The organism is Dolichospermum planctonicum, from assembly GCF_005402965.1.
GTDB lineage: Bacteria > Cyanobacteriota > Cyanobacteriia > Cyanobacteriales > Nostocaceae > Dolichospermum > Dolichospermum planctonicum.
Map to the genome: position 1 here is coordinate 1 of NZ_BJCF01000015.1, position 57,671 is coordinate 57,671.

The following is a 57,671-nucleotide window of genomic DNA, read 5'->3' on the forward strand; positions in this document are numbered from 1 at the left end:
ACACCACCCCCCTTTTAATGATATGTATTCTCATTAAGCTTATTTCTCTTTAATTGATCGTTAGTTATTATGTACTACTATCTCTGCTTTTTTGATCTGTGACAGTTCAGGGTGCGGAATGTGGGATGGAAACCCAACAACTAAAAGCCCTGATCAAAGAAACTATTTTAGAACTGATAGAAGAAGAAAAATGGACAATTCAAAAAACCTTAATCCCAATTTTGATCAATAAAGAAAATGAAGAATGGAACAAATTTTTCTGAGAACAAGCTATGAGAGACTTAGAAAATGATCATCTTCCTGAATACACAGAATCCGATTTAACAGATACTTTTGGGTAAAATTGTGGCAATTTCTGAAGGAAGATTAAGAAGAATTAGACAAAATCTAGCAAATTGGATTTTAAAAGATTAAGTATATTTTGATGATTAAAGGATATTTCCTCATCTGTGTTTATCTGTGTTTATCTGCGTTCCCCAAAAATCAGGTGGGAAAAACCCACCCAAAAAATCAAACAGAAACTAAACCAAAGCGTTGAGGTTTTTTGCGGTTTCAAAGAAGAAAGCGACGTTTTCCTCTGGAGTTTCTGGTAATACACCATGTCCGAGATTAAGGATATGTCCCCAGTTACCGGCTTTGCGAACAGTGTCCAAAACGCGATCGCGGATAAATTCCTTAGAACCAAATAACACACCGGGATCAAGATTACCCTGTACTTTCACGTGCTTACCTAATCTGGCTCGTGCATCCGCCATATCTACTGTCCAGTCTACAGTAATAATATCAGCACCGGAGGTTGCCATTCTTTCCAAAAGTCCGGCGCTACCTGTCACCAACAAAATTAATGGTGTGTCAGGATGAGTTTGTTTCACCTTCTCAAATACCATTTTTTGATAAGGTAGAGCAAAGGTATCATAATCTTGAGGGCTTAATTGTCCAGCCCAAGAGTCAAACATTTGTACTACTTGAGCACCACAATCAATTTGATAGCGCACGTAATCTGCAATAGACTCAGCTAATTTAGTTAATAGCTGATGTAGAACAGTGGGATCTGAGAAGGCCATATTTTTGATGATGGAATAGGTTTTAGAACCTTTACCTTCCACCGCATAAGCTGCTAAAGTCCAAGGTGCGCCGACAAAGCCTAATACCGTTGATTGACTACCTACTTCCTGCCGTAATGCTTGCAAAATCGTTTTAATGAACGGCAGTGCTGTTTCTGGATCTAAGGAATGCAGTTGATCAACTTGTTGTTTAGTGCGTATGGGCGAATAAATTATCGGTCCCTTCCCTTCCGCAATATCCATGTCAATCCCCATTCCTGGTAGGGGGGTGACAATATCGGAAAATAAAATTACTCCGTCGGGTTGAAAAGCTCTCCAGGGTTGGAGGGAAACTTCTATAGCTACTTCGGGGATTTCCGAGCGATCGCGGAAAGAAGGATATTTGTCCCGTAAATTCCGATATGCTTGCATATAGCGTCCCGCTTGTCGCATCATCCATACGGGGGGACGGTCTACTTGTTCACCACGAGCGGCGCGGAGGAGGAGAGGAGCCGTTGAGGAAAAACCCATTTAACAACTTGCCTTTATTTGCACTTTTATATTTGACATAACCGTTTGCCAAAACCTACTAAAATCTACTAATGTAGAAATGCGTAATAGTTCTTGTCTTTATAAAGGTAAAACCTTTAATGGTGCAACGGCTGCACTCGCTATCCCTTCTGTTGTATAAGCATTAGGGAATACTTTTCTAACAATTTGTAATGAACCCCTCGTCCTTTCATGAGCGAGGATTCCTTGACATTTCACTGACCGGTGCTACCGAAAAGTAGTCTGATCCAGTCTGGAGTGTCCGTTTATAGTCTCCCAATGCCCTGTGGCGACTATACTTAGTTTACTATAAAGCGGTCTTAGAAGGACGGGGCTTGTATCCGATTTTTTTCGGTCACCATATAGCTTATCATTCTCAGATTACCCTTGATTCGCTTGAGGGTTTAATTCCGGGGAGATGCCCTCCCTTATTTTTTGCCAGATTAAGAATATTGCTGTATTTGTACTCTTGAGCAAATTAAATCCACTATAAGCAATTATTTTTACCTTGTTCAGCGATTTCTCAAGCTTCTACCAAGTTTTGTCTATCTATTTATGACTCATTATGACTCAAATCAACTGCTAATTGTTCAAAATCTGCGAATTTTAGTACCAGTTGTTTTTTGCTGTCGTCAGAACGAGTGGGGTGAGAGAGTAATTGTTGTAATAATTCAATCCCCCATTTTTTTAACTCCTGTGTAGTTGCTGTTTCTCCCAAACAGACAAACACTTTGATTAGAGATTGCAAAATTTCTAGGTACAATTCTGGAAAATCCTCCAGTGAGAGAGTGGATAGTGCCAGTTGGTATTCAGATATAGCATCATGCCAATAATCACGAAGTGCGATTTCTTTTTTCCCTTGCTCGTAGTAAGTATTAGCGATAGCTATATGTAATCTTGCCCAGCCTTCCGGGTGAGTATCTGGACGAAGATGCTTCAAACCCTCTTGATAACTTGCTAACTTGCCCTCATAGCCACCTAAGTTAAGAGCGGGATTAGACTTAGAAATGTTACTAACTACAATCAATGATGATTGGTAAGAGTTGAGATTAGCCGCAGCTACACCACGACCGAGCCAAGCTTCCCAATAGTCCATTTTAATTTGTAAAGCATTGTCATAACAGGAAATAGCTTGGGCGAAACGTTCTAAGTAAAATAGGGCTACAGCTTGGTTATACCAAGCGGGGTGAAAATCAGGTTTAATAGCTATGGCTTTTTGATAGGAAGCGATCGCCTCTTGACGATTACCTAAGTTTTCAAAAGACACACCCCGGTTATACCAAGCCAAATAAAATTCAGGTTGAATAGAGAGGGCTTGATCATAACTAGCAATTGCTTCCGCATATCTTTTTAAATTAAATAAGACTATACCCCGATCAATCCAAACCTCATGATAGTCCGGTCGTAGATTCAGGGCTTGATCATAACTAGCAATTGCTTCTACGTCTTGTTGAATCACAGCTAAAGATATCCCTCGGTAGTACCAAGCCTCCGCGTCTTCAGGTTGTAGCTTGATAGCTTGATCATAACTAGTAATTGCTTCCGAGATTAAACCTAACTTGAGTAATGCTAAACCTCTGCTAGACCAAGCTTCTTGGTAATCTGGCTGAATAGTGATTGCTTGATCAAAAGCAGCGATAGCCGGATCAAATTCTCCCAATTCGCAGAGAAGACAACCTCGACTGTACCAAACCTTGTATAAATCGGGTTTGATTGCCAGTGTTTGGTCATAAGCGGCGATCGCCTCAGTAAATCGCTGTAAATGAAAGAGAACTAACCCCTGATGCCACCAATATTCATAAACTTGAGGTTGTAGTTGACTAGCCCGTTCATACAAAGCCAAAGCGGCTAATAAATTTCCCGATTTAGCTTGCTGTAGACCTTGAGAAAATAAAGTTTCCGCCTGATGAGGAACAAATATTTCTGATCTTGGTTGCCCAACGATCTGACCATCACGAATTGCCAAATCTGAAGCTAACTGCTCAACGAGATTAGTGCTTTGCTCCAACCGTACCATCAACTCATCTAAAGTGGATGCTAACTGGGGTTGTATCGCTATCAAGCTTTCCTTGTGGAGATCTAATGGATCTACAAATACTTCCTCAACATTTTGGGGAGGTTTCTGAATTGTATAGTCGTCACTGTGAGATTCACTTACCGTCTTACTCTTTTCTTTTGCAGTATTTTGAGACAAAGACTTACCAGTTGACCCTGGAGAAGAATTTGTCAATAAGTTCTCAATCAGTTGGGATACTGATTGGTCAGTAATAGCATCCACATCCTGATATGCCCAGAATTCTTCACCAATTTGGCGAAGTAATTCTTGACCAGGACTATCTAGCTCCTCTTGAGTGGGTATAGGGATGTCTAAGTCCTGTGGTTCTTGACCGCGCTCATGGTCTTGGTTCATGTTGCGCCACAATAGCTGAATCCCAATATCATGGGACATGTTGCCAACCTCACCAATACCCAACTCACCCAGTTGTACCATCCGTTGGGCTAACTCATGATTAGGCGCGGGAGAAGATAGTAATTTGTCACCATAAGTCAACAGCCAATCTAGCCAACGGTCAACAGTAATTCTTGGTTCCATCCGCTGCAAATACTTCAGCGCCCACCGTTCTCCTCGCGCTTGATGCACTCCTTCCAACAGTTCGTTAAATAAAAACTCTAGATCCGCATTCGTAAGTTCTGGTGGCTGCTCTGCCACCAGATTACCTTGACTAGTCTGGGGATTGATGATCCCCAGACTGTCAAAGATGTACTGTAAAAATTCGCTAAGCCTCTGCAATAGCCACCTTAACATCTGCCAATTTATTGAATTTTTGCTTCTCCTAGATTGTAGCTATCGTTGTGTCTAAAAAATCATTAATTACGGAATCAATTACAAAATTGAGATCTAATTACGTAAAATTCTTGATAGCTACAGTGAACAAATCAAACTTAGTTATTGAGGTTAGTGATCAAAAGATGGAGTCAGAAACTCTTCCCATCACTAATCCTGATTATACAGAAGATTTATTAGCTTCATGATACTGATTAACCAAGGCTTGAATAATTTCTTCTGGATTATCTGTTTCCATTCCTAGTTGTTCGGCAACTTGCTGACATAGGTTTTCATCATCCTGCAACATCATAAGTAACTCATCTAGGGTAACAGTTTTGTATTCTTCTGTCGTTAGTTCTTCCTCCGTTTTGGTTGGTATTGAGGGATTATTTTGTACTATATCTGGTCCATCATATTCCCAAATTGGCTCTCCCGGATTGTTTGTTAAGATTTTCATACCTATATCGTAGGACAGATTACTGATTTCCCCAACTCTCAATTCACCGAGTTGAACTAATCTAGCTGCTAATTCATTATGAGGTCTAGAAGATGCTAATAATCTTTCCCCAAACCGATTTAACCATTCTAACCAGCGATCCGTGCTGACACGATCCTCAAGATTATCTAGCCATTTTTGCGCCCAGGTTTGTCCCTTAACTTGATGGACTCCTTCTAAAAGTTCTGTAAATAGAAATTCTAAATCTGTATCACTCAGGGGTGGTGCTACTGATTTTGGAACTTGTTCTCCAGCGGAGGTGAGATTTTGTTTACCAGCAAACAAGCACCGGAAAAGTTTTTTGATCCATTGAAGTAGTTGCTTGAGCATCTGCGGCACCATTGATGTTGCTTCTTCAAATTTTAACGATAGTTAGTACCCAGGTTTGCACTAAAAGTCTTTTCCTAGGGTCAAGGGAAGGGGAAAATGCCATAAGTTGTTAGAATGGTGAAACCCTTAATTTACCTGGGATATACGGATTTAAACCTGTCTCCATGTCTTACGAACCGCTGCACCATAAGTATCGGCCAAAAAGTTTTGCTGAACTGGTGGGTCAGGAAGCGATCGCTACTACCCTAACTAATGCTATTCTTTCAGCAAAAATCGCCCCTGCTTATTTGTTCACTGGCCCCAGAGGTACAGGAAAAACTTCTAGTGCGAGAATTTTGGCTAAATCTCTCAATTGTCTGCAAGGTAACCAACCCACACCTGAACCCTGTGGGGTGTGCGAAATTTGTCAGGGAATTACTAAAGGCTATTCTACAGATGTGATTGAAATTGACGCTGCTAGTAATACTGGTGTTGATAATATTCGGGAACTGATTGAAAGGGCGCAATTTGCTCCCATGCAGTGTCGGTATAAAGTTTATGTCATTGATGAATGCCATATGTTAAGTACCGCAGCCTTCAACGCATTACTTAAAACCCTAGAAGAACCACCTAAGCACGTCGTTTTTGTTCTGGCAACAACTGACCCACAAAGGGTATTACCAACAATTATTTCTCGTTGTCAAAGGTTTGATTTCAAGCGGATTCAACTAGAGTCTATGGTAAAACATCTAACTCACATTGCCTCCCAAGAAAATATTAATATTTCCCATGAATCTTTGACATTGGTAGGACAAATTGCCCAAGGGGGATTAAGAGATGCAGAAAGTTTACTAGATCAATTAGCTTTAGTCAATGGAGAAGTGACACCGGATAAAGTTTGGGATTTGGTGGGTTCAGTCAGTGAAAAAGACTTACTGGGACTATTAGAGGCTATTAGTCAAGATCAGGCAGAGATAGTATTAGACTTTACCAGAAAAATCCTAGATAGAGGTAGAGAACCCCTAATAATTCTCCAAAATCTCGCCGCTTTTTACCGGGATTTCCTGATAGCGAAAACCGCCCCCAGTCGTCAAGATTTAGTTACCTGTACCCAGTCAACTTGGACATCATTAGTCAACTTTGCCCAAAAATTTGACACCAGTACCATCCTACTGGGACAACAACACCTGAGAACGGCAGAAGTACAACTAAAAAACACCACTCAACCCCGATTATGGTTAGAAGTAACATTACTGGGATTATTACCCAGTGCCAATATTCAAATCCAAACGGCAAATATTTCCCAGCGAGTTAATACAACTCCTGTAACCCCAGTTTACCCTCCCGTCGCCCCTGCACCGGCATATCCGCCCACAAATCACAATTCACCTGTTAATTTCCCACCACCAGTCCCAGAACCTTTATCCGTACCAGCACCAGTAGAGCCAATTAGAGAAGATTCACAATACGACTTAACACAACTTTGGCAACAAGTGCGTGGACATATTCAACAGCTACCCACCCAGGCACTACTAGGGCAAATGTGCCATTTAATTGAGTTTAACGGTTCTATGGCCCGTGTAGGGGTAAAAGCAGTTTGGTATGACAAAGTGAAATCTTATGTACCTGTGATTACTACAGCATTTAGACAAGCCTTTCAGCAGGAAATACAAGTCACTCTAGAAAAAGCTAATGGCGCAAATGTGATATCAACGAGAAGAAATCCACCGGGGCAAAATTCTCCTCCCGTTCAACAACCACCCCAACAACCACCCCAACAACCACCCCAACCTACATCCCTCCCACCCACACCACAGCCAGTATCTACAGTATCCACACCACCTCCCGCACCTGTCAAAACTCAGCCAGTTGTCACTAACACAGCACCAACACAAGCTATTTCTTCTCCTACAAAAGTGCAACCACCACCATCAAATTGGGATCACGATGGTGTACTCAAAGCTGCGGAAAGTTTAGCCAAATTCTTTTCTGGAGAAATCATCCGTGTGACAGATGATAGCTTCCATTTAGCTAATTCCGTTACTTCTACGGAAACTCATGAAATATATGAATCTTATGTTGATGATGAATATACTTGAGAAATGCAGCAGGGGATAATCACGTCCTGTTTCCTGTCCGCTTTATTCGAGCTTTTGATATTCAGTCATGATGATTTTTCCTTTTTAATCAGGTTCAAATTTTAAATATGTTCCTCCCAGTCCTTCCACAATTATTCTTGTATTAGCGTCCATCATTTTCTGATAGGTGTCTCCGTCAGTCCCCGCTGCACCTAGTCCATGAATATAAAGTGGTCTTTGAAAAACCTTAACATTGGCTGCTGTGGCTAGAGATTCAAGTAAATTAGAGTTAGTTGTTGTATCTGCAAAAATTGTTGGTACGTTAGCTTTTTGAATATCCATAGCGAAATTTTCGACTTCTGTATATGTCAGCTTTTCGATATTTTTGATCTTAGCTAAATTTACTGAATATGGAATATTATAAGCCTTGACGTAATAAATCATTGCTGTGTTGGATGTGATTAACTTGCGATTTTTAGCAGGAATAGTATCTAGTCTTTTTTTAATCCAATTATCAATTTGATTCATTTCTTGGATGACTTTTTTAGTATTTTTACTATAGATATTTTTATTATTTGGTGCTAATTTAATTAAATTATTATTAATAATCTCTACCATTTTTATGGTATTATTAGGATTATGCCAAATATGGGGTTCTATAAGTTTAATTTTGATTGGATTTTTGACAGCACTTTCAGCAACAGCAATTTTTGGATAAGAGTTTGTATTTGTAGTAGATTTAATGATTTTCATTAAACCTGGTTCAAAATTGTAACCATGATATAAAACCAAATCAGCACTTTCAATAACTCGACTATCTTCCGGTATGGGTTTATAGGTTAAGGGGTTCATACCAGGAGGGATTAAACATATCAGGTTAATTGTATTCCCAGCAACTTGTTTTGTTAAATCACAAATTACGCTATTAGTTGCTACTACTATGGGTAAGTTACTGTTAATAATAGTCGAATTTCTTTGATTATATATTGTACTAATATTTCTATTTCCACAGCCAAATAATCCTAAGATTAAACCGAAAATGGTGGTTTTTAATAAATGGGTAAAATGGGTAGATATTTTTTTTCCTAACATAATTTATTGTCGCTTATAAATATCTGCAAAGTTCCAGAATTTAAACTTACTTTTTCAGAGTTTGATTATCATATCAATTAATTAATAAAGACACAGCAAATCTGTATCTTTATTAATTAGTCTAACTTAATTAAGCCCCAATCATAGGCAATTTACCTTGTAACTTATCTAAATTAGTCTGAACGCAATTAGCGCAACTACAACCAGTTTTTTCTATCACATAATGTGTAATCTTATTTATTTGCGGTATTGTTAAATCAAGATTCGCTTGATTAGATAATAACGCAATTGTATTTGCAGCAGGTGTAGCTTTCAAGGAAGCCTGTGCTGGGTTGACTAGTAATAGCAGAGATGCTAAAAATGCGGGAAAAGCAAGTAAAATCAGTTTGACTATTTTCATAATTCACAGATAAACACTGCTGTTAGTACAGCATAATTAGTCAATTGTCAATTGTCAATTATCAGAGGATTTTCTTACCAGTTAATATTTCTCTTACTTCTAACATGGCCGAATAGGTGGGGAGAATGTGTAAAGTTTCATTTGTTGGTGTATGCTTTAGAGCAGTTGCGATCGCTTTGTGCAAATCTGACTCTACAATCAGGTTAATATTACTCTCCACAGATTCTTGACTATAACGCAAACGTAAGGCCATATCATACACGCGATCGCCACTCACAATCAATGTTCCTCCCCGTGCTACCAACTTTTCCGTATCCACGTCCCAAATCCATGATACATCAGTACCATCGGGGGTTCTGTCATTCAAGACCAATAAAGTAGTTTTATCGGTACTTTGAGTAACGACGCGAATAGTTTCGTTTGTACCTACGGGATTTTTAGATAATAGAATCCGTACTCGTTTACCGTCAATAACTAAATCTTCAGCGCGACCAAAAGCGGCTTGAAAATCGTTAATTGTATCTCTGATAATAACATCATCAATTCCTAATTCTTTTGCTGCTGTAACTGCGGCCAAAGTATTATATTTATTGTACAAACCGACAAGAATTTGTGGCCAGTTGCGACTTAATAATGCGGGTTGACCTTTAGTAAAACCACAACTAGGACAAGTAAAATCTCCCAAGTGGGATAAATAAACCCCTTGATAGTCTAGAGCATGGCCGCATCTAGGACAATAGATAGAATCAACAGCGTGAGGAATAGCTTCTAAATAATTTTCTGGTTCATTTAAACCAAAGAATAAGACTCTTTGTGGTAACTGTTGACCCAAATATGATAAAGTTGGATCATCAGCATTGGGAATAACTACGGTTGTTTCTGGTAAAGTCGAAATTACCTTGGTCCACCGCTTACTAATACTATCTACTTCTCCATATCTATCTAATTGGTCGCGGAACAGATTTAAACAGAGAATAATTCGAGGTTGTAGCGGTTTCAAAACCTTGGGAACTATATTTTCATCAACTTCTAAAATTGCATAATCTATATTTAACTTTCCCAACAGATTAGCATTGTCTATCAAAGCAGTTGCTAAACCATTTTCCAGATTCGCGCCTGTAGAATTATGGGCAATACGAAACCCCTTTCGTTGTAAAATGGTGCATAACAGCAAAGCAGTAGTAGTTTTTCCATTTGTTCCCGCAATAATAATTACCCCGTGTTTAACTTGCTGACTCAATAATTGCAAAATTCGGGGTTCTATACGTCGCGCAATAGCACCTGGTAAAACACTAGCAGCACCAAGACGCAGTGACCTGACCAAAAACGTCACGCTTTTGGCTATTGATACCGCAAAACCTAAGGTAATTCTACTGATAAATTTTATTTTTTTACCCACAGTCATGATTTATTAATAACGTGATCATTGTCAAAAGCATTTGAAACTGTAAATTTAACTAACTATAACGATTTTGAATGAGTATGTGTATCCGTAGACATAACATCTTTATTTTCTCTTCCTCCATGATCTCTGTGTCTGGTGTGGTTCATTAAAAAAATCAAATAGGATTATTATAGAGAAGATAGCATCAAAAGGAGACAAGGAGACGGGAAATAGGGAAACAAGAAAAGATGATTTTTTTCAATGACCACTGACAACTGACAATAGACCAATGACAACTGACAACTGACAACTGACAACTGACAACTGACAACTGACAAATACAAGGTTTCTGTGAATGAATATAATAAAGTGGCTTTTTTTACAAACTCAAATAATCACCAACTGGAGACGGTTAATATCTAAATGCTTATTGCTGCTTCCTTTGCTATTCATAATTAGTATACAGCCCGCAATGGCAGGTATTAAAGATGATCGTTATGATGGTAATATTTTTGTAATTTATGCTGGTAATGGTTCTTTAGTTCCTGCCAAAGAAACACTAGCACAGACATTAGCAGAACACAAACCAGCCCTAGTGACATTTTACATTGATGATAGTAGCGATTGCAAGAAATATGCCCAAGTTGTTTCCGAGGTACAAGCATTCTATGGACGCGCAGCGGAGATTATTCCTATCAGTGTTGATACCATTTTAGCTGACAAGACCTATCAACCGACAGAACCAGGATATTATTATTCAGGGGGTGTTCCTCAAGTTGTAGTTTTTGACCAGTCGGGTAAAGTAGTCTTGAACAAAAAAGGTCAAGTACCTTTTGAAGAAATAGATGACAAATTTAGAGAAATATTTGATTTATTACCTCGCACTGAGTCAGTCGAGTTAAAACCACGTTCTGCTAAACAGTTTAGTAGTCAGTTAGAAGATCAATAATAGTTCTTAATGTATCGCCATTCTCGACTAGAATTACCTTAACCTGGTATTAAGGTCATTTGTAAGGCGATTAAGGCAGGTTACGATATTATGGCTTATTCTTGGTTTAAAGCATTTCATATTATTGGCTTTGTGGTTTGGTTCGCGGGGTTATTTTACCTAGTTCGGTTATTTATCTACCACGTTGAAGCCAACCAAGAACCAGAACCAGCAAAAACGATACTGAAAAACCAGTATCAAATCATGGAAAAGCGTCTTTATGATATTATAACTACCCCTGGAATGTTAGTAACAGTAGCGATGGCTATTGGTATCTTATCTACAAACATGGATATTTTACAAGAACCCTGGCTACATTTCAAATTAGCGTTTGTAGCTGTTTTAATTGGCTATCATCATTATTGTGGTAGACTCATGAAGCAGTTAGCAGCGGATGAATGTAAATGGAGTGGTCAAAGTTTACGCGCTTTGAATGAAGCACCAACGCTTTTACTAGTTGTAATTGTCATGTTGGCTATATTCAAGAATAACTTACCCACCGACATGACAGCTTGGCTAATTTTCGGTTTAGTAGTGTTCATGGCTGTGAGTATTCAAATTTACGCTAAAATCCGTAGACGCAATAAAGAGAAGCTAACAGCAGAATTAAATCAAGTTCCCCAAGGGTAATAGTATATAGTATATTGATTTGCGCCTGGGTGGGAAACAAAAAACGATTTACCTGAAAATGGCTGTAACTACTTACTGTAATCGAACAGTTCCAGCTTGACAATCCCGTAACCATAGTTTAACACCTTGAGCGATCGCACCATAACTACTATTTCTGGGTGGTGCGATAGGAGGTTTAACTGGATACTCACTGGTTTGAGAAAACATCATAACCACACTCCAACCAGTGTTAGTTTTTGTCAAAAATAGCCTGTGAAATTCTTGTAATTCTACAGGTTTCTTATTAAGATATTTTCTCTCTAAGGTTGTAAAGAAAACCTGTTCTACTCCTTCCGTGTTATAGTTATCCCCATGATCAATACCAGGATTTAATGGTAAAGATTCAAACTCTGGTTTACCCGCAGCCAATATATAGGAAAAAGTATCAACACTCCTTTTCAGACGACGCGCACGTTGAGCGACACGGTTAGCATAACCAGGTAAATCTAACATTAATTGAGTTGTTAAAGTTTCTAAACTTTGTTGAGAACAGGAGTTAGTAACTTGGGGATTTACAGATTTAGGAGTAATAGTTTTCGCAATTAGAGGATAATAAAATCCAGGAGCAATAAATAACCATAAATTACAGGCTATTAAATATAAGCGCCAAAAACCAGGAGAGAAATTGATTTCGTTCTTCCTTGTTCTTTTTTCCTCTTCAACTTCTAAACTCCAGTCAAGGTTTAGCATTGCTCGTTTTTGTCATCATATAAATTGTAAATAATAGCATTTCTCATCCTCCTAGGTACAGCAATTAGGAATGAAACGCAGATAAACGCAGATAAACACAGATGATTTTGTACCTCCATAACTTATCGAAAACTTATCGAATAATTCCCACTCCCAAGAAAAGCCCAAAAAATACTATCAAGGGGGTTGACAATTGATTTTGAATTTGTTCTGATGTAAAAGACGAGGAAGAACTATCTTGATAACCAAAGTTTTCTTTAGTCAAGAGGCCTTTGGTTTTTGGTAGGAAAAGTCTTTAACTCCTCAACAACCAGATTCCAGGCTAACTCAGGTTCAGCAGCCGCAGTAATAGGACGACCGATAACGAGATAATCTGCACCCGCTGTGATAGCTTGGGAAGGAGTGAGCGATCGCTTTTGATCGCCTTTTTCAGACCAAGTAGGCCGCACCCCTGGACAAACGAGCAAAAAGTCATTTTTACAAGTTTCTCTTAATTGTTGCACCTCCTGGGGAGAACAAACCGCCCCATTCAACCCTGACTTTTCAGCTAAAAGTGCCATTTCCAGAGCAAATTCTGGTAATTCCAGGGGAATTTTCAAATCAAACGCCAATTGTCGTGGGGAAATACTGGTTAACAACGTAATAGCGATTAATTGCGGAGGTTTTGTTCCGGCTTTTTCCGCTCCAATTTCCACAGCTTCCGCAGCCGCTTTGAGAGCATCCTTACCACAAGTTGCGTGAATTGTCAATAAATCCACCCCATAACCAGCAGCAGCGCGACAAGCACCAGCGACAGTGTTGGGGATATCGTGAAATTTCAAGTCGAGGAAAATACGTTTTTGACGAGATTTGAGGATATCGAGAATTTTCGGACCTGTGCTGGTAAACAACTCCAAACCAACTTTCCAGAAAGTGACTTGAGGAAGTTTATTAATGAGAGCGATCGCGCTATCTAAATCTGATACATCTAAAGGTACAATAATTTTTTCATCATTCATAATTCTGATTATTACTTATTACATATTATCCAATTTATTATACTTCAATAGCGATGTTTAATATGACTACTTTTGAGTAGTTTAACAATTAGACTTACTTAAATAAAGCCTATAAGTGTTTAATAACATATAAATACTGTGTAATAGAGTACAACAAAAATTTTACTCTTAAGCCTGTTATTTCCTTAATTTATAAGTTTAAATTATAGATAATTGGAAAATAGTTTAAATATTTCTATTCTGGAAAAATTAATATAACTTCATATTTATATTTTCTTAATATTTTATTGAGAATAATTTCTATTTATCAACGATCTTGCAATAGTTTCAGCGATTTGGTAAAATTTCAAAATCTAGGCGTAGTATATCAATTTTCTAAAATTGCAGGAAGTAGAATCTGGAAATCCTTTATTGATAGGTATTTGAGAAATAGGGAAAGTGAGGACGGGGAAAATATTCAGGAGTGATAGAGAATCTTTCGGACAAATTTAGAAATACCTTGATGTACTTTTGTAAAGCAAAGTCAGGGGTGGGTTGACAAAATAGACAGTTTATGATATGGCGATTAGCAAAAATATTTGCTAATATATCGTATAATAATATTATTTATATTCTTCATCTGCATTGGAATCAATGAATCAATTTTATCATCTTGTAGGAGATCACACCATAACTAATGAAATCTATAGATGAAATTCGTGAACAACTTCAGTCAGGAAATTTTGAATTTACTCGTCACGGATTAAAACGTTTAGTTGAAAGAAATATCAGTCGCTCGGAAATAATGGAAACAGGAGATAATGCAATTATTATTGAAGATTATCCTGATGATAAATACTCTCCTAGCTGTTTAATTTTAGGATTGACAATTAATAATCGTCCTTTACATTTACAGGTATCAAGACGAGAATCTGATATGTTAACTATTATTACTTTATATGAGCCTGAGCAAACAGAATGGATTAATTATTCCCAAAGGAGGTTATAATGCTAAGTTGTCATATTTGTGGTTCAGATAAATTTACTGAAGAATTAGTTAATGAAACTTTTGAAATCGAAGGTAAACTAATGTTAGTTGAGGGTATTCCCGCTAAAGTTTGTTCTCGTTGTGGGGAAGTAACATTTAGTAGTGAAACTGCTGAAAATATTCGTTTAATGTTGAATAGTAATCAAAAATCCCAGAGAAAAATTGAGATTGATGTTTTTGCTTTTTCTGCTTAATTGATAGCTTGAGTATTTGTCAGTGGATTATATTCAGCTATAATTGTATTCTTATCTATTTGAGGTCAAACAATGAAAGCTTTTGAAGTCATGGGAAAATTTGATGAAAAAGGTCAATTATTATTAGATAAACCTTTAGAAATTCATGCACTTAAACAAGTCAGAGTCATTATCCTTGTACCAGATGAAACTGAATCTGATTCTGATGATACCTCTGTTATGGAAATTAAAGCAAGTTTAAAAACAGCATTACAAGAAGCGAAAGCAGGAAAAAGAATACCTTTAGAAAAAATGTGGGAAGGAATTGATGCAGAATGAGTCTTTCTTAATTAATATTGATTTAACTCCTGAATATCAGAGGAATTTAAAATATTTAGCCAAAAAGTATCGCAATATTCGCTCTGATACTCAGTTTTTTATTACGGAATTACAAAAAGGCAATTTATTAGGAGATAGGTTAAGTGGTTTTGGTGAAGATATTTATATTTATAAAGCTAGAGTCAAAAACAGTAATATTCAAAAAGGTAAAAGTGCTGGTTATCGGGTAATTTATTTACTTGAATCGGAAACCAGTATTTTATTATTGACAATTTATAGTAAATCTGAACAAGAAGATATTACTGATTATGAAATTGATTCCATTTTAGACGAGTTTTATAGAGATGAATAAAAAACGCTAATAAGAGAAATATAATAAATGTTGGGTTGAGGTAACGACCCTCAACCTACTTCTACTTCTTACTTGCTTAATTCACCAATGTTAAACTTAGTTCAACACGCCCTTCCTTTTGTAGTTCTTCTAAAATCTCAGAGGGAATATTAGTTACTCGTTTCACTTTCGCATCAATTGTGTTAACAAAAGTCTTATCACTTCTCTCAGTATATGTCCGAATTTCCATTAAGTCACGTTCATTATCCAAAATAAGATGACTGCGAAGAACCTTATCACCTTTGGATTTCATAGTTTCGTGTATCTGTTTTACATCTTCTTCAATTAATTCAAAATCTAATAATCCGTTTTTAACACAGACTAAGCTAAAAGTTTCTTTCAATCCTTTCTGAATTGCATTTGAAAGTTGCTTAGGGATGCTTGCAATATTGTTGAATAGCTTACTAAACTTGTATTTAAGACTTTCTTGTTTATCCATGATTAACTATCTCCTAAGTTTGCTGCTGCATAATTTTAACTTTCCTCTTTGCTTCAAGTTGCTCCTCAATATCAGGAGGAACTTGATTAGGAGAAATTTCTTCGCGTTTTACATGACGGGTTGTAGCACCAGTGTAAATATTTCTAGAAAAAACTTCTATTTCCTTATAAATACGAGTTCCTTCTTTTACAATATAAACAAGTGCATCCGATGTAACCTCAACGTCATGATTTATGACATCCAGTATATAGCCTAGCATTCGACTAGCCCATTCCTTAATTTCATCCCAAAAATTATCAACAGTAAACCCTGCTAAAGCGCCGCCTATAATTATTGCCCAAGTTATTGGATCAATTGGCATAAAATTCTTGCTCCATAATATTTTTATCAGATCCATTCACAGGAGTTTCGGCTAAAAGTGGTTTTCTCTTATGCCGGATTTTTACTTCTGTGTACTTGTCAATTTCTTCTTTGACTAAAAGCTCATCAATGCTTTTTACCTTTTCAGTCAACAATTTCAAGCCTAACTTAATAGTGATATTTTTGATATCACCACCACAAAGACCATCACTAATATTTGCTAAATGCTGATAACTGACTTCCTTGGGTACTTTTTCAGATAGGTGAAATCTCCATAGCTGTTCTCTCATTGCTAAATCTGGAGCTAAAAACTCTATATTAAAAAGAATCCTTCTCAAAAAAGCCTCATCATAATTATCAAAAAGATTTGTGGCAAACACAATAATCCCATTGAATTTATCTAAGAGAGTGAGCAAGGTACTTTTTGCTGAGTTCACACCATGATCTGCTGCTTGCGATAGATTGGAGATTCTTCTACTAAGTACAGCATCAGCTTCATCAAAGAATAGTAAGCTGTTTGTTTCTTCTGCTGTTTTGAAAACTGATGCTAAGTTATCAGATGTTCCTCCTACAAAAGAAGATTCAAGCTCACCATAGTTAGCTCTAATAATTGACATTCCAACTTTATGAGCAATTGCATCAGCCGTTATGCTTTTACCTGTACCTGGTACGCCAAAAAAGTTAATGCTCAAAGCACTTCCTGTTTTCAGAAAGCGATTGAATTCCCAATCATTCAAAAGTTTCTCTCTGTTTTTTATGTAGGCAACCATCTGGTCAATTTGGTCAAGTGTACTTTTGGATAGTGCTACTTCTTCAAGAGTCCACTTCGGCTGCTCTACTAAAGTCTTCACTTCCTCTTGCTTATTTGACTTATCGCTGTCTTTGACAATTGTGAACTTCATGCTCATCCTAATACAGATTGTATTTGACTCAACTACCATAATGCCAAAATATCAGTATTTTAAACAGTCTGATATAAACGGATTTATACGGTTGTTTTATTACAAAATACTAAGCAAAAAATAGGAAAAGATCGGAAAAAATTGAATAATATTCATCTATAATGGTTACAACCTTTACAATGTATAGCTTGTATGAATATAAACGAAGTTGTTACATTTGTTGATAAGATAGTCTTTGAAAAAACTGGCAAGCATTTAGACGACGTTCAAGCTGCTGTAGTTCAGGGAACATGGGAAAGACGAACCTATGATGATATTGCACAAGAATGTAATGTTACTAAAAATCATGTCGGAGATATAGGTGCTGAATTATGGCAACTTTTATCCCAAGCATTAAATGAAGATATTAAAAAAACTAATTTCCGTTCTACATTAGAAAGAATATATATTAAATCATCTCCACATTCTCTAAATGTTTATCATATACATGGAAATAATAATAATTTTTATCATCCACAAACCTTAAATCATCCTAATAAAGAAACTCAAGAAACTAATATAAATACCCAATCTAAATTATCTCATCACGATTTAACTCTAGCACCCCAAATCATCAAGTTTCATAACAGAGAAAAAGAACTACAAACCCTTACCCATTGGATATTAAACCAAACTACTAATTTAATCTCCATCTTAGGATTATCCGGTATTGGTAAAACCACCCTCGTTAAAAGATTCATAGACTTACATCAACAAAAGTTTGAAGTTATTATTTGGAGAAGTTTAAAATTTCCCAAATCCCTAAATTTACTAATTAACGACTTATTAAATACTTGTCAACAAGAACCCAAAGCAACTATAAATGATAAATTAAAACAATTATTTGATATTCTCACAAATAAAAAATGTTTAATTATTCTTGATGATGTACAAAATATCTTTACTCCTCATCAATTTGCGGGAAAATATCAACCAGAATATCAAGACTATCAAACCTTATTCAAAATGATTACAGAAACCCAACATCAAAGTCATCTAATCTTAATCAGTCAAGAACAATGTCCAGAAATGGAATCTTTAGATGAAGAATTATATCCTATCAAATCTTTAGAACTATCAGGACTAGAAAATATAGATATTCTCAAAAATACCGGATTAAAAGATGAAGATACTTGGTTAAATTTAATGATATTATATACAGGTCATCCATTGTTTCTAAAAACTATTACCATCTCAATTAAAAAGATTTTTAATGGTAAAGTTAGTGAATTTTTAGCAGAAAATGAATTAGTAATTACTCAAGAAATGCAATCTTTATTTAGCCAAATATTTAATAATATATCACCCATTGAACAACAAATTATTTTAGCATTGAGTAAATGTAATCAACCTGTATCTAGAGAATATCTAAAAATTACCTTAGAATTATCTTCTACTAATTTTATTAATGGGTTAGAATCTCTACAAAAAAGGTATTTAATTCAGAAAATTACAGGGGATAACATATTGTTTGATTTATCTCCCATTTTCAGAGAATATGTCAGAAATTTTTGTCAAAATTACAGGACTTAAGCAAAATATTCCTCAAACCCTCATTTCTCTGTGTTCTCTGTGCCTCTGTGGTTAGTTATTCAGTGAATCGTGCGTAAGTCCTAGATTAGTCAAAATTAATTTATAGCTGTTTAGATAATGTTTGGGGAATAAATCTGCAAATATCTTGATTTATTTGATTTAAACCTACATCATACCAGCTTTTAAAATCTGATTTGCAGTTAAATTTAATTCGGGAAAAGTTTGAGAAATAACCTGTTCATCATCTCTAAATCTGCTGATTTGATATTCTCCATCTACCAAATTACAAACAGAAATAGTAGGTTGTTTAGGATTACCAATAAAATTACGTCCTCCTAAAGCTGCATAATCTACAATCCAATATTCAGCAATACCCATTTCCTCATAATCAGCATACTTTAAATGGTAATCATCACGCCAATTAGTGGAAACAATTTCGATGATTAATGGTATAGAAGCCCCATGACTAATAACTGATTGTTTTTTCCATAATTGTTCATTAGCTAAATTGGCACGATTTAAAACCAACAAATCGGGAAAATAACCAGAATCTTTACCTTCTGGTCTAACTATAACTTGATTAGGTATCACATAAGATAATCCCATTCGTTTAATTTCAAAGGGGATTTCTACACCTAAAAACCCTTTAACCTCTTCATGATCTCCCACTGGTTGGGCTATTTTAACAATTTCTCCATGATGTAATTCATAACGTATATCGGAATTGTCAGGAAGCCAGTTAACAAATTCCTCGAATGTAACAATTTTAGTTAAGGTTTGAATCATGACTTTTAAGAATTACTGATAATGACAACATTATAACTGGCAGATTGGTAGGGTGCTTTGCTACTGTATAAATCCTGCAAATAAATAGATTTTCCATATCTGACGCACCCTACAACTCTGTACGGACAAACAGCTGTAGGGGCGAACGGCCGTTCGCTCCTACTTTACTAACCGTATAAAATTCTTCTTACCCACCTGTAACACTTTATTATATAAATCATCAGGCTGAGAAAAACTTAAATCCGCATCATTAATCTTATCACCATCTATCCTCACTCCACCCTCCTGAATTTTCCTTTTACCTTCGGCGGTACTTTTACATAAACCAGTAGCACCCAAAATAAAGGCTAATTTCGCAGGAAATTGAGGAATAGCAGCCACAGAATACTCCGGTAATGATGCTCCATCCCTTCCACCAGTTTTAGCAGCCTCTCTAGCCTCATTAGCTGCCGCTTCACCGTGATATTGACGCACCACTTCCCATGCAAGATACTCCTGGCGATCGCGTGGGTTTTGTGGCAAACTATCTAAAGGTAGATCTGTCAGCAATTCAAAATACTGTGGGAGTAAATTATCTGGTACACCTTGAAGTTTTTGATACTTTTGTGAAGGATGTTCACCCAAACCGACATAATTACTTAAAGATTTAGACATTTTTTGTACACCATCAGTACCAATTAAAATTGGTAATAACAGTCCAAATTGCGGTTTGAGATGAAAATGACGTTGTAGATCTCGCCCGACAGCGATGTTAAATTTTTGATCAGTCCCCCCCAATTCCACATCAGCCTCCACAGCCACGGAATCATAACCTTGCATTAGTGGATACAGGAACTCATGGAGAAAAATGGGACTTTCTTGTTGATAACGTTCTGAAAAACCTTCCTTAGCTAACATTTGTCCTACAGTCATTGTGGAAAGTAGCTCTAAAATTTTCCCCAAATCCATCTGGGAAAGCCATTGAGAGTTATAACGTACCTCCAACCGACCAGGGGTATCAAAATCCAAAATAGGACGTACTTGGTCAAGGTAAGTTTGAGCGTTTCGTGTCACATCAGCTTCCGTAAGCTGACGACGCACCTCAGATTTACCAGTAGGATCACCAATTCGCGCCGTAAAATCTCCAATAATCAGTACCGCCGTATGACCAGCATCTTGAAAAGCCCGCAATTTCCGTACAGGGATACTATGACCAAGATGAATATCTGCCCCCGTAGGGTCAATACCTAGTTTAATTCTTAAAGGACGGTCGGAATTAAGTAACCGCTTTTCCAGACTTTCCGTGTCATGATCATCGTTATGGGGTTGAGGAAAAATTTCTGCCACACCACGATGCAACCAAGAGAAATTTTGCGTCATACTAAGAAATTCGCCATTAAATATACTTTCGACTGTAAAAGTTAGGGTTGTCATCCCGTCTCTGTTCTGCCAGATTACTATAATTACAAAAAATTAACCGTCTTTTGCCATTTAATGAATTACATTTAAATTTACCAGTGAGGAAGTGAGATAGCCGTGTCTTCTAGGACTTTTGAAAACAAACAACCACAACAGCAGGATTCATCTGGATTTGAGTTTTTTAAAGGAGTCGGTCAGATAACTGGGGGTACTCTCCTATTCATAACACTCCTATCAAGCTCCATTATAGCGGGGACACTAGTTGGTTTAGCCATTAGTTTCCGTAATTTACCAGATGTTAGACAAATTAAAAACTTTTTTCCTTCAGAAACAACTTACATATACGATATAAAAGGTAAACTTTTAACCAGTATCCACGGAGAAGCCAACCGAGAAGTAGTACCATTGGATAGAATTTCCCCCAACCTCAAACGCGCAGTTTTGGCCAGTGAAGATGGTCACTTTTACGATCATCATGGGATTAATCCTAGTGGAGTTGGCCGTGCTGTGGTAGTCAACATGGTAGCAGGTGGTGTCAAAGAAGGTGGTTCTACCATCACCATGCAATTGGTGAAAAACCTGTTTTTGTCTCAAAAACGGGCTTTTACGCGGAAATTAGCCGAGGCTGTACTAGCAATTCGTTTAGAGCAAATTCTCAGTAAAGACGAAATTCTGGAAATGTACCTCAATCAAGTTTATTGGGGTCATAACAACTACGGTGTGCAAACAGCAGCCCGCAGTTATTTTAACAAATCAGCAGAATATTTAACTTTAGGTGAATCAGCCATGATGGCTGGTTTAATTCAAGCACCAGAAGAGTTTAGCCCTTTTGCCAGCATGAAAATGGCCAAACAGAAACAAAAAGAAGTTTTGGGGCGGATGATAGAGTTAAATTGGATTACCCAAAAAGAACGGGATGATGCCCTCAAGCAAGAAATTAAACTTGGCAAAATCAGGTCTTTTCAAGGTAGCGCCTTACCTTACATTACCAATACTGTAGCCCAGGAGTTGGCGAAAAAATTTGGCCGGGAAGCCCTGCTCAAAGGGGGAATGCGCGTACAAACTACTGTTGATGCTAAATTCCAAGCCATGGCCGAAGAAACCATCAAAGAATGGCACCAAAAGCTTCAGTCCCAAGGGTTATCTAAGAATCAAATGGCCTTGGTAGCAATTGATCCTCGGACGCATTTTGTGAAAGCTCTAGTTGGTGGTGTAGATTATAAAACCAGTGAATTTAACCGAGCCACTCAAGCGCAACGTCAACCGGGTTCTTCCTTTAAGCCTTTTGTTTACTATGCTGCCTTTGCTACTGGTAAATATGCACCAGATACCACAGTCATAGATGCTCCAGTGGGTTATCAAGATGGTAATGGTTGGTACTACCCAAAAAACTATGATAGTAGTTTTGCTGGAGCAATGTCAATTCGCGCAGCCCTAGCCACTTCTCGGAACATCCCAGTGATTAAACTTGGTAAAGCAGTGGGAATGAATAAAGTCGTTGAAACCTGCCGGACTTTGGGTATTATGAGTCCAATGGAACCCGTTACCTCTCTGCCTTTGGGTGCTATTGGTGTCACTCCCCTAGAAATGGCTAGTGCTTATGCTACCTTTGCTAATTATGGCTGGCAATCACCACCTACCGTAATTGTCCGCATTACAGATAGTGCTGGTAATGTCATTCTCGATAATACACCTAAACCTAAACAAGTTCTCGATTCTTGGGCATCAGCGGCGACCATTGATATTATGACTTCTGTAATTACTGAAGGCACAGGTAAAAATGCTGCCATAAATAGACCAGCCGCTGGGAAAACAGGAACTACATCCTCAGAAAAGGATATTTGGTTTGTGGGTACTGTGCCGCAACTAACTACTGCGGTCTGGGTAGGTAGGGACGACAGCAGACAATTAGCACGTGGAGCAACTGGTGGGGTAATGGTAGCCCCTATTTGGCGCGATTTTATGATGAAAGCACTTAAGGATGTGCCTGTAGAGAAGTTTAAGTCCCCCTCTCAGTTTCCACGTCCTAAGTCAAATTAATAGGTTAGTTGACAGGTGACGGTAGACAGATGACAGATGACAGTTGAAAGTTGAAAGGTTACAATTGAAAGTTGACATATGACAGATGACAGTTGATAGACGACAGGTGACAGTTGGCAGTTGACAGTAGACAGTTGACAGGTGACAGGTGACAGGTGACAGTTGACAGTTGACAGTTGACAGGTGACAGGTGACAGTTGACAGTTGACAGTTGACAGTTGACAGTTGACAGTGGTGATGGGAAATTATTGTTACCCATTACCCATTACCCATTACCCATTACCCATTACCTATTACCCATTACCCATTACCTATATAATGGTCATTTTGTTTTTTCCAAGTCCGCTTTCATCCTTTCTAGTGTGACATTCATTTGCTCAAACATTTGTTGTGGAGTTACACCAAACTGACCTAATTGAGTTTTTAGCTGCTGTATAGTCATTTGGGCCATGAAATCCTCTGATAGCTCGAAACGCTTCATAAAGACGCGATATCTGTCCATCATAGATTCCATTTGCTCAATAAACAATTTCTTGCCCTCACGGTCAAATTTGCCGTAGCTGTTGCCAAGTTGAATCAGTGCTTGATAGTCTTCAAACAACTGCTTGGCCTCTTGCTGCACTATTTCCGAGTCGAAGAATCCCATTTTCCTTTAATTTAAATGATTACTATTAGTCCAGTAGGTGGAAATTTTGGCTCTACACCTTAATTTTAGTGTAGAAGATTCATATATAAAAACTAGGTTGGTTAAAGTAGGGTTTTTTACCGAAATTTCACTACTTGTTTTCTGAGCTTTGGAAGTAACTTGACAAATTATCCCACAAATTATATTAGGATGAGATCATGTTAATTAAGGAAAAAAACCGGATTATTGCGGCTATTTTAGCCTTTTCTGGGACAATAACGATTCCAGGCTTGCATAAGTTCTACTTGGGGCAACCACTTTGGGGAATAGTGTATGTTTTATTATCTTGGACACCTATTCCCAAGGTAGCTAGTGCTATTGAGTGGGTTTGGTATTTAACTCAAGATCAAGAGACTTTTGATCGTCATTTTAATTTGGGTAAAAGTCAAGGTCAGGTAACACCTCCTCAGAGTAATCAAGTAGAATCAGTAGCTAATGCTTTGCGGGAGTTGGACGCACTTCGTCAAGAAGGATTAGTTTCTGAGTATGAGTTTGAGCAAAAACGCCGCCGGATGTTAGATCAGATTTAGATAGGCTGTAGTGGAATAAATAATTTTTAGAAAAGTAGAAATACGTCGTAAATGTTTCAAGACCTTACTTTTACGACGGTAAGCTTTGGGATTTTTGAAAATCTGACCATTGCTACAAATAGAAGAGAGTTAAATTTATACCTTAACACCTTCCAATTCCTGATCAGTTAAATCATACAATTTTCGCAATTGATCTAATTTATCTCCATCAGCTTGCCATAAACCGCGTCCTGACGCTTCCAACATTCTCCCCAAAATATTCTTAAAAGCTTCAGGATTTGCTTTACGTAATTTTTCCGCCATTTCTGGATCTAAAGCATAAGTATCCGCGGCTTGATCATAAACCCAATCATCTTGAAAATCAGCAGTTCCACCCCAACCAATTAACGCCGTCATGCGTTGAGAAATTTCAAAAGCGCCACCAGAACCTTGATTAGCCATTGCGTCAGCCCATTTAGGATTTAATAACTTAGTTCTGTATTCCATGCGTAATAAATCATCTAAATTGCGGGGTGTGGTATCTTTAGAAAAACTTTCCACAAAACTGGCTTGTACCTTTTTACCACTTTGTTTTTCAGCGGCCTTTTTCAAACCGCCCGTATTGGCATAATATTCCTGAATATCAGTTAAACCATATTCTACCGAATCTATTTCTTGAACAATGCGATCGCTAGTTTTCAACAAAGTTTGTAATACCTCTGGTCTAGCTTGTCCCTTATCATTTCTCCCATAACTAAAGACATTACGACTTTCCCAAGTATTCCCCAAATCTTCCCCAGACTCCCAATTACCATCAACTACTCTATCATTAACCAAAGAACCGAAATCACCGGCAGGGTTAGAGAACAATCTAGCCGAATAATTTTCCACACCTTGAGCTTTTAAAGCCAAAGCGTGTTTTCTAATAAAATTCATGTCTTCTGGTTCATCAATTTCCGCAGCCCGTTGAAACAAATCATCCAACAACTCAATAATATTCACAAAACTATCCCGAAAAATACCCGATAGATTTGCTAACACATCAATGCGGGGATGTCCCACCTCAGCAAGAGGTTTTAAATCATATCTAACAATTCTTCCAGTTCCCTCCTTCACAGGTTCAGCGCCCACCAATTCCAAGAGAATCCCCAAAGATTCACCCTTAGTTTTAATAGCATCCAAACCCCATAATAAAACCGCCACAGTTTCAGGATATTTCTTATTTTCACTCAAAGACTGAGAAATAATTTTCTGAGCAATTTCCTTACCCCGTGCAAAAGCGGCTGGAGAAGGCATACGATAGGGATCTAAAGCGTGAATATTCCTTCCCGTCGGTAAAACACCAGCACCATCTCGTAACAAATCCCCACCAGGTGCGGGAAGAATAAACTCACCATTTAAACCCCTTAAAAGATTAGTTAACTCATCAGTAGATTGATTTAATAACCTTGTAATTTCCTCCTCCTCTCCGTGTTCTCTGTGCCTCTGTGGTTCGTTTCCAAAATAAGCATCCAAATAACCAGTTAACTCCTCCTGACTTGGTGCTGCACCTAAAGTATGTAAACCAGAGGAAAAAAGACGATTTTCCAGAACTTGCAAATACTCATATAACTTTACCAAATAATGATCAAAAGCGTGATTGCTGAACATTCTCACATTTTCCGGTGTAAAAGGAATCCCCAAGTTTTTCGCATCATCAAAAGGACAATCCACCTCCAAACCAGTATCAACAATCTTTTTACAAATTCCTTCCTTTAACAGATAATTCTTGGCTGGATCTTCGCGGTATTCTGCAATTAAATCCCGTAAATTTACCAACTCCTTATATAAACCAGCGCGGCCATAGGGAGGAACATTATGAGAGATTAACACCCCATAACCGCGACGTTTAGCTAATATTGATTCTGAAGGATTATTTGCTGCGTAGATATAGAGATTTGGCAGATTTCCTAAAAGAATATCAGACCAGGAATAGCCGGTATTTCCTAAGGGTGAACCTGGCAACCATTCTACAGTTCCGTGCATTCCAAAATGGACAACAGCATCAGCTTGAAAATCATTTTGTAACCATTTATAATAAGCTGCATATTGAGGGTGGGGGGTGAGGTCTCTTTCAAACATTAACCGCATGGGATCTCCTTGAATACCCAAAGGTGGCTGGACACCTATCCAGATGTTACCTAATTGCACACCACCAATATTAAACTCATCACCATAAGTTTTAATGCCGCTACCGGTGAGGTATTTCCATTGTTTTTCTATGCGAGATGTCAACAGATAGCCTAACCATTTTTCTAATGTTTTAGCATTCACCGTTGTCAGATCTTTTTTATTATTTTCTACTAAGGGATTAATTTCATCTGCTGCTTTAATTTGTCGAATTAATTCTTCTCCGTCTTCGGGAATATCACCAACTGTATAACCCTGTGCTTTGAGTGCATTTAGTAATTTAATTAAACTGCGGGGAACGTTTAATAATGCAGCAGTTCCCACCGCACCATAACCGGGGGGAAAACCATATAAAATAATGGCAATTTTTCGCGCAGAAATAGGTTTTTGTCCCAGGGAAACCCAGCTTTTGACTCTATTAGTTAAACGCTGTATTCTTTCGGGAATCAAATAAATTTGTTCACCGACTAAACCACCCAGGGGAATTGTATCAATTGCACCATCTAATTCTGGTAAGGCATATAAGACAACGCTTTGCAAACCGCCCACACCTTGGCGTGTCCAAGAATAAATATCTTGAATTAATAACGGTGCTGCGACGATATAAGGGACATTTTTGGCTGAGAGAATGCGTTTAGCTACTTCCACCTGTCTTCCCGCTTCCATAGAACCCGCAGGACCACCAACCAGGGGAAAACCGATGGTAGAAACTATGGCATTAATTTTTACCGCTTCTGAGGAAAGTGAAGGCGTTTCCAGATTACCTTGTTGACGCTGTTGGGTTTCGTAGTCGCTGGTCATCCAATCTCTGACGGCTACGTGACCTTCTACACCGTTGATAAAGATGGGTAGGGGGATTAACCCTGTTTTTTCAAAATGCCGTATCAGTTGGGGAATATAGGGCAGTTTGGTGATTACGTGCTTTCTGTAAAGTAGAATACCAATAACTGGCTTTGTGGGGTGGACATCTTGCCCGCCTTTCTTAGGCAGGTGAGACACTCGCCCTACAAGATACCATTGTAAATACTCACGGGGTGAGGTAAAAAAACCTGGATAGTCGGGATGTAATAAGCCCATGTTGGGAGTTTCCGTGGGTGGTGGTATATCTCCAACTTTTAAATCTAAGTATTTTTCTGCAATTGTCCAAAATAAGGAAGCGACATTTTCTGAACCGCCGGCGTTCCAATAACCATAGATAATTAACCAGTTGCGTAGGTCTTGGACTTTTTGGACTGGGATAAATTTTAATAACTTAGGTCCGATTTTCAGGAAACTGATATAACCGGCAAGTTTGTCTTCTTCTTTACCATTAGTGAATTTATCAAGAATGAATTTAATCGGTTTAGGCATTCCTGCGGGTTTGTCACCGATAGCAAATGCACCGATTTTCGTTAAACTAATTAATTCTAGTGCTGACTCGAAAATGAGACGAATGGGAATATTAACGATACGCTCCCGCAACCACATAACTTGGTCATAATCAAAGATTAAACTACCAAAGAAGACATCTGCATTTTTAAGTGCTGTTTCTACTTCGGTGCTGTTTGTGGTAATATTGCGATCGCTGAAAACTCGAATATCCAAATCTGGACAGCGAGAACTAGCTAAACTAGCCGCTGTTCGGTATAAGTCCGCGTTAAAGGATTCAAATCCAGCAATTAAGACAATGCGTTTCATCATGCTTTGGCTACGAAATATTTCTTTACCTTAATCTTAAACATTTTTGGGGATTAATGGGGGTTTGAAACGGAATCTCTACCTAAAGCAATTAATTTATCGCGTTTGGCTAAAGCGTGAAAGCTTACTGAGGGATAACCGCTCCCATGCTCCCATTGAAGTAAGAAATAAATCTTTAGACTTGTCTAGGTTTTATATAGCAGATTAAAATCATATCTATCCTTTTTGGAAATACATTAACAAGTAGTGGATCATTGAAATACCAGTAAAGTTACCCAAGGAGATACAAATGAAATACGGCATTGACATTGGTCACAACTGCCCACCCGATAGTGGTGCAAGCGGCATAAGATCGGAAGATAGGTTAACAATGGAGGTAGGCAATAAGGTTATAGATAAATTAGAAAGTTTAGGACATACAGTCATTCCCTGTAAACCCAATAGCGCCAGTACAGTAAATCGTTCTTTAGGTAGCCGCTGTGATAAAGCCAATAATAACCGAGTAGATTTTTTTGTATCTATTCATTTTAATGCCTTTAATGGTCAAGCCAATGGGACTGAAGTATTTGCGATTAGCGACGGTGGCAGAAAAGTTGCCCAAAAAGTATTAGATGAAATTGTCAAATTAGGCTTTTTTAATCGTGGTGTTAAAAGTGGTTCTCACTTGTATGTTCTTAGAAGAACAAATATGCCGGGAATTCTTATAGAGGGTTGCTTCATTGATTCTGCCAAAGATATGCAAATATATGATGGTGAAGCAATGGCCAACGCCATAGTTGCTGGGTTAACAGGTAAAGCAGCAAATACTCCTGCAAATCCTGTTCCTAATGTACCTGTAAATCCTGTTCCTAATGCTCCTGCAAATTCTGTGATAGATGAAGAACAGAATAAAGATAAGAGCATTCTGAGACTACAACAGAGTTTAAATCGTCTGAAAATTACAGATAAAAATAATCGCCCCTTAACAGAAGATAATAGCATGGGACCGGCGACATCTTCGGCAATAGAAAAATTCCAGAGAATTGTGGGAGTTTTACCAACGGGAATAGCGGGTAATACCACCTGGGATGCTATTAATCAAATATTAGCTAAACGGGTGATTCAAGGAACTCATGCCAGTGGTGTGATTATTAAATATTTGCAATACCGTGTAGGTGCTGATCCTGATGGTATTTATGGTCCAAAAACAGAAGCAGCAATCAAGAAATTTCAACAGCAAAACGGTTTAACTGCTGATGGTATTGTTGGGTCAATGAGTTGGCAGAAATTGATAAATTAGTATCAACTTTTTATAGATTCCCGACCTCTTTAAGAAGTCGGGGATCTGAGTTTTTACCTGCTGGCAACTCTCTTGCCTTCGTTTCCTGAAGATTCCTTCGTGGTTTATCCTTTCGTGACTTGTACGTAAGTCTTATGACTCCTGAATTATCTAAAATAGACTGTATTTTTTGAACCAACTTGAGTTAGAATGTAATATCCTAAAATATAGACTTATTCATCATCAGCGAGAAATCCGCACCCAAAATCAGGTAAGCGTCGCGCTAGGATGTAAGACATTAACGGCATCATCTCAGACTATCAGTTAATTATGGAAAATTCCCCCATCAAGGCAGTTCAAGCTTCTTACTACGGCGACAGTTCCTTCCGCACACCGCCGCCAGATTTGCCTTCTCTACTGTTAAAAGAGCGAATTGTCTATCTGGGAATGCCTTTAGTTTCAGCAGACGAATACAAGCGTCAAATGGGTGTTGATGTAACAAAGCTGATTATTGCTCAGTTACTCTATCTGAAATTTGACAACCCAGACAAGCCGATCTTCTTTTACATCAATTCTACGGGTACATCTTGGTACACAGGTGATGCCATTGGTTATGAGACGGAAGCCTTTGCCATTTGTGATACCATTAATTATATCAAGACCCCTGTACATACAATTTGCATTGGTCAAGCTTTGGGAACAGCAGCGCTGATTCTATCAGCCGGAACTAAAGGCCATAGAGCTAGTTTACCTCATGCCACTATTGTCCTCAATCAACCTCGCAGTGGCACAAGGGGTCAAGCAACAGATATTCAAATTTACGCTAAGGAAGTGTTAGCAAACAAAACAGCTATCCTGGATATTTTCTCGAAAAATACTGGACAGCCCCCCGAAAAAATTGCCAAGGATACTGAGCGAATGTTTTATTTAACTCCCCAACAAGCTAAAGAATACGGATTAATTGACCGTGTTTTAGAAAGCATGAAGGATCTACCCAAACCTTTACCAGTAATTGCTTAACTTATTTACAATCATCCCTTATTTCTTCTAATTATCCATGATGCCTGTTGATTCAGCACTTCGAGTACCTTATAACATTCCTGGTAGTAATCAGTGGCAATGGGTTAGTATTGGTCAACGCATGGCTCAGGAACGCATTCTTTTCTTGAACCAGCCACTTACTACCAATGTGGCCAATTCCCTCGTTTCCTCAATACTGTATCTGGAGTCAGAGGATCAAACTAAACCCATCTACCTTTATATCAATTCTCTCGGTGATCCTGTCCTAGCTGGTATGGATGAAACCGCTGGTATGATGTCAATTAAGGCCTGTTTGGCAATCTACGACACAATACAGTACATTAAGTCAGAAATTGTCACTATCTGCTTAGGTCAAGCCGTGGGTATGGCCGCCTTAATTTTATCATCGGGAAGGAAAGGCAAAAGATTTAGTTTACCTCATGCGAATATCGCCCTGACTCAGTTTAGTGTGGCTACTCGCGGTCAAGCAACCGATATTCAAGTTAACGCTGAAGAAGTTTTGCTGAAAAAATCGGTGATTATTGATATTTTTTGCCAAAATACGGGACAAACAGCCGAAAAAATCTCGAAAGATAGTGAACGTATTTTCTATATGACTCCCCAGGAAGCACAGGAATACGGAATAATTGATCGGGTGCTGGAAAGTACCAAGAATTTAGCAAAATCTCTTCCAGTTTGATCTCAATTGACAATTACGGAAAATCTACAGTTCTATCTTCATAGTCTCTACTAAAATTGTCCTATGCCTATTGGTATTCCCAAAGTTCCCTATCGTCTCCCTGGTAGCAGCTACGAACAATGGATCGATCTCGAAGATCGTCTATTTCGGGAGCGGATTATTTTCTTGACAGAGGAAGTAGATGATGGTATTGCTAATGCCATTGTCGCTTACTTACTTTATTTAGATTCCGAGGATCAGAGTAAGCCAATTTATTTGTATATCAATTCTCCCGGTGGTTCTGTAACGGCAGGTTTGGCGATTTACGACACAATGCAGCACATCAAATCTGAGGTGGTGACAATTTGTGTCGGTTTGGCTGCGTCCATGGGGTCTTTTCTTTTGGCTGCGGGAACTAAAGGTAAACGCATGGCTTTACCTCACTCCCGGATTATGATTCATCAACCTTCCGGTGGTACTCGTGGACAAGCTTCTGATATCGAAATCGAAGCTAGAGAGATTTTACGGCTACGTCACCAATTAAATCAAATTTATGTTGATAAGACTGGTCAAACTTTAGAGAAAATTGAGAAAGATATGAATCGTGACTTTTTTATGTCTGCTCAAGAAGCTCAGGAATATGGTTTAATTGATCGGGTGATTGAAGAACGTATTTAGATAGTAGGAAATAATTCAAAATTCAAGATGTAAAGTTCATTTGAATTTTGAATTTTGAATTTTGAATTGGAGTTAAGCCAACATGGATCTTCAAGATTGCTATCGTTTATTGGGTTTAAGGTCGGGAGCTTCTTTTGCGGATGTGAAAGCGTCCTATCGACGATTGGTACAGCAATATCATCCTGATATTAATCCAGATGATCTCAAAGCAAAAGATAAATTTATTGCAGTGAATGAGGCTTATAAGTTCCTGCAAATGATCTTATCACCAGAGGAAATTAAGCCACAGTCTCATGACCTGAAAACTCATGTTTCTGGTTTTTCAGAAGTGAAAACGCAGGTAACAACAGCAAATATCAAAGTTACATCTCACCCAGCAAATTTGCAGGATATCGAACAACGGTTAAAATGGAAGACGTATGAACAATTACAGCGGTTTTTACAAGCAAGACGTTTTCCCCAAGCGATCGCTTTAGCGGAAGCTTTACTGGCACGTTTACCAGCAGATGTAGAAGTGCGTCAATGGTTAGCGATCGCTTATCAAATCTGGGGACAAGCGTTAATTACAGAAAAACAATTCCCAAAGGCCAGAATTTATCTGAAAAAAGCCTTAAAAACCGACCCAGACAATAAAGCTTTATGGTCTGAAGTTCAGCAGGATTTTCAGCGTTTGGGAGTTTAGGTAATGGCCATGGAAAAATTATATGTCTAAATCTGTGATTACTATCACCGTTAAGTTATTTGCTGCTTATCAAGAAGCCTATGGAGTCTCTGAATTGATCTGGGATTTTCCTGATGGTACAATAGTTAAGTCGGTATGCGATCGCTTAATTACTGAACATCCAGAACTGACGCAGTGGAGTCAAATAACTCGCTTTGGTGTTAATTTACAATTCGTGGAAGCAGATAGGATTCTTCAAAATGGTGACGAAGTGGTTTTAATTCCCCCAGTCAACGGTGGTTAATAAGGACATATTCAAATACATTAAAAATAAATTACATATCATTAAATATGATTAAGTTAATTTTTACAGCTATTTTAATAATTTTCCTGACAGGTTGTACTAGTATTGCCTTATTACCAACACCAGAATTAGTGCAAAAAGCGATCGCATTCCAGCTAGAACAAACCCAACAGCAACTTAACCAACAGCTAGATTTAAACTTGCAAAAATTTGATATTCAGCGGATATCTATTACTCAACAACAACCGTTGACCATTGGAAACTTACCAGCTTACCGGGTACAGGGAAATTATGACCTGACTGTGAAATTGCCAAAACGCAGTTTTAAACAAGTGCAAAAACCCTTTGAGGTTTATCTGCAAATTCAGAAAGAAGGTAAAAGTTGGCGGTTATTAATACCAGAAAAAAACTGTCAATATCCTCAAATAAAAGGCAAAAGTTACTTAATTCTTTAAACGTTAAAAGTTCGGTATTTTTGGATAATAGTTAATAAATTCGTCACTGACTGTGTGGGCTTCTCAGGAGAATATGAATAAATTTACGACCGCTATAATCGAAAATTCCCAAGCCATGATAGATTAAACCTCTATCAATAGATATAAATTACAAAAAAACACTAATTAGGTATTGGCAGTTTTCAAGATTGCCTATATATTATATTTCAAGATTGCATCTCCAGAAGGATTTTATGGTAATTCAAAAACCGCAATGGTTTAAAACTGCTTTCCAAATCAAAGGTTCAGTAATTACTGCTATTTATCAACGGGTGATTTTAACTGGGGCTTTTGGAGTATTAGTTTCTGTACTTTATTATAGTAAAGTCCCGGTTTCTCAACCCATTTTAGCTAGTGTTATTCCTAGTATAGTCTTAGGTTTATTATTAGTATTTCGGACAAATACAGCTTATGAACGTTTTTGGGAAGGGAGAAAATGCTGGGGTTCAATGGTTAATACTATCCGCAATTTAGCCCGACAAATCTGGGTATGTATTGATGAAAAACGACCGGAAGATAAAGATAATAAAATTGATGCTTTAAATTTACTGGTAGCTTTTGGAATAGCGACAAAATTGCATTTACGAAGTGAACCTATCAATAGTGATTTAGAAGCATTAATACCCGAATCTAAATATATCAAATTAAAGATTATTAATAATCCTCCTTTAGAAATTGCTTTTTGGATTAGTGATTATTTACAACAGCAGTATAATCGTAATTGTCTCAATAGTTATCAAATGGCTTCTTTGCAAGAATTGTTGAATATTTTGGTAGATAATTTAGGTGCGTGTGAACGAATTTTAAAAACACCCATGCCCCTTGCTTATGCTATTCACCTTAAACAATTATTGTTTTTATACTGCTTCCTTTTGCCATTTCAAATAGTAGAGAGTTTGGGTTGGTGGACTGGGTTAATTTCTGCTTTAGTCAGTTTTACCTTATTCGGTATTGAAGCCATTGGTTTAGAAATTGAAAACCCCTTTGGTTATGATGAAAATGACTTACCTTTAGACGCAATTTGCAAAACTATGAAACGGAATATTGATGATATCATCAGCTTAACTCCTAGTGTGCAAAAATCATAATCAGATGGGAAACTGCTGTAATTTATCAGTTTTTATCAGTTTTTATCTGCGTTAATCTGCGGTTAATGATTCTCAAAATTAGATTCTGTGAGTTTGATTATAAACGGAGATACTCCCTCAACAAATGCCTGAGTAGATTCATAGGGCATAACATTTTTACCAGTTATTTTTATTCCCTGACTTTGAGATACACAATTGAGATAATGCGCTAATCTTTGATCTGGACTTTCTTGTTTGCTTTCTTTACTAATACCCAGGGAGTTTTGTCCCATAACTAACAATGTAGGATAGGGAATTGCAGCAATATCACTACTGTAGTCTCTTTGCCAAAACCTGGCTAAAAAAGCAAATACTGCATAACGTCCATTAATATTTTTAGCATCTGCTTCCAGCATATTTAACCATTCATCATCAACATTTTCACTAGCAGCAAACAATTTTTCCACAGAGAAAGAATACAAAAATTTACGGGTGCGAGCATAGCGGAAAAAAGCATTACCTATGGGGGATGTAAAAATGCTCCAAAGTAGATTTTGTTGCCATTTAGGGGCGTTTTTAGTAATTACTGGCCAAGATGTAGGATCAGAAAATACTAACCCAGCAATTAATTCTTTTTCCAGTTTGACTAATTCAATAGCAACTGGTAATAAAGCCCCTTGCACTACGATAATAACAGGTTTTTTGACCACAGTTTGCAAGAAGTATTGTAACTGTTTTGCCCAGTTAATTGGTTTGTGTGCTAGAGGTGGCATATCACTTTCACCACAACCCAGTAAATCGGGATTGTAAATAGGATTTTGGTGATTTTTATCATACCATTCTCGGCAGAATCGCTGCCAAAATTGCCGTGATAATCCTACTCCTATGGGATGAATTAACAGTAAAGGAATACCCGTTGCTGGAGAATTGAGCGGTTGATGAATTTCGTAAGCACAGCGGTAATTTTGCCACAGATAATATTGGGTAGGAGATGCTGTTTTAGATTTAGATAAGGACATAATTTTAAGTTTTTATAGGGGGAGTTTTAAGAATTGCTAAAAAATGATGCGGGGATGAATAAATTGATAACCAGCATCTTTAAGTTTTTGATTGGATACCCAGGCATTATAGGGGCGGATATTTTTATTATTTGCATCCCAAATAACATTAGGTAAATTATTTTTTGTCATCAGATTATCAAGTAATTCTTTATTCGTGAGATGACTATCATCAACAAGATTATAAATACCTTCTAAGCGATGTTCACGGGCAAATTCTATAGTACCAACTATATCATCAAGGTGAATCCAATTGGTGATATCTTCGCCATTACCAGCGCGGGTTGTTCCTGCGGCTCTAGCAAATATTTTTACCAATTCTCTACCAGGTCCATAAATACCGCCTAAACGGAGAATACACACGCGGGTATTTTCATTATTTGCTGATAATAATATGTCTTCTGTTTTTCGTAGCAGTTGAGAATTGCGATTAGCTGGTGCTGGTGGACTTTCTTCGTCTACCCATACGCCATTTCTATCTCCATAAATTGAATAACTACCTGTATATATTACTTGACGAACATTAGGAAATTTGGGAAGTAGAGAAACTAGATTTTTAGCAGTTTCTACATAGGTTTCTTCATAGGAATCGGCGTTTTTTGCCCCTACACTTAATAAGACAACATTCTGATTTTTTAATACGGCTTTTAACCCTACTAAATCGTTACCTGGAGTGACAATAACTTTGGGTGCAATTGTTTCTAAAACTGGTATACGTTCTGGGCTAGTTGTGGTGACAGTCAGCAGAAAATTACTGTTTGACTGCCAATATTTGCCAACTGCATAACCTACGTAACCACAACCGATGATTGCAATATTCATGATGTTTAATAGAACTAAAATAAATTCAACTATTTTTAACAATTACCAGTTAATAATTAAATAGTACAGGAATATGCAAGTTTTTAACTAATGGCTATTAGGTTAACTTTTTATTTCTGCCTATTCATATCTATAACGGTAGGTTGACTTGGTTTTTTGCTTTTTACCCGCTAGATTTGATTTTAGGTATGAATTGTACCATCTGGCATGATCGCTCCGGCTAAGTTAGCACCAATTAATTTTACCAGCAAGCGATCGCCAGAACGAATTCTTGCCCCTGTCAAATCAGCGCCCCGCAAATCAGCCCCGCTGAAATCCGCACCAACCAAATTTGCCGAGCGTAAATTTGCCTCTCTTAAATCTGCTAAAAGTAAGTTAGCTCTAAATAAATTGGCTTCTGACAAATTCGCACCTCTCAAAATCACTTTGTGCATAAAAGTATCACTGAGATTAGACCTGCTTAAATTAGCATAACTCAAGTTTCTTCCTGATAAGTCCCGATTACTCAAGTTAGCGCGACTAAAATCTTTACCACTCAAATCTGAATTTGGCTGTGGTTGTTGATAGGTTGTTTTTGGTGAGTAAGAGTAAGTTTTGGATGGTTTATCTGGTTGAGAATTAGGGGAAAGCGGCTGTTTATCTCCTAAAGAGCGCAATTTATCCCGCGCCATATTCAATGATTTCAGCTTTTCCTGAGCTTTGTGCTGTAAACGCAGATTGTCTTTTGGGAGGCGGTCTGGGTGCCAAACAAACACTAAATCTTTATAAGCCTGATTTATTTCTTCCAGTGTGGCCCCCGGCTCTAATTCCAAGATTCTGTAGTACCGCTCCAATTCGCTCGTCATGATATATTAGTGAAGATGAAGATAATAATTGAACAAATGATGGGTTATGCAGTCATTTGTTCAGTATAACGATTGATTGCTGCTGCTATCGGCATGGAATTGAACAAACTATTCAACCCACTGGCGGAAATTGTACCAGGAAGCGTCAGCAATGCCCTGAACTTATTTAGGGTTGGGAAAAAAAGTATTTTTGCGGACTTTAGGAGTCAACAGGGAAATGTGAGAATTTTTGAGAATCCTCGAAAATTTGATCCAGTGTATTTAAAATCAATGAACTACAACATTTAAAAACAAAGTCTTATCTGATCAATCCATTTCGCCAGCGACCAATGGCTTGCAAATATGCTACAACGGGGACGCGGTAGACCTCAATCACAATCCAAACAATAATTGCTAAGTGCGACAAAAAAGTTAATACTGTCCAAATCAATGGAATCCAGGTGAAAAAATCATCAGCCGCAGGGGGAAAACAATATACCGTAATACCTATCAAAGTTGTAGGTAAAATGACAAAAGCAATGGCAGCTAAACTATAACCCCAACCTAATTCCACACCTAATAATTGAGCTTGAGTCCACTTAAATCCATTCCAATGCCAAACTAATGGTGGTTCTCTAGAAGGCATTTTCACTTGCTGTAGTTCCAAATTGACCGTAAGAATTTCGTGGCAAAAATCACAGCACATAGCCTCCATCATTGGCATTTGCGAAATTTTACCAATACGACATACTGGACATGGATAATCTTCTTGAAAGTTTAAAGATTTTGATCTAATTGGGGAATTGTCCATGATTAAACTACTCTTTTTTCAACTTTCCTATGATCTTATCTATTCCCTACCCTAAATAAGCCTGTTTAACTTTTTCATCTTTAATTAAATCTGAGGCTGCACCTGTTAAAATCATAGAACCTGCTTCTAATACATAGCCTCGGTCTGCAATTTTCAAAGCTAAATTAGCATTTTGTTCAACTAATAAAATCGTAACTCCTGTTGTTCGTAAATTCTGAATAATTGTAAAAATTTCTTTAACAATCCCAGGGGCTAAACCTAAACTGGGTTCATCTAAAAGTAAGAGTTTTGGTCTACTCATTAAAGCCCGTGCAATAGCTAACATTTGTTGTTCTCCACCGCTGAGAGTTCCTGCTAATTGATTGCGTCTTTGTGCTAACCGAGGAAATAGATCAAATTGCTGAGAAATATCTGTTTTAATGTTTTTATCTCCACGCACATAAGCCCCCAACATTAAGTTATCAAAAACCGTTTGTTTGGCTAAAATTCTCCGCCCTTCTGGACAATGGGCTAAACCAAGTTTTAACATTTCATGGCCTTGACGACGATTGATATTTCGTCCTTGATAAATAATATTTCCACTTTGGGGATTTAGCATTTTAGAAATTGCTTTTAATGTGGTAGTTTTACCAGCACCATTTGCACCAACTAGGGTGACTACTTCACCTTTTTTAATAGTTAAATTAACTTTTTTTAAGGCTTGAATACCACCATAACTGACATTGATTTCTTGTAGATCTAAGATGATTTCCCTGGTTAATTGATGTTGATCTGTGTTCATTATCATTCATTCCCTAAATAAGCGGCAATTACCTTTGGATTGTTTCTAATCAGAGATGGTTTATCCAAAGCTATTAACTGTCCAAAATCTAAAACTGCAATCCGATCACACAATCCCATAACTAATGGTACATGATGTTCAATTATAATAATAGTGAAATGAAAGCGATCGCGCAAATCTCGAATAAATTCACTCAATTGCTGTTTTTCGTTAAGGTTCATTCCGGCCGCAGGTTCATCTAAAAGTAAAATTTGCGGTTCTAAAGCTAAAGCCCGGGCAATTTCTAGACGACGTTGATCACCATAGGCTAAATTTTTAGCTTTTTCTTCGGTGCGATTATCTAAACCAATTAATGTTAATAATTCTAAGGCTTTTTGTCTACTGTTTTCCTCCTCCTTGACTGCTAATGGTAAACCTAACACTCCTGTAATAATATTGCTGTGAGTGTGTAAATGTCTGGCAATAATTACATTATCTAATACCGATAATTCCCCAAATAAGCGAATATTTTGAAATGTTCTCGCAATTCCTAAACCCGCAATTTGATGAGGTGGTAATTGAGAAATTACTCGACCTTGATAAATTAATTCACCACTAGAAGGAGGAATTAAACCAGTAATTAAATTAAATAGTGTAGTTTTACCAGCGCCGTTAGGTCCAATGAAGCCAAAAATCTCTCCCTGATTAACAGAAAAAGATAGATTATTGACTGCGACTACACCACCAAAACGACGGGTTAATTCTTTTGCTGTTAACATCATCTTAACTATGATTTATGTGATTTAAGTTCAAAAAAGGTGAAATTGTCAAGTTTGTTTGAGAAAATACTTTTTCAATGTTAAGGATTTCCCTTTTTCCCCTTCCCTCTTTTAGCGGTAATTGAAAATTGACAGATTCTTAGCTTTAGCTGCTTAAAAATATCAGGAGTGACTAAACCTTGGGGAAAAAATATTGTACCAATGACAATTAACAAACCAAAAATAATTAATCTGCCATCTCGTAAAAAATGGGCAAACCAATCAGGTAAACCACCTGTATCAGCGAGATTTCTTAATACTTCTGGTAAAGCTGTAAATACCATTCCTCCTAATACTGCGCCTAAAAAACTTCTAGAACCACCAATTAACACATAAGTCAAGTAAATAATACTAGCATCAAAAGTACCTTGACGGGCATTCCAAGTATTCAGAAAATGGGCGCTAATTGCGCCAACTACCCCGGCTAAAATTGAACCCAAGGTAAAGGCTAAAACTTTATAATAGGTGGGGTTAATTCCCATTGCTCCCGCTGCTAATTCATCTTCACGGATAGCAATAAAAGCTCGGCCAATACGAATACGTTCTAGACGATAAATCACCACCATACTGATAATTAATAAAGGTAAAGCAATCCATAAATATTCTATTGGTGTTTGGAAAGGTTGGGGAATACCAAAAATACCAACTGCACCACCTGTGATCTCTAAATTTAAAGATATCACCCGCAAAACTTCCACAAAAGCAATGGTAGCAATTGCTAAATAAATTCCTCGCAATCTTAAAGCGGGAACTCCCACGGCTACACCTAATAAACCGGAAATAATTCCAGCAATTAACATCTCAAATAATAAGATATGAATTGGGAGTAAATCACTATTAGAGATATTAGATATAAAAACTTTAGTAGAAAAAATGGCGGCAATATATCCACCTATAGCATAAAATCCCGGACTAGCTAAAGATAATTGTCCGGTCATTAATGGCAGGTAAAGTGATAGTCCCAGCAGTGAACCTAAGACCATTGAGACAATTAAAGAGCCGTAAGTAGAAAAAAATTCAGCCATATTTTGGTGTGGGAAACATTTTGCATTTTATAGTTAGTATACATCAATCTTGTACCTCATTGACTGACAATATGCTGTATTAAGAAGCATTTATCCACCAATTTCGCAAAGGATGATTTTTTGGAGGTTGATAATGTGCTTTAATTCTAATTGCATTGAGTACATTATTTAATAATAAATGATTAACACTTTGATGCGACGTTCTCCTTTTTCAATAGCGATCATGGTGGTGCGTGCAGCGTCAATAATTTTGGCTGCATCCGCTTGAGTCATGTTGCATTTTTTACGCGCTTGTTGGAGGAGTTCTCCTAATGTCCGCAGATAAATGTTATCCAGGATGTTGGTAGTCATGATGTTTCTTTGATAATGTCAGGTAATAATTATATTAATTTAGCTATAATGTCAGGTTTTAATATAGTTGACAAATAGATTACTTGTTAATATTATAGTTACAAGTGCATCACTTGTAAATACTTTAATTCATTATTAGTCTGATTGACTAATAAGAACGATAATTTAGGAGTAGTGAATCATGGGTTAGATATGCCTTCCAAAAAACCGCAAATGACAATTCGCATAGAAGAAGATGAATATAAATACTTAGAAGATTGGGCTGCTAGAGAGTTTCTCAGTGTTCCTCAATTAGCTAAGGTGATTGTCAAGAGAGCGATCGCCCAAAATAAAAAATCTCAACAAGTAGAATCACCATGACAGAGGAAGAAAAAATTTCCAGACACGCAGCTACAGACAGAGATAAATGTCAAGAAATGGCTGATAAATACGGATGGGAATTATTGAAAGTAGAACCTACTAATAATAAAATTCTCAAAGTTGATTGTGTGTTTGAAGGTGAAACAGAATTTCCTAATGATCATGAGGAATCAAAATGAGTAAATATATTATTTTTAAAGCAGATAAAGGACAGTTAAAAAACTGGAAAAAAATGTTACTATCTCATACTGGAGCTTGTACTAATATCCTAGCTGAACATTATGATGGTTCTAAAAAACCTATTCCCGAACCAGGTTATAGACTCAAGGAATTTAGTCAAATTGAAGAATATGTAGATTCTGAATTTCCAGGTGCAAGTACACATTATAGAATTGGTGATTGGGAGGTTTCCAAGGTAGAAGAATATGTACCAGATTTACCTCTGGGTACTTTTGAATCAGTAGTTATTTGTTATTGTCGTTATTCCCCAGTAAATACCCCATTAAAACCATTACCAAAAATCCAAGTATCCCCTAGTCTTAAAATAGAAGCGTGAATAGAAACCTGTGGGAAATTGTAGGTAAATGAAAGAGGCATTTTCATGTAAATCTCCCACATTTCGATTTTATTTTCTGAAAAGTAATAGTTTTCAAATATATTGCTCATCATATTAATTACACTGTAGCTAAAATCTCAAAGTTTTTACCCAATTCAGTAGTGTAATTAATTTTCAATATTTATTTTTAAAATGCGTTTTGGAATAGTATTAAATTCTCCTTCTCCTCTAGGAAATAATGGTAAGTAGTTTCTTTGTTCACGAGAATATTCGTAAAATGATTATATGCTATATTCGATTAACCTCATTGAAGTTTGCATAATTATTGATATCATTGATTATACAGACAAAACCCACCGAATTTACAATTAAGCAAAAGGTGGGTTAAAAAACTTAATTTGTTTTAGCAAATTCTCTTCGCAATTAATTATTTAGATATTGTCAATTCCAAAGTCTGTTTAAAATCATCCACAGAATTAACTGTTACAGCCAATTTCAACATTTCATCTAAAATAGATAAATTAGAAATCTGAGATAGAGATACTATAATCTCTAAAGAAACCTCACCAAATCGAGTTTGCAAAACAGTTTTGATGTAATCACGAGCATTTTGTAATGCACCAATTTCCTTACCAATCTCTTTACCGCGTTCTATTGCCATTTCTTCTGTAGGACTGATAAAAGGCATTTTTCTTTCCTCCTCTAAACTGTTAAGTTGATTTAGTAACTTTTGCTGTAATTGCCCAGGTAAAGTCATCATTTTGTCAATGATTTTAAAGAGTTTAACAATTTGTTCTTTTGTTAAGCCTCTATCATAAAGTCCGCGAATTAATGTCCATTTCCATTGCTCCCGTTCTGATAAATTACCAGTGGTTGCTTTAGTTTTCAAATGTGCCATTACTATGATAGCAAATGGATTATCACTAGCTTCTAATTCCTGCCAGCGAGATTCATAGTCCAGTAGTTTAGCAATGGGAAATTTCAGACTAACTTCACACCCTCCAAGGGAATAACCATAAGCACTAGGTCGCCAATTATGCCTTTCATCACCTAGAACGGCGAGACTAATTACAGGTTTGTGATATAAATCAAAGGAACGGTAATTATAAATATACATCCGTTCACCAAAATATACTTCATATTGACTTTGAATTTCAACATGAATTAATATCCAAACTTCTCGTTTATCCAGTAACCAAACTTGATAAAGTTGGTCAGCAATACGTTTTTCTGTTTCTGATGAAGCCGTAATCTCCTGTAGTTCTTTATCAAGGGACTGAGGCGTTTGTGTCCAATCAATTAATTGATGGACTTCGGGAAAAAAGAAGGTTAAGAAGCTTTCAAAATACTCCGTTAATGCTTCTTTCCAAGATTCATCATAATTAGCAGTTACTTCTTTCATAAGTAGGTTGGCGTTAAAAATTGTCGTTATGACAAGGGAACAGGGAACTCTTAACTGGGAACAGGTTTTGGGCAACTTTACTTTTCGTTACTTATGTCGGTTTTTTTCCGTTCACTTTCATAACAAAGATTCCTGATAGCTAAATTACTCTAATTTCTGTATTTCCTTAGAGGATGTTTTAATTCTACACCTTTTGAATAAACTTCTTACCTAATAAACCTTGGGGTCTAACTAATAACATCATAAACAAGATGCCAAAAGCAACAGCATCTTTATAACCAGAATATTCTCCGGGAACTAATGCTTCAATTATCCCGATAACTAAACCTCCCAAAACTGCACCGGGAATACTTCCTAAACCTCCTAAAACAATTACAGCTAAACCCCGTAAACCAAAACCAATTCCAAAATAAGGACCGGCTATGCTGACACTAGAAGCGACTAAAGTTCCTGCTAAACCTGCTAAGAAACTGCTGATAAAAAATGTGATAATGATGAATTTATCGGTATTAATTCCTAACAAACTGGCAGTTATTTGATCTTCAGCGATCGCTTGCATAGCTTTACCATATTTAGTATAATTAACAAAATAGGTAATCATGGAAACAACTATCAAGGAAACAACAAAAATTATTAGTTGTACAGTGCGAATAGGAATTGGATGTTGGGCGCTACCAAAATTAATTGCTGCTGGTAAATTCCCAAACGTATCCGCTGGAAAAGTGTAACTTTCTGCACCTAATAAATATTGAATTAAGTTAACAATTACCACGGCTACACCCAAGCTAGAAACCACTGTTAATAATGGGTCAGAACCTTTACGCCGCAATGGTTTAAAGGCAAGACGTTCCATGATGACTCCGATTAATCCAGCCAAGATACTACCTAAAATCAAAGCAATTGTAAAAGGCAATTTTAAGGGTAAAGCTGCATTAGCTAACAAACCACTAAAGCCAAAATTCCCGCCCATGAGTGCATAAGTAAAATAAGCACCTAAAGTAAAAATTGCCCCATGGGCTAAATTAATAATGCCTAAAATCGAATAAACTAGGGTATATCCTAAAGCAAAAATAGCGTAAACGCTGCCAATAGATAACCCATTTAACAACTGTTGTAAAATTACTGTGAAATCCATTTCCGACTATTTAATAAATGTGAATTTGCCACTATTGCCATCTTTATCCATTTTGATTTGGGCTACATATAAATCTTTTTGTACTACTTCACCGATAGGTGTGAAAGATATTTCCCCTAAAGGTGTATCATACTTTCCTGCTAATATCTGTTTATTCAGTGAAGTTCTTAATTGTGGTAATGGCAATTTATTAATCTTACTCTGATTATCTAAAGCTTTGAGTGCTTCTACATAAACTTGTAGAGCGGTAAAAGCTTGGGCGCTAAATTGGGGTGGTTCTTTCTTGTATTGATCTAAATAACTTTGCCGAAATTTTTGGTTAATATTATTAGCATGATCTGGACTGTAGGCTTGAGCAATAATTACACCATCGCAAAGTGCTTTACATACTGTCAATATATTAGATGAGTTTAAACCATTGCCACCAATAATTAAACCTTTATAACCGAGTTCTCGCAACTGTCTTACTAAGTTACCACCATCAGCAGCCAAACCAGAAATAATCACTAAATCTGGTTTTAAATTCATAGCATTAGTAATTTGACTTTGAAAATCAGTATCAGTAGTTTGAAATTTTTGGACTGTAACTATTTCTAGTTTTGCGTCTTTAACTGTTTTTTGAAATATTTCTGTTTCTGATTTATTAAATGCGTCATTTTGGGCATAAAAAACAGCCACTTTTTTAATATTGGGGTTTTGTTTGAGTGCTGCTTTGACTGCATTGGGAGCAACTTTAGCAATAGGTACAGATACACGAGCAATATAATCACCTAATTCGGGAATACCTTTAGCCGTATTTGATGCTGCAATTACTGGAACTTTAGCACGTTCTGCAACCGGGTCAGCACTAAAAGCTTGTTGGGATAAAGTTGGACCAATAATACCCACCACTTTATCTTTGTTGATTAATGTTTGAAAGGCGTTGATTGCCCCTGGTTCATCTCCACTAGTATCTTGCACTACTAATTTAATGGGTGTACCATTAACCCCACCTTGATCATTAAAATACTTTTCGGCTATTTTTACACCTGCTATACCCTCTTGACCTAGTAAGGCCACGTTGCTAGTCTGGGCAAAGGCGATGCCAATGGGGATAGCACTAGATGTAGGGGTGGAGGTATTAGTTGCAGTGTTAGTCCCGGTATTACCGCCGCCGCAAGCTGTTAGTAAAATAGTGCAGGTAGCTAAGAATGTGGTTGTTAGTCCAGGAGTTTTGTTCATGATTCAACTATAGTTATAGTTTTGGGATCATATTTATTTAACCACACAAGGACTGATAATTAGTTGCTAATTAGTTAGTGTAGTAGGTCTGATTTTTGAAAATATCAGTATCTTGTGGTGCGGGCATCCTGCCCGCTATAATTATACCAATTAAAATTATACTTAAATGCAGTATATTTGAGGTAGGGTGTGTTAGCTGTCTGTGGTGCGGGCATCCTGCCCGCTATAAATTAGCACAATAAAATTATACTTAAATGCAGTATATTTGAGGTATGGTGTGTTAGCTGTCTGTGGTGCGGGCATCCTGCCCGCTATAAATTAGCACAATAAAATTGGTAAATTCACGGTGTTGCATAATGGCGGTAGAAATTATGCAACGACCTCAGAAAAATTAAGAGGATGTTTTTCTAGTATTGGGCGAATATAGCCTCACTCTAAACATTGGATACTTTATACAAGCATTCTGACTCCTCAATTCTTAACTTTGGTACTAATCTAGAAAACCCATCAAAATTTCGGAATCATCAAAAGTATTTGGGGCTATTGGGCGATTTCCGAATATAGAATAGTTTTGAGCAATTACCAAAGCGCTGGAAGCAATGGGACGAATACCAGACAAATTAATACTATCAACCACTTGGAATGTGTTTGCACCTATGGGACGAATTCCCATGGAGTTGTAGGTATCAACTACCTGTAAAGTCCCTGTGGTAATGGGACGCATTCCAGCTACTATCATTGTTCCTTGAGAACTTTGTTCAGTATTACCACTGTTTTCTTGAGTATTTTCTGTCATTGTTATTTCTCCTTTGTATCTGATGGCACTTATTTAAACTCAATCTTTGTTTGTTAAGTGAATTTTACAATAGATAAGGAAAGAAGTATTTTTTTCCCATATATTAAAAGTCTAACCTTAAATCAGCATATATCACAGATTGCACTTGAGATTGATATATTTTGATCAGATAGAATATACTCATGATAGCGAAGCCTGGAACCGGAATCGCTAAACCTGCCAATACCTAGTTAGGGTTTTGATTAAAGTTTGTAACTATTGACAGAGGTGTAATCTACAATGACTTGGGAATTTTGGATTGATAGGGGTGGTACGTTTACTGATATTGTCGCCAAAAGCCCAGATGGTAAGTTACAAATTCATAAGCTATTATCCGAAAATCACGAACGGTACACCGATGCCGCCATAGAGGGAATTAGGCAAATTTTAGGCATTTCTGCTCACGCGGCTATTCCTAGTCAAGAAATCGCAGTTGTTAAAATGGGAACAACAGTAGCCACAAATGCCCTCCTGGAAAAAAAGGGAGATAGAACTGTTTTAATTATCACCAAGGGGTTTGCAGACGCTTTAAGAATTGGGTATCAAAACCGTCCTGACATTTTTGCTCGGCAAATTATTTTACCAGAAATGTTGTATGAGCAGGTGATTGAAGTAGAAGAACGTTACAATGCTCAAGGTGAAGTATTAATTAACTTAAATTTAGATAGTGTTCACCGACAACTACAAACAGCTTACAATAACGGCATTCGTTCCTGTGCAATTGTTTTTATGCACGGTTATCGCTACACTAACCATGAAAAACAAGTTGCTAACCTCGCCAAAAACATCGGCTTTACTCAAGTTTCAGTATCTCATGAAGTTACCCCGTTAATGAAGTTAGTTAGTCGGGGTGATACAACGGTAGTAGATGCTTATTTATCCCCGATTTTACGAAGATATGTCAATCAAGTAGCCAGTCAGTTGGGAAAAAATGTCACCCTCCAGTTTATGCAATCTCACGGAGGCTTAACTGACGCGGAAACATTTCAAGGTAAAGATAGTATCTTATCAGGTCCTGCGGGGGGAATTGTCGGGGCGGTGCAAACTAGCATCATAGCAGGATTTAATAAAATTATCAGTTTTGATATGGGTGGTACATCTACGGATGTTGCCCATTACAATGGTGAATATGAACGCACATTAGAGGCGGAAGTGGCTGGGGTGAGATTCCGCACACCAATGATGGCTATTCATACAGTTGCAGCGGGTGGTGGCTCAATTTTACATTTCGATGGTTCTCGCTATCGCGTCGGACCAGAATCCGCTGGTGCAAATCCTGGACCGGCTTCCTACTCTAAAGGTGGACCGCTGACAGTCACAGATTGTAATGTCATGGTGGGTAAGTTGCAACCGGCTTTTTTTCCCCAGGTATTTGGTAGAGAAGCAAATTTACCATTAGATGTAGAGATTGTCAAGGGTAAATTTGCGGAATTAAGAGCAGAAATTGGTGATCATCGCCCAGCGGAGGAAGTAGCCACAGGTTTTCTGACCATAGCTGTTGATAAAATGGCCAATGCAATTAAGAAAATCTCGCTCCAACGTGGTTATGATATATCCGAATATACTTTATGCTGTTTTGGTGGTGCAGGTGGACAACACGCTTGTTTAATTGCTGACGCTTTAGGGATGAAACAGGTATTGATTCATCCCTATTCTGGGGTTTTATCTGCTTATGGGATGGGTTTAGCAGATGTTAGAGTCTTAAAAGACAAAGCTATTGAAGCGGTTTTAGAATTAAAATTGTTGTCAGATTTAAGAGCAGTATTCGCAGAATTAGCAGCAGCGGGAAAAAAAGAATTAAACCGCCAAAATCCTGGTAATGTAGAGATTTTGCTGTATAAAAAGCTGCATTTAAGATATGAAGGAACAGACGCGCTTTTAGTGGTAGATTTCGCTGATTTACAAGCAATAGAGGATCAATTTGCAGAATTACACCGTCAGCGTTATGGCTTTATTGTCGCGGAAAAGCGGTTAATTGTGGAGGCGGTAACGGTAGAATTAGTATTACATCATCATCGCCAAACTGTCACCGTAATTTCTCGAATAAATGATAATTTACCTGTTGCAGAGACAACCGTACAAATGTTTACGGCTGGAAAATGGTGGAATACTCCAGTTTATCGTCGGGAGAATTTACAACCGGGGGACTGTATTTTAGGTCCTGCAATTATTGTAGAAGCGACAGGTACAAATATTATTGAACCTAACTGGAAAGCGGAATTAACTAATATTCAGAATTTGATATTAAAGCATAATGGAAATGCTCGATCTTTAACCAAAAATCCAAAATCGAAAATCCAAAATCGCCAAGACGCGGTTATGTTGGAAATTTTTAATAATTTGTTTCGAGCGATCGCTGAACAAATGGGTATAACATTACAAAATACCAGTTCCTCTGTCAATATTAAAGAAAGACTTGATTTTTCCTGTGCAATTTTCGATCATCATGGACAATTGGTAGCAAATGCGCCGCATATTCCTGTCCATTTAGGTTCTATGAGTGAAAGTGTTCAAGCTTTGATTTCCACTCATGAAAATAATATTAAACCGGGTGATGTTTTTGCTGCTAATAATCCCTACAATGGGGGAACACACCTTCCAGATATTACAGTTATTACCCCTGTATTTCTCAATGCTAATTTTCCCATTTTTTATGTTGCTTCCCGGGGACATCATGCAGATATTGGTGGAATAACTCCTGGTTCTATGCCACCTTATAGTACAAATATAGCAGAAGAAGGAATTTTATTAGATAATTTTCAACTAGTTAATTCTGGGATTTTCTGTGAACAAGAATTAATTAATTTACTCAGTAGTGAACCGTACCCAGCTAGGAATATTTCTCAAAATATCGCCGATTTAAAAGCGCAAATTGCAGCGAATCAAATCGGTGTTCAAGAACTTCTAAAAATGGTAGAACACTATAGTTTAGAAACAGTCCAAGCTTATATGGGTTTTGTCCAAGACAATGGGGAGGAATCAGTGCGTCGTGTTATTGAAGTTTTAAAAGACGGTAGTTTTAGTTATGCTTTAGATGATGGAAGTATGATTAAAGTAGAAATTACCATTGATAAAAACTCCAGAAATGCCAAAATAGACTTTACTGGTACTTCACCACAATTAAATAATAACTTTAATGCACCTTCAGCAGTATGTAAAGCAGCAGTTTTATATGTTTTTCGCACCTTAGTAAATGACGATATTCCTTTAAATGCAGGATGTATGAAACCCTTAGAAGTTATTATTCCTCAAGGTTGTATGTTAAACCCCTCTTATCCGGCTGCGGTAGTTGGGGGAAACGTGGAAACTTCCCAAGCAATTACTGATACTTTATATGGGGCTTTAGGTGTGTTAGCAGCTTCCCAAGGAACGATGAATAATTTCACTTTTGGAAATGAGAAATATCAATATTATGAAACTATCTGCGGTGGTTCTGGTGCGGGTGCAAATTTTGATGGAACAGACGCAGTTCATACTCACATGACTAATTCTAGATTAACAGATCCCGAAGTTTTAGAATGGCGTTTTCCTGTGATTTTAGAAAGTTTTGCAATTCGTCAACATAGTGGTGGTCAAGGTCAATATCACGGTGGAAATGGTGTAATTCGGCGGTTACAATTTTTAGAAAATATGACAGCAGGAATTTTAGCAAATCATCGCATTATTCCCCCATTTGGTTTATGTGGTGGAGAAGCAGGTATAGTAGGTAAAAATTATGTAGAAAGAAATAATGGAACTGTGGAGAAATTAGCAAGCAAAGCCGTGGTAGAAATGAATCCTGGAGATATATTTGTGATTGAAACTCCTGGTGGTGGAGGCTACAGCCAGTTGTGATGAGGTGAATTTTCATTGATAACGTAGTAGAATAGGTGACAGATAAGTTGTACGGAAGAGAGGACGGGAAATTGGAAGAACTCAGGACAGTATTAGAATTAGCCACCGAAGAAGAATTACAGGACTTGACAGCAATTCTGTTTAGTCGCAAATTTAACCCCTTAGATTATGTTCACACCCCCGAACCCATTACAGTACAAAGCCAAGACCGTCAAGCGTGGTTAGACGCTATCGAGAACCGTTTTCGTTTTTTAGCGGCCGACGGGATCACGGTATTACGGAGAAAAACTAGTAAAGTAACTTACAGACAAGCCCTGATTCAAGTCTGTAAATATCTGAAAATTCACTATGATCAAAATTTAACAACAGTTGATTTAGAAGCAGAAGTATTTTTACATTTGTTAGGAAAGGTTTGGAAACAACTACCGAAAACAGAAAAGCAGCAACTAACTATTAATTTGCAACGTCAGTTAGTAGAATCGAACTTAAAACAACCATTACCATTATCATTGCAACATGATCCTTTAGGATTAATATTTAAAGGTGGTAGCGCCTTGGCTGTAACTTCTGTAATTCAACCCTTTGTACTACAAACTATCGCCCGTGAATTTGCTGTTCATTTTGCTACCTACCAAGTAGCTAAAGAAGCAGCAATTACAGGTACAGGACTAGCGACTAAACAGTTTCAAAATCATGTAGCTTTACAAATGTCTCGACAGGGTATGACCATGAGCGCAGCCCGTTATAGTGCGGTTCGTAGTGTATTTGCTTTTGTCGGTCCAATGATGTGGGCTTGGTTTTTTGCTGATTTAGGTTGGAAAGCGATCGCTACAAACTATGGCAGAATTATTCCTACAGTCTTTACCCTCGCCCAAATTCGTCTTACCCGTACAGAATGCTGGGAAATAGCTTAAAAAAAACCTTTTATCATCCGAATTTCCGCTTACAAACCCCTTGGAATTGGCTGCAATTTGGACTAATATCTTTCCCCCTGAGTCCATTTTTAGGGGGTATTTCCATAGCTGTAGCTTCATTACTAACTTGGCGCAAACAATACCATATCATTCGCCAGTATCCAATTCACCAGGGATTTGCTATTTTGAGTATTTTACTACTCATTAGCACCGGATTTGCCCCAAACAAACTAGATGCTTTTTTAGGTTTATTTAACTTATTACCCTTCTTTTTCTTTTTTGCAGGACTAACTTCCCTCATACAAACACCTACCCAATTAAGACAAATATCCTGGATAATAGTATTTGGTTCTGTACCTATTTTAATCATAGGATTTGGGCAATTATTTCTGAATTGGAACTTTAAATTTCAGGTTTTATGGATTGTTTTTGATTGGATAGTTGCACCGGGAGGATTACCACAAGGACGCATGGCTTCTAACTTTATGCACGCTAATACTTTAGCCGCATATTTAGTAACTATTTTCATTTTAGGTTTAGGTTTATGGCTAGAAAACTATCAGAAACTCAAACAAAAAAATCCCCTGATTATCTTTTTAACAATTACAGTATTTGCTAACCTTATCGCCTTGATTTTAACTAATTCTCGCAATGGCTGGTTGATAGCTATTTTTACCTGTTTAGCTTATGCTTTATATCAAGGTTGGCGATTAATTGTTGGTGCTGTTGTCAGTATTACCAGTTGTTTTTTATTAGCAGCTTTTGCACCTTCACCCATGGCAGAATTTTTCCGTAAATTCGTTCCCTATGGAATTTGGGCGCGGTTAAATGATGATATGTTTCCTGATAGACCGATAGCATTAATGAGAAAAACCCAATGGGAATTTGCCTTAAATTTAACCCAAAAACACCCCTTAACTGGTTCAGGTTTACGCAGTTTTAATGAACTGTATAAAACCCAAATGCAAATTGATATAAATCATCCCCATAACCTCTTTTTAATGTTATCAGCGGAAACAGGTCTAATTACCACCTTATTATTTTGTGGGTTACTAATTTGGATATTAATTACAGCTAGTCAACTTTTATGGAACTCCCAAACCATAGAACCAAAAAATCGCCTCATCTTTTTTAGTTATTTAATTACATTTATCAGCTGGATATTATTTAATACCGTTGATATCACCATCTTTGATATTCGGTTAAATACCCTGGCTTGGATATTTCTAGCTGCATTGTGTGGAGTTATGTACCAATATCAATCACATCATAAGTAGGTTGGCGTTAAAAATTGTCGTTATGACAAGGGAACAGGTTACAGGGAACAGGTTACAGGGAACAGGGAACAGGGAACAGGGAACAGGTTACAGGTGACAGGTGACAGGTTATAGGTGACAGGTTATAGGTTACAGGTTACAGGGAACAGGTTACAGGTTACAGGGAACAGGTTACAGAAAACAGGGAACAGGTTACAGAAAACAGGGAACAGGTTACAGGGAACAGGTTACAGGTTACAGGTTACAGGTTACAGGTTACAGGTTACAGGTTACAGGTTACAGGTTTTAGGCCACTTTACTTTTCGTTACTTATGTTGGGTTTTTTCCGTTAACCTACTTAAATTCAGAGATAATTAAAACTGACAACAGCATTCATCTATTTCATCTATTTAATTACACCACACCCTGATTACCTTCTTCCTTCGCGCCTAGAAGGAAACAATTTCCTATAAACCGTGGTTCATTGACCTGAAAATCACTGTAATTAGTAAAATAAGAAAGTTCGTAATTAAAACCCTATGCCTAGTACAGATAATTTTTTACAATACACCCAATGGTCAGGTATTGCTACAATAGTATTTGCAGTTTTGACAATTTTAGCCTTTATACTCAAATGGGGCTTTCGCTTTCGATTAGTGGGTGCAACTGGCTTTATGCTGGTACTGACAGGGGGGTTATTTTCATTGTCCCTTGTTCCCTTGAGTCGTACAGTTATTCCCGGTGCTGTTAAATACACCCTAGTTTATGATAACGGTTCTAACCAAACGGTAATTTCCACCTTCCCGGAAATCACTCCCACAGAATTAGAAGCTACCTTACGTCAAGCAGCTAGTAACCTGTATTCCTATGGTCGCTTAGGTAGCGGCGGAAACAAGCAATTAACAGTCCGCGCCCGCACCATTATCCACCCAGAAATCGGGTTGTCTGTACCCCTATACCTGGGTGAAGTCAACCGCACTCTAGTCAGTCGTGAAGACCCGGAAATGACAATCAAAATTTATTTAGACAAATTTGCTTCACTACCAAAACCCGCTGCGTCAGGATTAGACATTTCGTAAAAAAAGAATTAAAAAAAGAATATAGAGACGTTTCGGTAAACGTCTCTAGAAGCTATAGCATTTTTTAGCTTTCAGCAGTCCGCTATATTGGGAAATAAATATTTTCCTATATTCTCTATTTGCACATTTTTTTTGCTATATACAATACAATAAAGATTATTTTTTTAAAATCTGATTAAGAAATATCAATATTTTTGGCAAAATAAAGATCATGCCTAATCAAAATCCTACCGAAACTTTGTCTACTCAAGCTGCTAGTTCATTTTTCAGCCTTTCTATTTCCCCAGGGAAAGTAATTCGCGGCGCTGGTATATTATCAACCGTTGCGGCTCAAGTCGCTAATTTGGGAACTCGTCCGTTAATTGTAGCCGGAAATCATACTCTTAATCTGAGTAAAGAGCATTTAAAACCTCTTTTCCAATCTCAACAATTACATTCTATCTTGGTTTCCTATGGCGCTGATTGTTGTGAAACTAGTCTGAAAGCTTTACGCAAAGCCGCCAAGGAACATAAGGCTGATATCATTATCGGTATTGGTGGTGGTAAAGCCTTAGATACCGCTAAATTAGTCGCTCACCAGTTAACATTACCAGTGATCACAATTCCCACTTCTGCGGCTACCTGCGCGGCGTGGACTGCCCTTTCTAATGTATATTCAACAACGGGGGCGTTTTTGTATGACGTGGCTTTATCTCGCTGTCCAGATTTGCTAATTTTGGATTATAATTTGATCCAGACTGCACCGCAACGGACCTTAGTGGCAGGTATTGGAGATGCGATCGCTAAATGGTACGAAGCATCGGTTAGCAGTGGACATTTGCAACAAACTTTAATTATTGCTGCGGTTCAACAAGCGCGAGTTTTACGAGATATATTACTACAAAAGTCTGCTGCTGCGTTACAGTCCCCAGGTACGGAAATTTGGCAAGAAGTTGTAGACGCAACCGTACTCCTAGCCGGGGTAATTGGGGGGCTAGGAGGGGCGCAATGTCGCACAGTCGCTGCCCATGCGGTTCATAATGGCTTAACCCATATTTCAGGACATAATAGCATTCACGGGGAGAAGGTCGCTTATGGTATTCTGGTACAACTGCGGTTAGAAGAAATGATCCAGGGAAATCAATTAGCAGCTTCAGCAAGACAACAACTGTTGAAGTTTTACGCAGAGATTGGACTACCCCAAAAATTAGCAGATTTGGGATTAGGTAATATCACTTTGGGTGAGTTACAAACAGCAGCAGAAATTAGTTTAGAACCTAATTCTGATATCCACCGTTTACCGTTTAAAGTAGCGTTGGAACAATTAATGGCCGCAATGGTTTCTACCACTGCACCAAATCAATTAAAAATTAAAAATGGGTAATAGGTAATAGGTAATGGGTAATAGGTAATGGGTAATTGGTAAAATTTTCATCTATTCCCTGTCACCTGTCACCTGTCACCTATCACCTGTCACCTGTTCCCTATTTCGAGGTTGAAAGAATGAATTTAAGTTGGATTACTCCCGCAGAACGGATACAAAAGTTACCTCCTTATGTTTTTGCTCGTTTAGATGAATTAAAAGCGAAAGCTAGAGAACAAGGACTGGATTTAATTGATTTGGGTATGGGAAATCCCGATGGTCCTACACCTCAACCTGTAATAGAAGCTGCCATGACGGCCTTGCAAAATCCCGCTAATCATGGTTATCCTCCATTTGAAGGGACTGCAAGTTTCCGTAAAGCTATTACTCAATGGTATCATCGTCGCTATGGAGTGGTACTTAATCCTGATAGTGAGGCTTTACCCTTACTCGGTTCTAAGGAAGGTTTGGGACATTTAGCGATCGCCTACATTAATCCTGGTGATACTGTATTAGTACCTTCACCATCTTACCCTGTACATTTCCGTGGTCCGATTATTGCTGGGGGAGTCATTCACAATTTAATTCTTAAAGAAGAAAATAACTGGTTAATTGATTTAGCGGCCATTCCTGACGAAGTAGCCAGAAAAGCCAAAATTCTCTATTTTAATTATCCTAGTAATCCTACCGCAGCCACCGCCCCCCGGGAATTTTTTGCAGAAATTGTCGCTTTTGCGCGGAAGTATGAAATCCTTTTAGTCCATGATTTATGTTATGCAGAATTAGCTTTTGATGGTTATCAACCCACTAGCTTATTAGAAATTCCCGGTGCAAAGGATATAGGGGTAGAATTTCACACTTTATCTAAAACCTATAATATGGCAGGTTGGCGCGTTGGTTTTGTCGTCGGAAATCGTCACGTGATCCAAGGTTTGCGGACACTCAAAACCAACTTAGATTATGGCATTTTTTCCGCTTTACAAACAGCAGCAGAAACCGCTTTACAACTTCCTGATTCTTATTTACATGAAGTGCAGCAACGTTACCGCACTCGTCGAGATTTTTTAATTGATGGTTTGGGTAAATTGGGGTGGAATATTCCTAAAACCGAAGCAACTATGTATTTGTGGATAAAATGTCCGGGGGGAATGAATTCTACAGATTTTGCTTTGAATGTTTTACAGCAAACAGGGGTAGTAGTCACTCCGGGAAATGCTTTTGGTGTGGGTGGTGAAGGCTATGTAAGAATTAGTTTAATTGCTGATTGCGATCGCTTGGGTGAAGCTTTACAAAGATTCAAGGAAGCGGGTATTTGCTATCAATCGCAAGTTTCTGTTTCTGCGTAATAATTAAGGTGAATACACAATCTCAAAAGCATTAAGATTATGACAATTCTGGAAAAAGTAGTAACTACGATGCAGCAGTTACCTATAGATCAACAGCAGCAAGTTCTCCGTTTTGTTGAGTTTCTAGTATTTGAATTGGGTAATCACCAACTTAATCAAGATTCTGAAAACTCAAATCTCAAAAAGCCTGAAGCTTCTCCTCATGATCTATTGAGAAAATGGGAAGGAGTTATTGAAGGTGGGGTAGACGATCTTTCTTTTAATAAGAAATACATGAAAGAATATGGGCAGAAATGAATCAGCAGATAATTCTTGATACTGGTGTTTTGGTTGCTTATTTGAGGAAATCTGATCGCTTTCATCAATGGGCTGTAACTCAATGGAGACAGGTTGATTTACCTGTATTCACCTGTGATGCTGTGATTTCAGAAGCTTGTTTTCTGTTTCGTGATTTACCTCATATTCAACAGGGAATTATTGAATTGATTGAGGGTAATGTAATCACGATCTCTTTTGATTTGCAAGGAGAAGCAAGTAATATCAGACATTTAATGAATCGTTATGAATCTGTACCAATGTCCTTTGCTGATGCTTGTTTGGTGAGAATGTCTGAACAAATACCTAATAGTGCAATTATGACTTTAGATAGCGATTTTAATATTTATCGTAAAAACCGTAATGAGGAGATTTCTGTAATTCAGCCATAATCGCTTGGGTGAAGCTTTACAAAGATTCAAGGAAGCGGGTATTTGCTATCAATCGCAAGTTTCTGTTTCTGCGTAATAATTAAGGTGATATGGGATAGGGTGAAATTGCCAATTACCAATCACCTGAAATCTGTTTAAATTTATGATATTGATGACGTTCCTGATTAATGATATCAAAAATTTCATCAATTTCTGGATCATCTTTCCATAAACCAATAACAGTTTCTAACTCTGGCCATTTGGGTTGTTTAATTATTAAGTTATCTGGTATTTCTATAGAAATTTTTACTCCATCAGGTAGAAGAATTTTGTCTAATATTTGATCTAATAATTCTATAGTGTTACCTTTGATAATTCCTTGTATTTTCATGATTTATTCCTTCATTAAATATCTAAGTTATGATTCATTGTCACCTACAATTTCCGCTTTTTGATCCATACACCCAACATAGCTAGAAAAGTACATACTATAGTAGCGATAATGCTGAATACTTGTACTGTTGTTTCTAAAGAGCGATCGCTTTTAGCTTGTTCTATTTCCACTATACCACGAATCGAGTTTATAGCCTGGTCTAATAACTTTCTCCTGACGGTTTACTCCGTTTTAAACAAAAGTCTACTATTTCTGGAGTATCAATAAGAGACTTAGAAGTGTTACCAGCGCGAATGTAGAGTTCTAATTTTTTATCTTTACCTTTCATTAAGACGATTTCATCTGACTTTCTGACATCAACTGCACAAACTATTTTACTATCTATTGTCTCAAATCGAATTGTAACTAATGACATAAAATTAGCACTAATGTACGTACAAATCAGGTGTACAATTGTCTGCTCAAATTGATCTAAAGAACCTTTAGAAAGAATAGCTAAATCTTGCTCTAAACCAAAAATATTACCATCATCTTCAACTCCAATAATTAAAGTTCCTCCTTCAGAATTAAGAAAAGCAGCAATAGTTTTCAGGACACTAAATCTCAAATCCTCATTTTTACGATTTTGTTTAACATCCCATTGCAAAGTGCTTTTATATTCTAATTTTGGACTTTCTGGTAATTTTATCAG

Annotated in this window: 59 protein-coding genes and 1 pseudogene (1 of these 60 running past the window's edge); 30 read left to right on the top strand and 30 right to left on the bottom strand. The window is 37.4% G+C overall.

The features are described 5' to 3' along the window. Positions 1 to 98 precede the first annotated feature (98 nt). Positions 99 to 263, top strand: coding sequence for a hypothetical protein (locus FFO06_RS21145; protein WP_162501186.1), 165 nt, complete (start codon positions 99 to 101; stop codon positions 261 to 263). Between the two features lie 258 nt (positions 264 to 521). Here FFO06_RS21145 and hemE read toward each other — a convergent pair whose 3' ends face one another. The 3 genes and pseudogenes from hemE to FFO06_RS08575 form a co-directional block, all read right to left on the bottom strand. Then, the gene (gene hemE / locus FFO06_RS08565; RefSeq protein ID WP_137907666.1) at positions 522 to 1,574 is read right to left on the bottom strand and encodes a uroporphyrinogen decarboxylase; all 1,053 of its coding nucleotides are present in this window, start codon (positions 1,572 to 1,574) and stop codon (positions 522 to 524) included. Positions 1,575 to 2,118: 544 nt separating this feature from the next. Continuing rightward, positions 2,119 to 4,398, bottom strand: a pseudogene (locus tag FFO06_RS08570) (tetratricopeptide repeat protein); the annotation flags it as partial. A gap of 199 nt (positions 4,399 to 4,597) precedes the next feature. Next, positions 4,598 to 5,245, bottom strand: coding sequence for a hypothetical protein (locus tag FFO06_RS08575; protein WP_236097108.1), 648 nt, complete (start codon positions 5,243 to 5,245; stop codon positions 4,598 to 4,600). 164 nt (positions 5,246 to 5,409) lie between these two features. On the opposite strand from FFO06_RS08575, the gene FFO06_RS08580 reads away from it, so the two are divergent. Then, the gene (locus FFO06_RS08580; protein ID WP_137907668.1) at positions 5,410 to 7,323 is read left to right on the top strand and encodes a DNA polymerase III subunit gamma/tau; all 1,914 of its coding nucleotides are present in this window, start codon (positions 5,410 to 5,412) and stop codon (positions 7,321 to 7,323) included. An 84-nt stretch (positions 7,324 to 7,407) separates the two neighbouring features. Here the strand turns inward: FFO06_RS08580 and FFO06_RS08585 are convergent, their stop codons facing one another. From FFO06_RS08585 to FFO06_RS08595, 3 genes are all read right to left on the bottom strand, one after another. Continuing rightward, complete coding sequence (locus FFO06_RS08585) at positions 7,408 to 8,394, bottom strand: metal ABC transporter solute-binding protein, Zn/Mn family (RefSeq protein ID WP_137907669.1); 987 nt, start codon at positions 8,392 to 8,394, stop codon at positions 7,408 to 7,410. A gap of 130 nt (positions 8,395 to 8,524) precedes the next feature. Then, positions 8,525 to 8,794, bottom strand: coding sequence for a hypothetical protein (locus FFO06_RS08590; protein ID WP_137907670.1), 270 nt, complete (start codon positions 8,792 to 8,794; stop codon positions 8,525 to 8,527). A gap of 61 nt (positions 8,795 to 8,855) precedes the next feature. After that, the gene (locus tag FFO06_RS08595; protein ID WP_137907671.1) at positions 8,856 to 10,199 is read right to left on the bottom strand and encodes a Mur ligase family protein; all 1,344 of its coding nucleotides are present in this window, start codon (positions 10,197 to 10,199) and stop codon (positions 8,856 to 8,858) included. Between the two features lie 334 nt (positions 10,200 to 10,533). Here FFO06_RS08595 and FFO06_RS08600 point away from each other — a divergent pair, with 334 nt between their 5' ends. Together FFO06_RS08600 and hemJ are read left to right on the top strand one after the other, a co-directional pair. After that, entirely contained in the window at positions 10,534 to 11,127 is a 594-nt protein-coding gene (locus FFO06_RS08600) for a thylakoid membrane photosystem I accumulation factor (RefSeq protein ID WP_137907672.1), read from the top strand. Between the two features lie 90 nt (positions 11,128 to 11,217). Then, positions 11,218 to 11,796 carry a protoporphyrinogen oxidase HemJ gene (hemJ, locus tag FFO06_RS08605; protein WP_137907673.1) on the top strand — a complete coding sequence of 193 codons (579 nt, stop codon included), beginning with the start codon at positions 11,218 to 11,220 and terminating at the stop codon, positions 11,794 to 11,796. A gap of 72 nt (positions 11,797 to 11,868) precedes the next feature. Here the strand turns inward: hemJ and FFO06_RS08610 are convergent, their stop codons facing one another. Then, on the bottom strand, positions 11,869 to 12,525 hold the full coding sequence (locus FFO06_RS08610; RefSeq protein WP_199306398.1) for a hypothetical protein: 657 nt from the start codon (positions 12,523 to 12,525) through the stop codon (positions 11,869 to 11,871). Positions 12,526 to 12,782: 257 nt separating this feature from the next. Continuing rightward, on the bottom strand, positions 12,783 to 13,523 hold the full coding sequence (gene pyrF, locus FFO06_RS08615) for an orotidine-5'-phosphate decarboxylase (protein ID WP_137907674.1): 741 nt from the start codon (positions 13,521 to 13,523) through the stop codon (positions 12,783 to 12,785). A gap of 676 nt (positions 13,524 to 14,199) precedes the next feature. On the opposite strand from pyrF, the gene FFO06_RS08620 reads away from it, so the two are divergent. From FFO06_RS08620 to FFO06_RS08635, 4 genes are all read left to right on the top strand, one after another. Beyond that, a complete protein-coding gene (locus FFO06_RS08620) occupies positions 14,200 to 14,511 on the top strand; it encodes a DUF4258 domain-containing protein (RefSeq protein WP_137907675.1) in 312 nt (103 codons plus the stop codon). After that, positions 14,511 to 14,744: a YgiT-type zinc finger protein gene (locus tag FFO06_RS08625; RefSeq protein ID WP_028088778.1), complete on the top strand. Its 234-nt coding sequence runs from the start codon at positions 14,511 to 14,513 to the stop codon at positions 14,742 to 14,744. The genes FFO06_RS08620 and FFO06_RS08625 overlap by 1 nt, the downstream gene beginning before the upstream one ends. 72 nt (positions 14,745 to 14,816) lie before the next feature. After that, the gene (locus FFO06_RS08630; protein ID WP_028088777.1) at positions 14,817 to 15,062 is read left to right on the top strand and encodes a type II toxin-antitoxin system RelN family antitoxin; all 246 of its coding nucleotides are present in this window, start codon (positions 14,817 to 14,819) and stop codon (positions 15,060 to 15,062) included. Next, entirely contained in the window at positions 15,052 to 15,414 is a 363-nt protein-coding gene (locus FFO06_RS08635; protein ID WP_137907676.1) for a type II toxin-antitoxin system RelE/ParE family toxin, read from the top strand. The genes FFO06_RS08630 and FFO06_RS08635 overlap by 11 nt, the downstream gene beginning before the upstream one ends. Positions 15,415 to 15,490: 76 nt before the next feature. Here FFO06_RS08635 and FFO06_RS08640 read toward each other — a convergent pair whose 3' ends face one another. Genes FFO06_RS08640 through FFO06_RS08650 form a run of 3 tightly spaced genes read right to left on the bottom strand, consistent with a single transcriptional unit; the run spans position 15,491 to position 17,154 of the window. Then, positions 15,491 to 15,892 (bottom strand): hypothetical protein, encoded by a 402-nt coding sequence (locus tag FFO06_RS08640; protein WP_137907677.1) that lies wholly within the window; start codon positions 15,890 to 15,892, stop codon positions 15,491 to 15,493. A 13-nt stretch (positions 15,893 to 15,905) separates the two neighbouring features. Next, a complete protein-coding gene (locus FFO06_RS08645) occupies positions 15,906 to 16,253 on the bottom strand; it encodes a hypothetical protein (protein ID WP_137907678.1) in 348 nt (115 codons plus the stop codon). Continuing rightward, a complete protein-coding gene (locus tag FFO06_RS08650; RefSeq protein ID WP_137907679.1) occupies positions 16,243 to 17,154 on the bottom strand; it encodes an ATP-binding protein in 912 nt (303 codons plus the stop codon). The genes FFO06_RS08645 and FFO06_RS08650 overlap by 11 nt, the downstream gene beginning before the upstream one ends. A 192-nt stretch (positions 17,155 to 17,346) precedes the next feature. Between FFO06_RS08650 and FFO06_RS08655 the strand changes: the two genes are divergently transcribed. Then, on the top strand, positions 17,347 to 18,726 hold the full coding sequence (locus FFO06_RS08655; RefSeq protein WP_137907680.1) for a helix-turn-helix domain-containing protein: 1,380 nt from the start codon (positions 17,347 to 17,349) through the stop codon (positions 18,724 to 18,726). A 165-nt stretch (positions 18,727 to 18,891) separates the two neighbouring features. On the opposite strand, the gene FFO06_RS08660 is transcribed toward FFO06_RS08655, so the two are convergent. Both FFO06_RS08660 and tyrS read right to left on the bottom strand, forming a co-directional pair. After that, on the bottom strand, positions 18,892 to 19,512 hold the full coding sequence (locus FFO06_RS08660) for a Uma2 family endonuclease (RefSeq protein WP_137907681.1): 621 nt from the start codon (positions 19,510 to 19,512) through the stop codon (positions 18,892 to 18,894). A 159-nt stretch (positions 19,513 to 19,671) separates the two neighbouring features. Next, complete coding sequence (gene tyrS, locus FFO06_RS08665; RefSeq protein ID WP_137907732.1) at positions 19,672 to 20,871, bottom strand: tyrosine--tRNA ligase; 1,200 nt, start codon at positions 20,869 to 20,871, stop codon at positions 19,672 to 19,674. Between the two features lie 156 nt (positions 20,872 to 21,027). Between tyrS and FFO06_RS08670 the strand changes: the two genes are divergently transcribed. Continuing rightward, positions 21,028 to 22,950: a transglycosylase domain-containing protein gene (locus FFO06_RS08670; protein WP_137907682.1), complete on the top strand. Its 1,923-nt coding sequence runs from the start codon at positions 21,028 to 21,030 to the stop codon at positions 22,948 to 22,950. Positions 22,951 to 23,272: 322 nt separating this feature from the next. Here FFO06_RS08670 and FFO06_RS08680 read toward each other — a convergent pair whose 3' ends face one another. Then, on the bottom strand, positions 23,273 to 23,596 hold the full coding sequence (locus FFO06_RS08680) for a DUF1825 family protein (protein WP_137907684.1): 324 nt from the start codon (positions 23,594 to 23,596) through the stop codon (positions 23,273 to 23,275). 197 nt (positions 23,597 to 23,793) lie between these two features. Here FFO06_RS08680 and FFO06_RS08685 point away from each other — a divergent pair, with 197 nt between their 5' ends. Further along, positions 23,794 to 24,165 carry an NINE protein gene (locus FFO06_RS08685; RefSeq protein ID WP_137907685.1) on the top strand — a complete coding sequence of 124 codons (372 nt, stop codon included), beginning with the start codon at positions 23,794 to 23,796 and terminating at the stop codon, positions 24,163 to 24,165. A 135-nt stretch (positions 24,166 to 24,300) separates the two neighbouring features. Here the strand turns inward: FFO06_RS08685 and bchH are convergent, their stop codons facing one another. Further along, positions 24,301 to 27,990, bottom strand: a complete 3,690-nt coding sequence (gene bchH / locus FFO06_RS08690; RefSeq protein ID WP_137907733.1) for a magnesium chelatase subunit H — start codon at positions 27,988 to 27,990, stop codon at positions 24,301 to 24,303. 289 nt (positions 27,991 to 28,279) lie between these two features. Between bchH and FFO06_RS08695 the strand changes: the two genes are divergently transcribed. The 8 genes from FFO06_RS08695 (at position 28,280) to FFO06_RS08730 (ending at position 34,172) form a co-directional block, all read left to right on the top strand. Continuing rightward, positions 28,280 to 29,269, top strand: a complete 990-nt coding sequence (locus FFO06_RS08695; protein WP_137907686.1) for an N-acetylmuramoyl-L-alanine amidase — start codon at positions 28,280 to 28,282, stop codon at positions 29,267 to 29,269. Positions 29,270 to 29,578: 309 nt separating this feature from the next. Continuing rightward, entirely contained in the window at positions 29,579 to 30,268 is a 690-nt protein-coding gene (locus FFO06_RS08700) for an ATP-dependent Clp protease proteolytic subunit (protein WP_028083913.1), read from the top strand. 40 nt (positions 30,269 to 30,308) lie between these two features. Next, a complete protein-coding gene (locus tag FFO06_RS08705) occupies positions 30,309 to 30,968 on the top strand; it encodes an ATP-dependent Clp protease proteolytic subunit (RefSeq protein WP_028083912.1) in 660 nt (219 codons plus the stop codon). 63 nt (positions 30,969 to 31,031) lie between these two features. Continuing rightward, entirely contained in the window at positions 31,032 to 31,625 is a 594-nt protein-coding gene (locus FFO06_RS08710) for an ATP-dependent Clp protease proteolytic subunit (RefSeq protein WP_137907687.1), read from the top strand. Between the two features lie 82 nt (positions 31,626 to 31,707). Continuing rightward, positions 31,708 to 32,307: a J domain-containing protein gene (locus FFO06_RS08715; RefSeq protein ID WP_137907688.1), complete on the top strand. Its 600-nt coding sequence runs from the start codon at positions 31,708 to 31,710 to the stop codon at positions 32,305 to 32,307. A gap of 22 nt (positions 32,308 to 32,329) precedes the next feature. Next, complete coding sequence (locus FFO06_RS08720; protein ID WP_137907689.1) at positions 32,330 to 32,590, top strand: MoaD/ThiS family protein; 261 nt, start codon at positions 32,330 to 32,332, stop codon at positions 32,588 to 32,590. A gap of 47 nt (positions 32,591 to 32,637) precedes the next feature. Further along, positions 32,638 to 33,045, top strand: a complete 408-nt coding sequence (locus tag FFO06_RS08725; protein ID WP_137907690.1) for a hypothetical protein — start codon at positions 32,638 to 32,640, stop codon at positions 33,043 to 33,045. Positions 33,046 to 33,278: 233 nt separating this feature from the next. Continuing rightward, positions 33,279 to 34,172, top strand: coding sequence for a bestrophin family protein (locus FFO06_RS08730; RefSeq protein ID WP_137907691.1), 894 nt, complete (start codon positions 33,279 to 33,281; stop codon positions 34,170 to 34,172). Positions 34,173 to 34,234: 62 nt separating this feature from the next. On the opposite strand, the gene FFO06_RS08735 is transcribed toward FFO06_RS08730, so the two are convergent. The 8 genes from FFO06_RS08735 to FFO06_RS08770 all read right to left on the bottom strand — a co-directional run bounded on the left by FFO06_RS08735 (position 34,235) and on the right by FFO06_RS08770 (position 40,620). Beyond that, the gene (locus tag FFO06_RS08735) at positions 34,235 to 35,170 is read right to left on the bottom strand and encodes an alpha/beta fold hydrolase (protein ID WP_137907692.1); all 936 of its coding nucleotides are present in this window, start codon (positions 35,168 to 35,170) and stop codon (positions 34,235 to 34,237) included. 36 nt (positions 35,171 to 35,206) lie between these two features. After that, entirely contained in the window at positions 35,207 to 36,031 is an 825-nt protein-coding gene (locus FFO06_RS08740; protein WP_137907693.1) for an SDR family oxidoreductase, read from the bottom strand. 182 nt (positions 36,032 to 36,213) lie between these two features. Next, the gene (locus FFO06_RS08745) at positions 36,214 to 36,876 is read right to left on the bottom strand and encodes a pentapeptide repeat-containing protein (protein WP_137907694.1); all 663 of its coding nucleotides are present in this window, start codon (positions 36,874 to 36,876) and stop codon (positions 36,214 to 36,216) included. A 298-nt stretch (positions 36,877 to 37,174) separates the two neighbouring features. After that, positions 37,175 to 37,666, bottom strand: coding sequence for a hypothetical protein (locus FFO06_RS08750; protein WP_137907695.1), 492 nt, complete (start codon positions 37,664 to 37,666; stop codon positions 37,175 to 37,177). 46 nt (positions 37,667 to 37,712) lie between these two features. Next, entirely contained in the window at positions 37,713 to 38,447 is a 735-nt protein-coding gene (locus FFO06_RS08755) for an ABC transporter ATP-binding protein (protein ID WP_028083902.1), read from the bottom strand. Between the two features lie 2 nt (positions 38,448 to 38,449). Beyond that, the gene (locus FFO06_RS08760) at positions 38,450 to 39,208 is read right to left on the bottom strand and encodes an ABC transporter ATP-binding protein (protein WP_137907696.1); all 759 of its coding nucleotides are present in this window, start codon (positions 39,206 to 39,208) and stop codon (positions 38,450 to 38,452) included. 77 nt (positions 39,209 to 39,285) lie between these two features. After that, a complete protein-coding gene (locus FFO06_RS08765; RefSeq protein WP_137907697.1) occupies positions 39,286 to 40,269 on the bottom strand; it encodes a branched-chain amino acid ABC transporter permease in 984 nt (327 codons plus the stop codon). Between the two features lie 168 nt (positions 40,270 to 40,437). Beyond that, positions 40,438 to 40,620, bottom strand: a complete 183-nt coding sequence (locus tag FFO06_RS08770; protein WP_236097109.1) for a helix-turn-helix domain-containing protein — start codon at positions 40,618 to 40,620, stop codon at positions 40,438 to 40,440. Between the two features lie 144 nt (positions 40,621 to 40,764). Here FFO06_RS08770 and FFO06_RS21485 point away from each other — a divergent pair, with 144 nt between their 5' ends. Genes FFO06_RS21485 through FFO06_RS08785 form a run of 3 tightly spaced genes read left to right on the top strand, consistent with a single transcriptional unit; the run spans position 40,765 to position 41,536 of the window. Then, positions 40,765 to 40,980 carry a hypothetical protein gene (locus FFO06_RS21485; protein ID WP_137907698.1) on the top strand — a complete coding sequence of 72 codons (216 nt, stop codon included), beginning with the start codon at positions 40,765 to 40,767 and terminating at the stop codon, positions 40,978 to 40,980. Further along, on the top strand, positions 40,977 to 41,159 hold the full coding sequence (locus tag FFO06_RS08780; RefSeq protein ID WP_137907699.1) for a hypothetical protein: 183 nt from the start codon (positions 40,977 to 40,979) through the stop codon (positions 41,157 to 41,159). Before FFO06_RS21485 ends, FFO06_RS08780 begins: the two co-directional genes overlap by 4 nt. Continuing rightward, on the top strand, positions 41,156 to 41,536 hold the full coding sequence (locus tag FFO06_RS08785) for a hypothetical protein (protein WP_137907700.1): 381 nt from the start codon (positions 41,156 to 41,158) through the stop codon (positions 41,534 to 41,536). Before FFO06_RS08780 ends, FFO06_RS08785 begins: the two co-directional genes overlap by 4 nt. Before the next feature lie 427 nt (positions 41,537 to 41,963). Here FFO06_RS08785 and FFO06_RS08790 read toward each other — a convergent pair whose 3' ends face one another. From FFO06_RS08790 to FFO06_RS08805, 4 genes are all read right to left on the bottom strand, one after another. Further along, positions 41,964 to 42,938, bottom strand: coding sequence for an RpnC/YadD family protein (locus FFO06_RS08790; RefSeq protein WP_137907701.1), 975 nt, complete (start codon positions 42,936 to 42,938; stop codon positions 41,964 to 41,966). A gap of 184 nt (positions 42,939 to 43,122) precedes the next feature. Continuing rightward, positions 43,123 to 44,073: a branched-chain amino acid ABC transporter permease gene (locus FFO06_RS08795; protein ID WP_137907702.1), complete on the bottom strand. Its 951-nt coding sequence runs from the start codon at positions 44,071 to 44,073 to the stop codon at positions 43,123 to 43,125. Between the two features lie 6 nt (positions 44,074 to 44,079). Continuing rightward, a complete protein-coding gene (locus FFO06_RS08800; RefSeq protein ID WP_137907703.1) occupies positions 44,080 to 45,294 on the bottom strand; it encodes an ABC transporter substrate-binding protein in 1,215 nt (404 codons plus the stop codon). A 490-nt stretch (positions 45,295 to 45,784) separates the two neighbouring features. Next, positions 45,785 to 46,090 (bottom strand): hypothetical protein, encoded by a 306-nt coding sequence (locus FFO06_RS08805; protein WP_028083898.1) that lies wholly within the window; start codon positions 46,088 to 46,090, stop codon positions 45,785 to 45,787. 279 nt (positions 46,091 to 46,369) lie between these two features. Here FFO06_RS08805 and FFO06_RS08810 point away from each other — a divergent pair, with 279 nt between their 5' ends. The 8 genes from FFO06_RS08810 (at position 46,370) to FFO06_RS08850 (ending at position 56,607) form a co-directional block, all read left to right on the top strand. Continuing rightward, positions 46,370 to 49,963 (top strand): hydantoinase B/oxoprolinase family protein, encoded by a 3,594-nt coding sequence (locus tag FFO06_RS08810; protein ID WP_137907704.1) that lies wholly within the window; start codon positions 46,370 to 46,372, stop codon positions 49,961 to 49,963. A 71-nt stretch (positions 49,964 to 50,034) separates the two neighbouring features. Next, positions 50,035 to 50,877 (top strand): YaaW family protein, encoded by an 843-nt coding sequence (locus FFO06_RS08815; RefSeq protein ID WP_137907734.1) that lies wholly within the window; start codon positions 50,035 to 50,037, stop codon positions 50,875 to 50,877. Beyond that, positions 50,859 to 52,154 carry an O-antigen ligase family protein gene (locus FFO06_RS08820; RefSeq protein ID WP_137907705.1) on the top strand — a complete coding sequence of 432 codons (1,296 nt, stop codon included), beginning with the start codon at positions 50,859 to 50,861 and terminating at the stop codon, positions 52,152 to 52,154. The genes FFO06_RS08815 and FFO06_RS08820 overlap by 19 nt, the downstream gene beginning before the upstream one ends. 518 nt (positions 52,155 to 52,672) lie before the next feature. Beyond that, positions 52,673 to 53,212 (top strand): Ycf51 family protein, encoded by a 540-nt coding sequence (locus tag FFO06_RS08830; protein ID WP_137907707.1) that lies wholly within the window; start codon positions 52,673 to 52,675, stop codon positions 53,210 to 53,212. A gap of 211 nt (positions 53,213 to 53,423) precedes the next feature. Beyond that, positions 53,424 to 54,575, top strand: a complete 1,152-nt coding sequence (locus tag FFO06_RS08835) for an iron-containing alcohol dehydrogenase family protein (protein ID WP_137907708.1) — start codon at positions 53,424 to 53,426, stop codon at positions 54,573 to 54,575. A 119-nt stretch (positions 54,576 to 54,694) separates the two neighbouring features. Beyond that, positions 54,695 to 55,900: an aspartate aminotransferase gene (locus FFO06_RS08840; protein ID WP_137907709.1), complete on the top strand. Its 1,206-nt coding sequence runs from the start codon at positions 54,695 to 54,697 to the stop codon at positions 55,898 to 55,900. Between the two features lie 39 nt (positions 55,901 to 55,939). Then, positions 55,940 to 56,197, top strand: coding sequence for a hypothetical protein (locus tag FFO06_RS08845; RefSeq protein ID WP_028088743.1), 258 nt, complete (start codon positions 55,940 to 55,942; stop codon positions 56,195 to 56,197). Further along, entirely contained in the window at positions 56,194 to 56,607 is a 414-nt protein-coding gene (locus tag FFO06_RS08850) for a type II toxin-antitoxin system VapC family toxin (RefSeq protein WP_137907710.1), read from the top strand. The genes FFO06_RS08845 and FFO06_RS08850 overlap by 4 nt, the downstream gene beginning before the upstream one ends. 112 nt (positions 56,608 to 56,719) lie before the next feature. On the opposite strand, the gene FFO06_RS08855 is transcribed toward FFO06_RS08850, so the two are convergent. The 3 genes in view from FFO06_RS08855 to FFO06_RS08860 are tightly spaced (at most 44 nt apart) and all read right to left on the bottom strand, a layout consistent with a single transcriptional unit that may run on beyond the window. Next, positions 56,720 to 56,977: a hypothetical protein gene (locus FFO06_RS08855; RefSeq protein ID WP_137907711.1), complete on the bottom strand. Its 258-nt coding sequence runs from the start codon at positions 56,975 to 56,977 to the stop codon at positions 56,720 to 56,722. A 44-nt stretch (positions 56,978 to 57,021) separates the two neighbouring features. Beyond that, complete coding sequence (locus tag FFO06_RS22290) at positions 57,022 to 57,150, bottom strand: hypothetical protein (protein ID WP_255501571.1); 129 nt, start codon at positions 57,148 to 57,150, stop codon at positions 57,022 to 57,024. A 29-nt stretch (positions 57,151 to 57,179) separates the two neighbouring features. Next, positions 57,180 to 57,671: the 3' portion of an RNA-binding domain-containing protein gene (locus tag FFO06_RS08860; RefSeq protein WP_137907712.1), read on the bottom strand. Its footprint extends 600 nt past the window's final position; 492 of the gene's 1,092 nt are visible here — the last part of the coding sequence; its start codon lies beyond the right edge, outside the window; the stop codon is at positions 57,180 to 57,182.

Coding starts and splice junctions, on each gene's coding strand:
- FFO06_RS08795 (WP_137907702.1), bottom strand. CDS start 44,073: ATGGATTTCACAGTAATTTTACAACAGTTGTTAAATGGGTTATCTATT.
- FFO06_RS08790 (WP_137907701.1), bottom strand. CDS start 42,938: ATGAAAGAAGTAACTGCTAATTATGATGAATCTTGGAAAGAAGCATTA.
- FFO06_RS08685 (WP_137907685.1), top strand. CDS start 23,794: ATGTTAATTAAGGAAAAAAACCGGATTATTGCGGCTATTTTAGCCTTT.
- FFO06_RS08580 (WP_137907668.1), top strand. CDS start 5,410: ATGTCTTACGAACCGCTGCACCATAAGTATCGGCCAAAAAGTTTTGCT.
- FFO06_RS08770 (WP_236097109.1), bottom strand. CDS start 40,620: ATGACTACCAACATCCTGGATAACATTTATCTGCGGACATTAGGAGAA.
- tyrS (WP_137907732.1), bottom strand. CDS start 20,871: ATGACGCAAAATTTCTCTTGGTTGCATCGTGGTGTGGCAGAAATTTTT.
- FFO06_RS08600 (WP_137907672.1), top strand. CDS start 10,534: ATGAATATAATAAAGTGGCTTTTTTTACAAACTCAAATAATCACCAAC.
- FFO06_RS08845 (WP_028088743.1), top strand. CDS start 55,940: ATGACAATTCTGGAAAAAGTAGTAACTACGATGCAGCAGTTACCTATA.
- FFO06_RS08655 (WP_137907680.1), top strand. CDS start 17,347: ATGAATATAAACGAAGTTGTTACATTTGTTGATAAGATAGTCTTTGAA.
- FFO06_RS08735 (WP_137907692.1), bottom strand. CDS start 35,170: ATGTCCTTATCTAAATCTAAAACAGCATCTCCTACCCAATATTATCTG.
- FFO06_RS08595 (WP_137907671.1), bottom strand. CDS start 10,199: ATGACTGTGGGTAAAAAAATAAAATTTATCAGTAGAATTACCTTAGGT.
- FFO06_RS08575 (WP_236097108.1), bottom strand. CDS start 5,245: ATGCTCAAGCAACTACTTCAATGGATCAAAAAACTTTTCCGGTGCTTG.
- FFO06_RS08740 (WP_137907693.1), bottom strand. CDS start 36,031: ATGAATATTGCAATCATCGGTTGTGGTTACGTAGGTTATGCAGTTGGC.
- FFO06_RS08765 (WP_137907697.1), bottom strand. CDS start 40,269: ATGGCTGAATTTTTTTCTACTTACGGCTCTTTAATTGTCTCAATGGTC.
- FFO06_RS08725 (WP_137907690.1), top strand. CDS start 32,638: ATGATTAAGTTAATTTTTACAGCTATTTTAATAATTTTCCTGACAGGT.
- FFO06_RS08810 (WP_137907704.1), top strand. CDS start 46,370: ATGACTTGGGAATTTTGGATTGATAGGGGTGGTACGTTTACTGATATT.
- FFO06_RS08700 (WP_028083913.1), top strand. CDS start 29,579: ATGGAAAATTCCCCCATCAAGGCAGTTCAAGCTTCTTACTACGGCGAC.
- bchH (WP_137907733.1), bottom strand. CDS start 27,990: ATGAAACGCATTGTCTTAATTGCTGGATTTGAATCCTTTAACGCGGAC.
- FFO06_RS08855 (WP_137907711.1), bottom strand. CDS start 56,977: ATGAAAATACAAGGAATTATCAAAGGTAACACTATAGAATTATTAGAT.
- FFO06_RS08590 (WP_137907670.1), bottom strand. CDS start 8,794: ATGAAAATAGTCAAACTGATTTTACTTGCTTTTCCCGCATTTTTAGCA.
- FFO06_RS08610 (WP_199306398.1), bottom strand. CDS start 12,525: ATGCTAAACCTTGACTGGAGTTTAGAAGTTGAAGAGGAAAAAAGAACA.
- FFO06_RS08760 (WP_137907696.1), bottom strand. CDS start 39,208: ATGATGTTAACAGCAAAAGAATTAACCCGTCGTTTTGGTGGTGTAGTC.
- FFO06_RS08695 (WP_137907686.1), top strand. CDS start 28,280: ATGAAATACGGCATTGACATTGGTCACAACTGCCCACCCGATAGTGGT.
- hemE (WP_137907666.1), bottom strand. CDS start 1,574: ATGGGTTTTTCCTCAACGGCTCCTCTCCTCCTCCGCGCCGCTCGTGGT.
- FFO06_RS08630 (WP_028088777.1), top strand. CDS start 14,817: ATGAAAGCTTTTGAAGTCATGGGAAAATTTGATGAAAAAGGTCAATTA.
- FFO06_RS08730 (WP_137907691.1), top strand. CDS start 33,279: ATGGTAATTCAAAAACCGCAATGGTTTAAAACTGCTTTCCAAATCAAA.
- FFO06_RS08625 (WP_028088778.1), top strand. CDS start 14,511: ATGCTAAGTTGTCATATTTGTGGTTCAGATAAATTTACTGAAGAATTA.
- hemJ (WP_137907673.1), top strand. CDS start 11,218: ATGGCTTATTCTTGGTTTAAAGCATTTCATATTATTGGCTTTGTGGTT.
- FFO06_RS08745 (WP_137907694.1), bottom strand. CDS start 36,876: ATGACGAGCGAATTGGAGCGGTACTACAGAATCTTGGAATTAGAGCCG.
- FFO06_RS08710 (WP_137907687.1), top strand. CDS start 31,032: ATGCCTATTGGTATTCCCAAAGTTCCCTATCGTCTCCCTGGTAGCAGC.
- FFO06_RS08620 (WP_137907675.1), top strand. CDS start 14,200: ATGAAATCTATAGATGAAATTCGTGAACAACTTCAGTCAGGAAATTTT.
- FFO06_RS08705 (WP_028083912.1), top strand. CDS start 30,309: ATGCCTGTTGATTCAGCACTTCGAGTACCTTATAACATTCCTGGTAGT.
- FFO06_RS08755 (WP_028083902.1), bottom strand. CDS start 38,447: ATGAACACAGATCAACATCAATTAACCAGGGAAATCATCTTAGATCTA.
- FFO06_RS08750 (WP_137907695.1), bottom strand. CDS start 37,666: ATGGACAATTCCCCAATTAGATCAAAATCTTTAAACTTTCAAGAAGAT.
- FFO06_RS08720 (WP_137907689.1), top strand. CDS start 32,330: ATGTCTAAATCTGTGATTACTATCACCGTTAAGTTATTTGCTGCTTAT.
- FFO06_RS08650 (WP_137907679.1), bottom strand. CDS start 17,154: ATGAAGTTCACAATTGTCAAAGACAGCGATAAGTCAAATAAGCAAGAG.
- FFO06_RS08715 (WP_137907688.1), top strand. CDS start 31,708: ATGGATCTTCAAGATTGCTATCGTTTATTGGGTTTAAGGTCGGGAGCT.
- FFO06_RS08805 (WP_028083898.1), bottom strand. CDS start 46,090: ATGACAGAAAATACTCAAGAAAACAGTGGTAATACTGAACAAAGTTCT.
- FFO06_RS08850 (WP_137907710.1), top strand. CDS start 56,194: ATGAATCAGCAGATAATTCTTGATACTGGTGTTTTGGTTGCTTATTTG.
- FFO06_RS08840 (WP_137907709.1), top strand. CDS start 54,695: ATGAATTTAAGTTGGATTACTCCCGCAGAACGGATACAAAAGTTACCT.
- FFO06_RS08800 (WP_137907703.1), bottom strand. CDS start 45,294: ATGAACAAAACTCCTGGACTAACAACCACATTCTTAGCTACCTGCACT.
- FFO06_RS08680 (WP_137907684.1), bottom strand. CDS start 23,596: ATGGGATTCTTCGACTCGGAAATAGTGCAGCAAGAGGCCAAGCAGTTG.
- FFO06_RS08645 (WP_137907678.1), bottom strand. CDS start 16,253: ATGCCAATTGATCCAATAACTTGGGCAATAATTATAGGCGGCGCTTTA.
- FFO06_RS08785 (WP_137907700.1), top strand. CDS start 41,156: ATGAGTAAATATATTATTTTTAAAGCAGATAAAGGACAGTTAAAAAAC.
- FFO06_RS08820 (WP_137907705.1), top strand. CDS start 50,859: ATGCTGGGAAATAGCTTAAAAAAAACCTTTTATCATCCGAATTTCCGC.
- FFO06_RS08635 (WP_137907676.1), top strand. CDS start 15,052: ATGCAGAATGAGTCTTTCTTAATTAATATTGATTTAACTCCTGAATAT.
- FFO06_RS08585 (WP_137907669.1), bottom strand. CDS start 8,394: ATGTTAGGAAAAAAAATATCTACCCATTTTACCCATTTATTAAAAACC.
- FFO06_RS08660 (WP_137907681.1), bottom strand. CDS start 19,512: ATGATTCAAACCTTAACTAAAATTGTTACATTCGAGGAATTTGTTAAC.
- FFO06_RS08640 (WP_137907677.1), bottom strand. CDS start 15,892: ATGGATAAACAAGAAAGTCTTAAATACAAGTTTAGTAAGCTATTCAAC.
- FFO06_RS08780 (WP_137907699.1), top strand. CDS start 40,977: ATGACAGAGGAAGAAAAAATTTCCAGACACGCAGCTACAGACAGAGAT.
- FFO06_RS08830 (WP_137907707.1), top strand. CDS start 52,673: ATGCCTAGTACAGATAATTTTTTACAATACACCCAATGGTCAGGTATT.
- pyrF (WP_137907674.1), bottom strand. CDS start 13,523: ATGAATGATGAAAAAATTATTGTACCTTTAGATGTATCAGATTTAGAT.
- FFO06_RS08835 (WP_137907708.1), top strand. CDS start 53,424: ATGCCTAATCAAAATCCTACCGAAACTTTGTCTACTCAAGCTGCTAGT.